64 protein-coding genes and 1 pseudogene (1 of these 65 running past the window's edge) are annotated in these 55733 nt (G+C 62.7%); 54 read left to right on the top strand and 11 right to left on the bottom strand.

Going from position 1 to position 55733, the window contains the following annotated elements:
• Positions 1-415 carry the 3' end of a hypothetical protein gene (locus tag C2R25_RS01460; protein WP_103727530.1) on the top strand. Its footprint begins 776 nt before the window's first position, so only the last 415 of its 1191 coding nucleotides appear in the window; its start codon lies beyond the left edge, outside the window; the stop codon is at positions 413-415.
• Between the two features lie 36 nt (positions 416-451).
• Here C2R25_RS01460 and C2R25_RS01455 read toward each other — a convergent pair whose 3' ends face one another.
• The 3 genes from C2R25_RS01455 to C2R25_RS01445 all read right to left on the bottom strand — a co-directional run bounded on the left by C2R25_RS01455 (position 452) and on the right by C2R25_RS01445 (position 3999).
• Complete coding sequence (locus C2R25_RS01455) at positions 452-1465, bottom strand: ParB/RepB/Spo0J family partition protein (protein WP_103727529.1); 1014 nt, start codon at positions 1463-1465, stop codon at positions 452-454.
• A gap of 78 nt (positions 1466-1543) precedes the next feature.
• Positions 1544-2749, bottom strand: coding sequence for an AAA family ATPase (locus C2R25_RS01450; protein WP_103727528.1), 1206 nt, complete (start codon positions 2747-2749; stop codon positions 1544-1546).
• 170 nt (positions 2750-2919) lie between these two features.
• On the bottom strand, positions 2920-3999 hold the full coding sequence (locus C2R25_RS01445) for a replication initiation protein (RefSeq protein ID WP_103727527.1): 1080 nt from the start codon (positions 3997-3999) through the stop codon (positions 2920-2922).
• Positions 4000-4671: 672 nt separating this feature from the next.
• Here C2R25_RS01445 and C2R25_RS01440 point away from each other — a divergent pair.
• From C2R25_RS01440 to C2R25_RS01405, 8 genes are all read left to right on the top strand, one after another.
• Entirely contained in the window at positions 4672-5508 is an 837-nt protein-coding gene (locus C2R25_RS01440; protein ID WP_103727526.1) for a toprim domain-containing protein, read from the top strand.
• 49 nt (positions 5509-5557) lie between these two features.
• Entirely contained in the window at positions 5558-9769 is a 4212-nt protein-coding gene (locus C2R25_RS01435; RefSeq protein WP_233203704.1) for a strawberry notch family protein, read from the top strand.
• Between the two features lie 69 nt (positions 9770-9838).
• Positions 9839-11983: a ParB/RepB/Spo0J family partition protein gene (locus C2R25_RS01430; RefSeq protein WP_103727524.1), complete on the top strand. Its 2145-nt coding sequence runs from the start codon at positions 9839-9841 to the stop codon at positions 11981-11983.
• An 89-nt stretch (positions 11984-12072) separates the two neighbouring features.
• Positions 12073-13014 carry an ArdC family protein gene (locus C2R25_RS01425; RefSeq protein WP_103727523.1) on the top strand — a complete coding sequence of 314 codons (942 nt, stop codon included), beginning with the start codon at positions 12073-12075 and terminating at the stop codon, positions 13012-13014.
• Positions 12986-13369, top strand: coding sequence for a hypothetical protein (locus tag C2R25_RS01420; protein WP_103727522.1), 384 nt, complete (start codon positions 12986-12988; stop codon positions 13367-13369). Before C2R25_RS01425 ends, C2R25_RS01420 begins: the two co-directional genes overlap by 29 nt.
• 49 nt (positions 13370-13418) lie before the next feature.
• Positions 13419-14063 carry a hypothetical protein gene (locus C2R25_RS01415; RefSeq protein ID WP_146049596.1) on the top strand — a complete coding sequence of 215 codons (645 nt, stop codon included), beginning with the start codon at positions 13419-13421 and terminating at the stop codon, positions 14061-14063.
• Positions 14064-14072: 9 nt separating this feature from the next.
• Complete coding sequence (locus C2R25_RS01410) at positions 14073-14687, top strand: hypothetical protein (RefSeq protein ID WP_103727520.1); 615 nt, start codon at positions 14073-14075, stop codon at positions 14685-14687.
• A 14-nt stretch (positions 14688-14701) separates the two neighbouring features.
• A complete protein-coding gene (locus C2R25_RS01405) occupies positions 14702-14908 on the top strand; it encodes a hypothetical protein (RefSeq protein ID WP_103727519.1) in 207 nt (68 codons plus the stop codon).
• Here C2R25_RS01405 and C2R25_RS01400 read toward each other — a convergent pair whose 3' ends face one another.
• A complete protein-coding gene (locus tag C2R25_RS01400) occupies positions 14909-15406 on the bottom strand; it encodes a hypothetical protein (protein WP_103727518.1) in 498 nt (165 codons plus the stop codon).
• Between the two features lie 63 nt (positions 15407-15469).
• On the opposite strand from C2R25_RS01400, the gene C2R25_RS01395 reads away from it, so the two are divergent.
• From C2R25_RS01395 to C2R25_RS01345, 11 genes are all read left to right on the top strand, one after another.
• Positions 15470-16762: a hypothetical protein gene (locus C2R25_RS01395; RefSeq protein ID WP_146049595.1), complete on the top strand. Its 1293-nt coding sequence runs from the start codon at positions 15470-15472 to the stop codon at positions 16760-16762.
• A gap of 260 nt (positions 16763-17022) precedes the next feature.
• Complete coding sequence (locus tag C2R25_RS01390) at positions 17023-17646, top strand: hypothetical protein (RefSeq protein ID WP_233203703.1); 624 nt, start codon at positions 17023-17025, stop codon at positions 17644-17646.
• 177 nt (positions 17647-17823) lie between these two features.
• Complete coding sequence (locus C2R25_RS01385; protein ID WP_369825681.1) at positions 17824-18666, top strand: hypothetical protein; 843 nt, start codon at positions 17824-17826, stop codon at positions 18664-18666.
• Between the two features lie 69 nt (positions 18667-18735).
• A complete protein-coding gene (locus C2R25_RS01380; RefSeq protein WP_103727516.1) occupies positions 18736-20067 on the top strand; it encodes a hypothetical protein in 1332 nt (443 codons plus the stop codon).
• A gap of 25 nt (positions 20068-20092) precedes the next feature.
• On the top strand, positions 20093-20809 hold the full coding sequence (locus C2R25_RS01375) for a hypothetical protein (RefSeq protein ID WP_103727515.1): 717 nt from the start codon (positions 20093-20095) through the stop codon (positions 20807-20809).
• Between the two features lie 14 nt (positions 20810-20823).
• Positions 20824-21117 (top strand): hypothetical protein, encoded by a 294-nt coding sequence (locus C2R25_RS01370; RefSeq protein WP_103727514.1) that lies wholly within the window; start codon positions 20824-20826, stop codon positions 21115-21117.
• Positions 21114-22139, top strand: coding sequence for a hypothetical protein (locus C2R25_RS01365; RefSeq protein ID WP_233203702.1), 1026 nt, complete (start codon positions 21114-21116; stop codon positions 22137-22139). Before C2R25_RS01370 ends, C2R25_RS01365 begins: the two co-directional genes overlap by 4 nt.
• Positions 22084-22383, top strand: a complete 300-nt coding sequence (locus C2R25_RS01360) for a hypothetical protein (protein WP_146049594.1) — start codon at positions 22084-22086, stop codon at positions 22381-22383. Before C2R25_RS01365 ends, C2R25_RS01360 begins: the two co-directional genes overlap by 56 nt.
• A complete protein-coding gene (locus C2R25_RS01355) occupies positions 22338-22694 on the top strand; it encodes a DUF3768 domain-containing protein (protein WP_103727512.1) in 357 nt (118 codons plus the stop codon). Before C2R25_RS01360 ends, C2R25_RS01355 begins: the two co-directional genes overlap by 46 nt.
• Positions 22694-22888, top strand: a complete 195-nt coding sequence (locus C2R25_RS01350; protein ID WP_103727511.1) for a hypothetical protein — start codon at positions 22694-22696, stop codon at positions 22886-22888. The genes C2R25_RS01355 and C2R25_RS01350 overlap by 1 nt, the downstream gene beginning before the upstream one ends.
• 3 nt (positions 22889-22891) lie before the next feature.
• Positions 22892-23110 (top strand): hypothetical protein, encoded by a 219-nt coding sequence (locus tag C2R25_RS01345; protein ID WP_103727510.1) that lies wholly within the window; start codon positions 22892-22894, stop codon positions 23108-23110.
• Here the strand turns inward: C2R25_RS01345 and C2R25_RS01340 are convergent.
• Positions 23097-23450, bottom strand: coding sequence for an integration host factor subunit alpha (locus C2R25_RS01340; protein ID WP_103727544.1), 354 nt, complete (start codon positions 23448-23450; stop codon positions 23097-23099). The two genes, C2R25_RS01345 and C2R25_RS01340, sit on opposite strands and share 14 nt — an antisense overlap.
• A 249-nt stretch (positions 23451-23699) precedes the next feature.
• On the opposite strand from C2R25_RS01340, the gene C2R25_RS01335 reads away from it, so the two are divergent.
• From C2R25_RS01335 to C2R25_RS01260, 15 genes are all read left to right on the top strand, one after another.
• Complete coding sequence (locus tag C2R25_RS01335) at positions 23700-24212, top strand: DUF736 domain-containing protein (protein ID WP_103727509.1); 513 nt, start codon at positions 23700-23702, stop codon at positions 24210-24212.
• Between the two features lie 159 nt (positions 24213-24371).
• The gene (locus C2R25_RS01330) at positions 24372-25052 is read left to right on the top strand and encodes a hypothetical protein (protein WP_199183732.1); all 681 of its coding nucleotides are present in this window, start codon (positions 24372-24374) and stop codon (positions 25050-25052) included.
• 7 nt (positions 25053-25059) lie between these two features.
• Entirely contained in the window at positions 25060-25263 is a 204-nt protein-coding gene (locus C2R25_RS01325; protein ID WP_103727508.1) for a hypothetical protein, read from the top strand.
• A gap of 26 nt (positions 25264-25289) precedes the next feature.
• Complete coding sequence (locus tag C2R25_RS01320; RefSeq protein ID WP_146049593.1) at positions 25290-25574, top strand: hypothetical protein; 285 nt, start codon at positions 25290-25292, stop codon at positions 25572-25574.
• Between the two features lie 4 nt (positions 25575-25578).
• A complete protein-coding gene (locus C2R25_RS01315) occupies positions 25579-25866 on the top strand; it encodes a hypothetical protein (protein ID WP_103727506.1) in 288 nt (95 codons plus the stop codon).
• Between the two features lie 198 nt (positions 25867-26064).
• Positions 26065-26577, top strand: a complete 513-nt coding sequence (locus C2R25_RS01310) for a DUF736 family protein (RefSeq protein WP_233203701.1) — start codon at positions 26065-26067, stop codon at positions 26575-26577.
• A 63-nt stretch (positions 26578-26640) separates the two neighbouring features.
• Complete coding sequence (locus C2R25_RS01305; protein ID WP_103727505.1) at positions 26641-26973, top strand: hypothetical protein; 333 nt, start codon at positions 26641-26643, stop codon at positions 26971-26973.
• 307 nt (positions 26974-27280) lie between these two features.
• Entirely contained in the window at positions 27281-27508 is a 228-nt protein-coding gene (locus tag C2R25_RS01300) for a DUF6290 family protein (RefSeq protein WP_103727504.1), read from the top strand.
• Positions 27492-27758 (top strand): type II toxin-antitoxin system RelE/ParE family toxin, encoded by a 267-nt coding sequence (locus C2R25_RS01295; protein ID WP_103727503.1) that lies wholly within the window; start codon positions 27492-27494, stop codon positions 27756-27758. Before C2R25_RS01300 ends, C2R25_RS01295 begins: the two co-directional genes overlap by 17 nt.
• A 609-nt stretch (positions 27759-28367) precedes the next feature.
• Entirely contained in the window at positions 28368-28703 is a 336-nt protein-coding gene (locus C2R25_RS01290) for a single-stranded DNA-binding protein (protein WP_103727502.1), read from the top strand.
• 66 nt (positions 28704-28769) lie between these two features.
• A complete protein-coding gene (locus C2R25_RS01285; protein WP_103727501.1) occupies positions 28770-29036 on the top strand; it encodes a hypothetical protein in 267 nt (88 codons plus the stop codon).
• A 93-nt stretch (positions 29037-29129) separates the two neighbouring features.
• Positions 29130-29573, top strand: coding sequence for a hypothetical protein (locus tag C2R25_RS01280; protein WP_103727500.1), 444 nt, complete (start codon positions 29130-29132; stop codon positions 29571-29573).
• A 574-nt stretch (positions 29574-30147) separates the two neighbouring features.
• On the top strand, positions 30148-31143 hold the full coding sequence (locus tag C2R25_RS01275) for a DUF2493 domain-containing protein (protein WP_103727499.1): 996 nt from the start codon (positions 30148-30150) through the stop codon (positions 31141-31143).
• A gap of 141 nt (positions 31144-31284) precedes the next feature.
• On the top strand, positions 31285-31695 hold the full coding sequence (locus tag C2R25_RS01270) for a hypothetical protein (protein WP_103727498.1): 411 nt from the start codon (positions 31285-31287) through the stop codon (positions 31693-31695).
• A 1617-nt stretch (positions 31696-33312) separates the two neighbouring features.
• The gene (locus C2R25_RS01260; RefSeq protein ID WP_103727496.1) at positions 33313-33876 is read left to right on the top strand and encodes a hypothetical protein; all 564 of its coding nucleotides are present in this window, start codon (positions 33313-33315) and stop codon (positions 33874-33876) included.
• 98 nt (positions 33877-33974) lie between these two features.
• On the opposite strand, the gene C2R25_RS01255 is transcribed toward C2R25_RS01260, so the two are convergent.
• Positions 33975-34244, bottom strand: coding sequence for a hypothetical protein (locus C2R25_RS01255; protein WP_103727495.1), 270 nt, complete (start codon positions 34242-34244; stop codon positions 33975-33977).
• 563 nt (positions 34245-34807) lie between these two features.
• Between C2R25_RS01255 and C2R25_RS01245 the strand changes: the two genes are divergently transcribed.
• The 12 genes and pseudogenes from C2R25_RS01245 to C2R25_RS01195 all read left to right on the top strand — a co-directional run bounded on the left by C2R25_RS01245 (position 34808) and on the right by C2R25_RS01195 (position 43736).
• Positions 34808-35104 carry a hypothetical protein gene (locus C2R25_RS01245; protein WP_146049592.1) on the top strand — a complete coding sequence of 99 codons (297 nt, stop codon included), beginning with the start codon at positions 34808-34810 and terminating at the stop codon, positions 35102-35104.
• Entirely contained in the window at positions 35097-37514 is a 2418-nt protein-coding gene (locus C2R25_RS01240) for a type IV secretion system DNA-binding domain-containing protein (RefSeq protein WP_103727492.1), read from the top strand. Before C2R25_RS01245 ends, C2R25_RS01240 begins: the two co-directional genes overlap by 8 nt.
• A gap of 3 nt (positions 37515-37517) precedes the next feature.
• Positions 37518-40541 (top strand): MobF family relaxase, encoded by a 3024-nt coding sequence (gene mobF, locus C2R25_RS01235; protein ID WP_103727491.1) that lies wholly within the window; start codon positions 37518-37520, stop codon positions 40539-40541.
• 11 nt (positions 40542-40552) lie between these two features.
• Positions 40553-40888: a hypothetical protein gene (locus C2R25_RS01230; RefSeq protein WP_103727490.1), complete on the top strand. Its 336-nt coding sequence runs from the start codon at positions 40553-40555 to the stop codon at positions 40886-40888.
• Positions 40881-41186: a hypothetical protein gene (locus C2R25_RS01225; protein ID WP_103727489.1), complete on the top strand. Its 306-nt coding sequence runs from the start codon at positions 40881-40883 to the stop codon at positions 41184-41186. The genes C2R25_RS01230 and C2R25_RS01225 overlap by 8 nt, the downstream gene beginning before the upstream one ends.
• A gap of 322 nt (positions 41187-41508) precedes the next feature.
• A complete protein-coding gene (locus C2R25_RS01220; RefSeq protein ID WP_103727488.1) occupies positions 41509-41853 on the top strand; it encodes a hypothetical protein in 345 nt (114 codons plus the stop codon).
• A 33-nt stretch (positions 41854-41886) separates the two neighbouring features.
• Positions 41887-42036: a hypothetical protein gene (locus C2R25_RS20320; protein ID WP_158250598.1), complete on the top strand. Its 150-nt coding sequence runs from the start codon at positions 41887-41889 to the stop codon at positions 42034-42036.
• Positions 42003-42188 carry a hypothetical protein gene (locus C2R25_RS20610; protein ID WP_199183734.1) on the top strand — a complete coding sequence of 62 codons (186 nt, stop codon included), beginning with the start codon at positions 42003-42005 and terminating at the stop codon, positions 42186-42188. Before C2R25_RS20320 ends, C2R25_RS20610 begins: the two co-directional genes overlap by 34 nt.
• Positions 42154-42847: pseudogene (locus C2R25_RS01215) on the top strand (OB-fold nucleic acid binding domain-containing protein); the annotation flags it as partial. The gene C2R25_RS20610 and the pseudogene C2R25_RS01215, both read left to right, overlap by 35 nt.
• 3 nt (positions 42848-42850) lie before the next feature.
• A complete protein-coding gene (locus C2R25_RS20780; protein WP_233203700.1) occupies positions 42851-43045 on the top strand; it encodes a hypothetical protein in 195 nt (64 codons plus the stop codon).
• A 157-nt stretch (positions 43046-43202) separates the two neighbouring features.
• A complete protein-coding gene (locus C2R25_RS01205) occupies positions 43203-43319 on the top strand; it encodes a DUF3606 domain-containing protein (protein WP_103727487.1) in 117 nt (38 codons plus the stop codon).
• Positions 43320-43529: 210 nt separating this feature from the next.
• On the top strand, positions 43530-43736 hold the full coding sequence (locus tag C2R25_RS01195; RefSeq protein ID WP_103727486.1) for a hypothetical protein: 207 nt from the start codon (positions 43530-43532) through the stop codon (positions 43734-43736).
• A gap of 245 nt (positions 43737-43981) precedes the next feature.
• Here C2R25_RS01195 and C2R25_RS01190 read toward each other — a convergent pair whose 3' ends face one another.
• On the bottom strand, positions 43982-44251 hold the full coding sequence (locus C2R25_RS01190; RefSeq protein WP_233203699.1) for a GFA family protein: 270 nt from the start codon (positions 44249-44251) through the stop codon (positions 43982-43984).
• 10 nt (positions 44252-44261) lie between these two features.
• On the opposite strand from C2R25_RS01190, the gene C2R25_RS20315 reads away from it, so the two are divergent.
• Positions 44262-44447, top strand: coding sequence for a hypothetical protein (locus C2R25_RS20315; RefSeq protein ID WP_233203698.1), 186 nt, complete (start codon positions 44262-44264; stop codon positions 44445-44447).
• Position 44448: 1 nt separating this feature from the next.
• On the opposite strand, the gene C2R25_RS20310 is transcribed toward C2R25_RS20315, so the two are convergent.
• The 4 genes from C2R25_RS20310 to C2R25_RS01165 form a co-directional block, all read right to left on the bottom strand.
• The gene (locus tag C2R25_RS20310) at positions 44449-44682 is read right to left on the bottom strand and encodes a hypothetical protein (protein ID WP_158250597.1); all 234 of its coding nucleotides are present in this window, start codon (positions 44680-44682) and stop codon (positions 44449-44451) included.
• Positions 44683-45320: 638 nt separating this feature from the next.
• Positions 45321-45992: a TetR/AcrR family transcriptional regulator gene (locus C2R25_RS01175; RefSeq protein WP_233203697.1), complete on the bottom strand. Its 672-nt coding sequence runs from the start codon at positions 45990-45992 to the stop codon at positions 45321-45323.
• 967 nt (positions 45993-46959) lie between these two features.
• Entirely contained in the window at positions 46960-47406 is a 447-nt protein-coding gene (locus C2R25_RS01170; RefSeq protein WP_158250596.1) for an Lrp/AsnC family transcriptional regulator, read from the bottom strand.
• 14 nt (positions 47407-47420) lie between these two features.
• Positions 47421-47888 (bottom strand): Lrp/AsnC family transcriptional regulator, encoded by a 468-nt coding sequence (locus tag C2R25_RS01165; protein WP_158250595.1) that lies wholly within the window; start codon positions 47886-47888, stop codon positions 47421-47423.
• Positions 47889-48291: 403 nt separating this feature from the next.
• Here C2R25_RS01165 and C2R25_RS01160 point away from each other — a divergent pair, with 403 nt between their 5' ends.
• The 6 genes from C2R25_RS01160 to C2R25_RS01135 all read left to right on the top strand — a co-directional run bounded on the left by C2R25_RS01160 (position 48292) and on the right by C2R25_RS01135 (position 55475).
• The gene (locus C2R25_RS01160) at positions 48292-50505 is read left to right on the top strand and encodes a TonB-dependent receptor (protein ID WP_103727480.1); all 2214 of its coding nucleotides are present in this window, start codon (positions 48292-48294) and stop codon (positions 50503-50505) included.
• Positions 50506-51114: 609 nt separating this feature from the next.
• Positions 51115-52206 (top strand): phosphotransferase family protein, encoded by a 1092-nt coding sequence (locus C2R25_RS01155; RefSeq protein ID WP_233203707.1) that lies wholly within the window; start codon positions 51115-51117, stop codon positions 52204-52206.
• Positions 52207-52772: 566 nt separating this feature from the next.
• Positions 52773-53144, top strand: coding sequence for a transposase (locus C2R25_RS01150; RefSeq protein WP_103727478.1), 372 nt, complete (start codon positions 52773-52775; stop codon positions 53142-53144).
• Complete coding sequence (tnpB, locus tag C2R25_RS01145) at positions 53141-53542, top strand: IS66 family insertion sequence element accessory protein TnpB (protein WP_103727477.1); 402 nt, start codon at positions 53141-53143, stop codon at positions 53540-53542. The genes C2R25_RS01150 and tnpB overlap by 4 nt, the downstream gene beginning before the upstream one ends.
• 8 nt (positions 53543-53550) lie before the next feature.
• Positions 53551-55179: an IS66 family transposase gene (locus tag C2R25_RS01140; RefSeq protein WP_103727476.1), complete on the top strand. Its 1629-nt coding sequence runs from the start codon at positions 53551-53553 to the stop codon at positions 55177-55179.
• Positions 55179-55475, top strand: coding sequence for a hypothetical protein (locus C2R25_RS01135; RefSeq protein ID WP_103727475.1), 297 nt, complete (start codon positions 55179-55181; stop codon positions 55473-55475). Before C2R25_RS01140 ends, C2R25_RS01135 begins: the two co-directional genes overlap by 1 nt.
• Positions 55476-55733 lie beyond the last annotated feature (258 nt).

Raw genomic sequence — 55733 nt, 5'->3', positions numbered from 1 at the left:
CACCCGCCTCGCGGACCTGCTCGCCACTGCAAAAGCCCAGGCAGCCCGGATGCACAGCGCGATCGGGCATCTGCGCTCGAACGCACGGGCACCGCACGCGTGGAATGTGCTCGCAGGATTCGCCCCGCTTGGGGTTGAGCAGATGGTGTCGGCGTTTGGCGTCAGCCGTCGCGGCACCTACGCTATCGCTGATGCACTCGTCGGAGCTGGCCTCGCCCGACGGCACAAGGTTAAAGGTATGGTGCTGCTTGTCGCCATAGAGCCACACGAGCAACCATCGCCGCGGGATGACGCCCTTAGCCCCTCCCTCGCTCCGGCGCTGGCGGAGTTCGATGCCGCTATGGCAGCCGTTGATGCCCTTCTCGTGCAATCAAACTGCTGCAACTTGGAAAACAGCCTCCCGGCGAGCTGCTGATTTTGAGCTCATATCGGCGGCGAGCAGATGTCCCCTTCAGGTCCAGTGCTCTTCCAAAAGAGCGCGCAGAGCCTCCTCGGCATCGTGTCGAGACGCTCCTCCTCGGTTCAACAAAGTGATTCTGAGACCCTTTCGATCGTTCCCTTCAACTCTGAGTACCGGCTTGCCGTCGCCGTTCGATACCGTGATCGGCTTGCCTGACCTCTTGGGGGAACCTGACCTCTTGGGGGGGTCTACTGCTATGGAGAGCGCCTTTATGACGTCAACCGGCGCGAGCACCTGCCCTCCCCCTTCGCGCTCCTTAGCCAAGCTCTCAGCCGCCGCGAACGCCCGTGCGCGCCGCTCTTCCGGCTTAAGAAATCCTTTAAGGGCGATTGCGTTTCTGATGCTCAACTCTTGCGGCTTAGGGAAGGCTCTGGTCAACTCTTGCGGCAACCGAGCAAGATCGAGGTATCGCGTCAGCCAGCTCTCAGAGACCTTGAGCCGCTCCGCCATCGTCTTTTGACGGCCATCATAGTAAAGTTCCAAGGCGCGGAGATAATCGCGCGCACGCTCTAGGTCGGTGAGATCGTCGCGAGCTCTGTTCTCCAGATCGGCAAGGCGGAATGCTTCCTCGTCCCCGATCTCCCGAACATCGACAAGGAACTTGAAGTCTGGATAATGATGAGAACGGAGCCAGCTAATCGTCCAGTGACGACGCGCGCCACAGATGACCTCGAAGTCGAACGACGGATCACCTTGGATGCGCCGCACCACCGCGGGGATCTCCTGCCTACCCTGCGACTTCATGCTTTCGATCAGATCAGCACAGCGTTCTTCGTTCAGAAGCCCATAATCACGATTATGCCCCTGCCACATGCGGCAACGCGCAGGGTCTACCAATTCATGCGTGCGGGTCACGATGACGCCCGACGTCAGCTCTGCAAGCCGGTTTGATCGTCCTGTCAGCACATTAGCTGCTATGCCCGGACGGCGCTGGGGCACCGGCTGATCGGAGAGATCAATGCCAGCGGCGAGGTCGGCCATAAAGCCGCTATTCTTTCTGCTCATCCGAGCCTCCGTCTAGCTAAATTGCACGCGTGCAATTTTTTCCTGATCTGAAGTGCCGCTCATGTGATTGAGGGTAAGTCACGCCAGCGCGGCCTTGCGCAAAGACGCCTGGTGGCTTGGCCACATGGATCGAATATCAACTTCAATCTCGGAATTCACTCCGTCTAGATATCCTAGACACCGGTTTCGAACAGCCGAGCTCGTCGCCGGCCCGTCGAGCTCATAGACGGTCATCAGCCGTGCCGTGGCGTTGTCGATCTCTGCGGAATCCTTTAGCGGTGTTCGCACCATTGCATGACCGAACAAGGTGCGCATCAGGTTGAGCAGCTCCTTCTGCATCGACTTGTTGTCATCGACTTTGGAGCCAACGAAACGGAGAAACTGGAGCTCTGGAGCCAGCCCTTCTTCATCAAGCTGCTCGATTGTCTCGTCGAGCATCGAGAGAAACGCAGCGGTCGAGGAGAAGTCCATGACCGTCGGCGGGACGGGTACAACTAGCGAATTCGCGGCCCGGAGAACGGACAATGAAATCGCACCGAGGGCGGGCGGCGGGTCTAGAACGATGACGTCAAACCGATCAGCTATGCTGTCGATCCCTACTTTCAGGCGATCAAGGAGCTGGTGAAAGCCACCGCGCGCCATTCGGGCTGCAAGTTCATATTCCGAGTTGAACAAGCGCAGGTTTGCGGGGATCAGTTCCAAACCGTCAAAGTGAGTTTTTCGAAGCGCGTAATCGAGAGACGTTCGCTCATCCTCACGAAGGAACGGATAAAGCGTGTCGTCCTCGTCGAGATCGAGATCAGGCACATAACCGAAGAGCGTGGTAGCTGACGCCTGACTATCACAATCGATCAACGCCACTCGGTAGCCACGAATGGCAAGATATTGCGCTAAGTGCACCGCAACGGTGGACTTGCCAACGCCACCCTTAAAGTTCTGAACCGCTACGACGCAGCAGGGGTCCTCAGGAGCACGGTAAGGTCTAGTCCCGAACACACCTCGCATATCATTAAGCTGAGCGAGTGTATAACGCTCGCGCCGATTGTTCTCCGTTCGCGCAGCCTCTGGCAATCGGCCGTCCTTTTCGGCATCGCGGATTGCCGCTGCAGTTCGACCGACTAGGTCGGCTGCCTTCGAGATAGTGAAAGTCGGCTCGCGTCTCTCATCGGCCCGAGCGCTGCGAGCGGAGTCTCTTAGTTTTTCTAAAACTGATGAAGCTCGGTTGGCGAGCGTTGCAACCGAGACGAGACGCTCGGCTTCCTCGATCTCTAGTGCGCTCGACATCGTTCCCCTTTCGCAACTGCAGGGGTAGTACCGCAATTTGCGATTTTCAGTCAAGGAGCGGCTAATTTGCGAAAGTTGAGGTCCTTTATCGGCCCTCCTTTTGCCGCGCGGAGCCCCCTCCTGACCAGGTGGGGGGGGGCTGCAAATTGCACGCGTGCAATTTTGTTCGTTCATGGCCTTCCGCGCCGGTTGACCCAACCTTCACAGAACCCCTTCCAAGCAGCCTCGAGCTTTGCGCCGCGTAGCTTCTCGAGACGATCTTTCATATGCGATCGGAAGCCAGCGGCGATTAGATCGACGTCCCAGCCACCTCCATACTGCCGGGCAATCGCAAGCAAGTCGGGCTCGCCGTACAGAAGCGTGCCCTCTGGGAAACGCTTACCTTCAATCTTCGGCTTCACGATCCTCTTCTTTGCCGGTTCGATCGCTGAGGCGGTTGCCTCTACAGTCTCGACCGTACCTTCGCGACGAGCCTCCCTACCAGTCGAATGCCGACGGAGCTCCTCAACGGTTTCGATGACTTCAGGCGCTCCTTTCGGCTCAAAGCGGAACTCAAGCTCGGTAACGGTACGCCCCTGCCGAATCTCTCGCCAATCAACACGAAAGTGGGCTAGCTGGTCGATCTCAGCTTTAGCCTTTTGCAGTACCTTGCGACGAAGCTGCGCGAAGTCTCCGTAAACATCCGGCGGGATACCAAGAGCAGCCCGCAGGGCTTGCATGTCTCCCCTCCATGTTGCCTGCCGGCGATGCAGCCGAAGCGCGCCGAGTTCATACAACTTCAACGCGTAGCTAGAGCGAAAACCGAGAACGGCTTGTCGGTTTAGAACTGCATAGGTCTCCGATGCCTGGATCAGCTTACGGGCGTCCGGCGTGAATTCCCACTCGATCCAGCCTGCCTCGCCGCCATCTTCCTCGGTCTCCTCACGAGAGCGAGAAATTAGGGAGAACCGGAGCGTCGCTTTCTTCCCGCGCCATGATTTGTCGTCTATAGCAAAAAGGGTTCGGTGCAGTTCCTCAAGCATATCGCTGATGCGCTCATTACCTTTATGGCCTCGTCGGATGTCAGCCTTCCGCATCCGGTGTGGCCGATCCTCCCAAGCGTCACCTCCTGCGGTTAAGATCATAAGTGCTAGCAAGCGGGACGCAGTGAGACTCAGCGATTCGCCCTTGATGAACTTAACCTCGATGATGCTACCAGGCTTTGCAAACTCATCACCGCCTTTTGCCTGAAGCGCAGCCGCCACACGCATGGCTCGCCCAGGGGCGGTCGCAAAGCTATCTGAAGCGGGTTGAGGATCATCTAGCTTGTCAGGTTCAGATCCCACGGCATGCTCATTTGAGTGCGAGAGGCGAAGACACAGAGAGGTGCCTGACCTGACCTATCTCGTCAAGTCAGGTCAGGCCAGGGTCGGCCTGCGGGCAGTTCGCCAGCCCCCAAAAGGTCAGGTTTATCTGTCAGCTCTCTGTTACGTGATCCTAAGAAATCCGCCGAGTCGCAGCGCTCAGCGCCGATTGTCCCTTTTATCGCTATTGTTAGTGCCGCCAGGGATCACTCTTTCTTCTGTTTGGTCAAAAAGGCAGCAAATGCGCGGGCACCCCCGAGAGGTCAGGACCTCCCCGCCAAGTCAGGTAAATACCCCCAAAAAGGCAGGTTATAGCCCCCATGCGGTCAGCCAAACACCCCCATCGGGTCAGGATACAGGATCTATACGGCTGAAACTTCATGGTTTTTCGGGTCCCGAATCTGAATCTTCTGAATCGTGAATCCTTTCCGCTGCAAGCAGCGGCGTTATCTAAAATGATTACCATCAGAAGTTTCGGATCGTAGCTCCTTACGGAACGCGGCACCGTCCGCGAAAAGCGGAATTGTCTCGAGGTAGATCGGGAGAAAAGGGGGAGGGCGTTGGTCGAGGTGAACGACAATGACGCTCAAGGCCAACAGACCATCCCAAGAACTCGTCGACATCGTGGCCGGATTGCACGGCGAATGGCACGGCAGCTATGCGATGTGCTTGTGCCCGGCACATGCTGACGCGAAGCCCAGCCTGTCGCTCAGACAAGGCGATCGGGGTATCATTGTCCACTGCTTCGCAGGCTGCCAACCGTCAGACATTCTTCGCGAGTTGCGTCGAGTAGCGCCTTCGCTTGGCTCACCAATGCCGCAGTACCGGCAAGCGACCCGCACGCCGGACGTCGTGCGGATGTGGGAGCAGGGCGTGGGGATAGCCGGGACGCTGGCACAGCGCTATCTGCAGCTGCGCGGGCTGCCTGACGACCTGCCAGATATTCGCTTCCACCCGCGATGTCCCCACAAGCCTAAGCCACACACCGAGTACAAGCCCGCGGTGCTGGTGGCAGTGCGCGCGCGCCTGCAGCTCACGGCAGTTCAGCGGATATTCCTCGACCCGCAAACCGCCTACCGAACCGAAAAGGTCATGCTCGGCCGGCCAGGGCAGGGCGCGTGGAGCCCGCCGCTGAACGGCGCCAGGAGCCTGGCGATCGCCGAGAGCATGGAAGACGCGGCAGCCTTTACAGCGATGCACGGCGTCGTGTGCTGGTCCTCGCTTGGCGCAGAGCGCCTCCACCTGCTGTCCATTCCCAATCAGATCGACGAACTCATCATTGCCGAGGATAACAATCGTCCGGGCAGGGCAGGCGCGGAGCGCGCGATCGGCGCCTATCAGCGCGATGGGCTGCGAGTGTGGCGGCGGTCGCCGGAGCCGTTCGAGGATTGGGCCGAGGCGATCCAAGCCCGGTAAAGGGAGGGGGAGGCCTGGTGCTGGAATGAACAGCATCAGGAGCTCACCGGTGACCGACCTCTTCACGCATAACGATGACCGCCGCACCGCAGCAATCTACAACATCGCGCATCATATCGGCGCCGGCACCATCAACCGCAAAGTCCTGAACGCCGAGGCCGCATCTCTATTCGGAGGCACCAACGCCAACGGGCACTGGACTCAACGGGACAGCTTCGAGCTGCTGGAGCAGGGCTTGATCCGTCATGCGCTCGCGCGACCGAGGATCCTCGACGCTGGCGGGATCGCTGCCTTGTCCACGCTTGTAGAGGCGCTGCCGACCCAGACGGTCCGCAGCGAGGACCAGATCCGTTACCAGCAGTTCTCGGCGCCGATCGACCTTGCCGGCCTGGTAGTCCTCCTGGCCCAGCCCCGGGGATCGGACCTCGTGCTCGAACCCAGCGCCGGCCATGGCAGCCTGGTGGCTCTCCTGCCGAGCGTGAAGTCCCTCCACCTCAACGAGATCGACCCTAAGCGCCGCGAGGCTCTGCAGGTTCTTTTCCCGACGACGACGATTACCGGTCACGATGCAGCTCTGCTCGGCGCCATGCTCGAGCCGGGCTATGCGCCGACGCTCATTTTGATGAACCCGCCATTCTCGCGATCCGAGGGCAGGGGCGTCGACCAGTACGCCGCGGTCCGGCACCTGCGTTCCGCGCTCTCGCGCCTCGCACCCGGAGGCCGGCTTGTGGCGATCATGCCGGACTGGTTCACCGCCAGCGCCGTGATGGGCAAGACCTACGATGCGACGCTGACCGGCTGCAGTGTCGTCGGTTCCTATCGGCTCGACAAGTGCTACCACAAGCAGGGCACCAGCGTAGCCGTGCGGATCTACGTGGTCGACAAGCGGGCAGGGCACGCAAGGCCGAGCGTCATCGCGCGCAACACGGTTGCCGAACTGATTGAGGCGATCACCATCGCGCCGCGATCGGCGACTGGCGAGGCGCGCAAGCTCCAACCCGGGAGCGGGTCGAAGCCTAGCCTGTTCAAGGCGATGCGGTCGACCAAGAAGGCGGCGCCGGCCGCGCTCACCGCCCCCAAGCGCAATGATGTCCTCGCCGTCCGCTTCACGACTCTGGCCGTGCCACGCCCGCTCGGTCAGCAGGCCGGGGTCTACTTGCCTTACCGCCCTAGCCGCATCGAACTCCACGACGCCGGCATGCACCCGACCGATCTCGTCGAATCCGTTGCGATGGGCTCGATCCCGGCTCCCGTGCCGCAGTACGAGCCCACGCTTCACGAGCGCATCGTCACCGAGCGGCGGCTATCCGAAGCGCAGCTCGAGACGATCGTCTATGCCGGCAACGCCTGGTCCCAGTTCCTCGACGGCCGCTTCGTGCCCGACAAGGACGGCGTCGGCCTCCTGCACAGCGAGGACGGCCGCGAGTACCGTAAGGGCTACTTCCTCGGTGACGGCACCGGCGCCGGCAAAGGCCGCCAGGTTGCCGGCTGCATCCTCGACAGCTGGGTCAATGGCCGCAAGCGCAACATCTGGGTGTCGAAAAACGAGGCGCTGCTCGAAGACGCGAGGCGCGATTGGGAAGCGCTCGGGGGCATGTCGGCGGACGTGCAGCCGCTCTCCAACTGGAAGATCGACGAGCCGATCTCGCTCACGCAGGGCATCCTGTTCGTGACCTACCCCACGCTGCGCAGCCAGCGCCAGGACGCAACCCGGCTACGCCAGATCATCGAATGGGCCGGCGAGGATTACGACGGGGTGATTGCCTTTGACGAAAGCCACGAGATGGGGGGCGTAGCGGGCGGTGAGGGAGCCCTTGGCAAGAAGGACGGATCGCAGCAGGGCATCGCCGGCGTCCTCCTGCAGAACCACCTTCCGGACGCCCGCGTCCTCTACGCCTCGGCCACCGGTGCTTCGGACGTGAACAACCTGGCTTATGCGGTCAGGCTTGGTTTGTGGGGCCCAGGCACCTCGTTCGCGAACCGTGAGAGCTTCATCTCCGAGATCCGCGCCGGTGGCATCGCCGCGATGGAGCTCGTCTCGCGCGACCTGAAGGCGCTCGGCCTGTATCAGGCGCGGGCACTCAGCTTCGCCGGCGTCGAGTACGACATCCTCAAGCACGAGTTGCGGCCCGATCAGATCGGCATCTACGATGCCTATGCCGATGCCTGGGCGGTGATCCACCGCAACCTGGAAGCCGCGCTCGCGCTGACGGGCGTGGTCGACGACATCAGCGGCGATACCCTCAACAGCGGCGCCAAGGCGGCCGCCAGGTCGCGGTTCGAATCCTGCAAGCAGCGCTTTTTCAACCAGGTCCTGCTGTCGATGAAGCTGCCGACCGTGATCGCGGCCATCGACGGACACCTCGCCGACGAGCAGTCGGTCGTCGTCCAGCTGGTGACCACGGCCGAAAGCATCCTCGATCGCCGACTCAATGGCCTCAGCCCCGAAGAGCGAGCGCGGCTTGAGGTCGACCTGTCGCCGCGCGAGTACATCATGGAATACCTCGATCGGGCTTTCCCGACCCAGCAGATGCAGAGCTACCGCGACGAGACCGGCAAGGAATACTCGCGGCCGCTGTTCGACGATGACGGGCACCCTGTCCACAATCAGCAGGCGCTTCAGGCTAAGCAGGATCTCATGGAGCAGATCTGCGCCATGCCGCCGATCAAGACCGCGCTCGATGCCCTCATCGAGCACTATGGCACCGATGCCGTCGCCGAAGTGACCGGCAGATCGAAGCGCCTCGTCTCCCTCGCCGATGGCTCCCAAAAGCTTGAAGGGCGCTCAGGCCGCACCAACCAGGCCGAAGCCGCGATGTTCATGGCTGGTGAGAAGCGGATCCTCGTCTTTAGCGATGCCGGCGGCACCGGTCGCTCCTACCACGCAAGCCTCGACGCCAAGAACCAGCAGCGCCGCGTACACATCCTGCTCGAGCCCGGTTGGCGGGCCGATCGCGCCATTCAGGGTCTCGGCCGGACGCATCGCACCCACCAAGCGCAGACGCCGCTTTTCCGGCCTTGCACGACCGACTGCAAGGGCGAACTGCGCTTCACCAGCACGATCGCGCGCCGGCTCGACAGCCTGGGAGCTCTCACCCGCGGGCAGCGGCAGACAGGTGGTCAGAACCTGTTCGATCCCGCCGATAATCTCGAAAGCGAGTATGCCAAGGCCGCGCTCGTGACCTGGTTCGGCCTGCTCAATTCCGGCAAGCTGCAAAGCACCACGTTGCTCGATTTCGAGAGCCGGTCGGGGCTGAAGATCAGGACCGACGATGGCTGTCTGGTCGAGGACCTGCCGCCGATCACGCGCTGGCTCAACCGCATTCTGGCCCTGCCGATCGGCATGCAGAACGCAATCTTCGAGGAGTTCCTGGGTCTGGTAGAGGCCCGCGTTGCCGCAGCGCGCGACGCCGGCACACTCGACGTCGGGGTCGAAACCATCAGTGCCGACAAGGCCCGTGTTGTCAGCGATCTCGTCCTGCGCACTGACGAGCGGACCGGTGCCACCTCGCACTTGCTCTCGATCGAGGTCGAACGCGCGGTGCGGCCAACTTCGCTCGAACGCATACTGTCGCTCGCCGAGTTCTACGACAAGCCACGGTTCCTGCTCAACGCCAAGTCAGGCCGCGTAGCTTTCGCCGAACGCGCGCGCGCCCTGATGGAGGACAGTGGCGAACTCATCGAGCGTGTCACGCTGACCCGCCCAACCAGGTACGAGTACAAGATCGCCGCCGACCTCGCCGAGAGCGCGTGGGAAGCGACCGACGTCGACACATTCTCGCGGCTCTGGGCAGCTGAAGCCGCCGAGGCTGCGGCGAAGACCGAGACGGACACCATCCACCTTGCGACCGGACTGCTCCTGCCGATCTGGAACTCGCTGCCGCGCGACTACATCGCGGTGCGCCGTGTCGTCGATGCCGAGGGCAACAGTTGGCTCGGTCGCCTTGTCGACGAGAGCGACGTGCCGGGGATCCTGAAGACGTTCGGCGTTGCAAGCGAGTTCCAGGCCTCACCGGACGCGATCATGGCTGCGCTGGCGCAAAAGGGCTCCGCCGTTGTCGACCGGCCCTGGCCGATGACGATCCGCAAGAGCCTGGTGAACGGCGAGCAGCGCATCGAGCTGGTCGGCGAGCTCTACAGCCAGCTGGCTTGGCTCAAGTCGCTCGGGTGCTTTACCGAGATCATCCAGTTCAAGACCCGGATCTTCGTGCCCACGGGCAGGGCAGACGCGATTCTCGCGTCGATCCTCAAGGCAAGTTGAAGCGAGGAGGGGAGGGGGAGGGAAGTGGTGTCCCGGCAGAAGAACGGGGCATCGAAAAGGAGAATCCCGGTGCAAGAACTGATCCCCCTCAACAAGCTCCAGCTCTCGGCCAACAACGTGCGCAAGACGCACGACAGTCAGGCCGACGAGCAGCTGTCCCATGACATCGAGGCACGCGGCCTGCTGCAGAACCTGATCGTCACCAAGGCCAAGAAGCGCGGTCAGTTCGATGTCATCGCCGGCGGCCGACGCCTGCGCGCCATGACCATGATCGTCGAGCGGGGCGCGTGGGACGCTGATCGTGCCGTGCCGTGCATGCTTCTGGTTGCGAGCGATGCGCAGATCGCGGAGACCTCGCTCGCCGAGAACTTCCAGCGGCTCGCCATGACGCCTGCCGAAGAATGCCGCGCGTTCCAGCACTTCATCTCGCAGGACGAGGACACCAGGGCCGTCGCCAAGCGGTTCGGTCTCACGACCCGGTTTGTCGAGGGACGCTTGCGTCTTGCTTCGCTTGCCGAGCCGATCTTCGAAGCGCTCGCCAGCGGCGATCTCTCGCTGGAGATGGCCAAGGCCTACGCCTCGACCGACCAGCACGCTGTGCAGCTTCGGGTCTACGAGCAGATGCGCTACTACGGCAACAATCCCGACCAGGTGCGCCGCCTGATCGCGAACGGCAGCGCGCGTGGCACCGATCCGCTGGCCCTGCTTGTCGGCGAGGACGCCTACACCGGCGCCGGCGGCCGCATCGAGCGCGACCTGTTCACCGCCGCTGAAGACGATCGCTGGGTCGACCTCGAGATCCTGCAGCAGCTCGCCGCCGCGAAGCTGGAGGGCGAAGCCGCCCGCCTGTCGGAGGAAACGGGACTTGGCACGATCTGGCCGGTCGCCGGCACGTCGAGCTGGCAAGCCGCGCGTGATCTTGGGCTCAACCGGGTCACCTTGCCGCCCGCGCCGCTTACCGAGGCGACGAAGGCCCGCATCGACGAGATCGAGCAGCGCATCGAGGCGATTTGCGCCGAGATGGAAGATCTCGACGAGGAATCGCCGGAGGCCGAGAAGCTGAACCAGGAGTACGAGCAGCTCGATACCGAGATGCAGGAGCTGTCCAATCCGACGGCCGAACTGCCCGACGAGTGGAAGGCCGAAGTCGGTCGCTTCCTCATCGTCACCACCAAGGGCGAGATGGTGCTCGAGCCTGACTACCACAGCGAGAAGCAGCTGCGCATGGAGCGCGACGAGGACGGCAAGGTCACCGGTGGCAGCTTCGAGACGCCGACCGGCTCTGGATCGGGCTCGTCGGCCGCCAAGCCCTCGGCGCCCGAAGCTACTGGCCCGGGCGGCAAAGCCTACAGCGCCCGCCTGTTCGACGAACTCGCCGTCCAGCGCCGGAACATCCTTGCCGCCTCGCTGCTGGGAGATCCGGGCCTTGCTCTCGACTACGCGATCTTCGCGCTCGCCGACGGCATCCTGCACAGCTACGACAACCGCGGCACCACCATCAAGGCGCCTCGTCCGCAGGATCCGGTACTCGACTCCACGGTGCCCAAGGGCATGGCGGACGAGATCATCGCCGGCGCCTACGACGCGCTCGAAAGGGGCTGGGGCGAGCACAAGACGGTGGTCGATCGCTTCACCGCCTTCCGCGAGCTCGACGACGACGCGAAGGGCGCATGGATCGCCTACACCGTGGCGACGTCGATCGAAGCCAAGATGGGCTACGCGTCGGGCTACAATCCCATCCACGCCCAGCTCGGCATGCTGCTGGAGATCGAGCCGGCGGCGATGTGGCGCCCGACGTCGGAGAACTACTTCGACCGCATCAACAAGGGCAGCATCCTCGACCTGCTGAAGGAAGTCGGCGGCGCCGAGCTTTCAAACCGCTACGCCGCGTCGAAGAAGGCCGAGATCTCGGGCAGCTGCGAGAAGCTGTTCGCAGGCGAGGTCATCGTCGAGGACGCCATCAAGGAGCGTGCCCTGGCCTGGGTCCCCGCCGCGATGCGCTTCGATCTCGAGGCGCCTGAAGGCGTCGACCCCGACGAGGCCCTGGGCGACGACGAGGACGATGACCGAGACGGCGGCGCGGGCGATGACCTCGACGGAGCAGGGCTGGGCGATCTCACCGATGGCGAAGCCGAGCCCGGAAGCCCGAACGTCAACGATGACCTCGATCACGAGCTCTCCGACCTCGACCAGGCGGACGCTGTGATCGCCTGATCCGGCACCCTCTCCTTATCGATGACAACCTGGGCCCGGGGCATAGCGCCACCGGGCCCTTTTTTCGTATCACGAAAGCGAGGCGGAACATGCGCCGTGGGGGCAAGCGCGACATCGCGCAGGAGATCACCAACCTCATCATCGAAAAAATCGAGCAGGGCGTCCTGCCCTGGCGTCGGCCCTGGCGCACCTTCGGCGCCGAAGGACGGCCGCTTCGTGCCGGAGGGCAGGCCTATACCGGCATCAACTCCATTCTGTTGTGGGCGATCGCCGACGGGAACGGCCACAGATCACGGTTCTGGATGACCGGTCGGCAAGCGCAGGAACTCGGCGGCAGGGTCCTGAAGAGTGCTCGGGCAGCGCCGAGCGTCTACTTCAACACCATGCGCAAGGCAGTCGGCCCGACCCTCGCCGGCGAGGATGGCGGCGTCCGCTTCATCCGGTTCATGCGCTCGTACCTCGTCTACAACTGCGACGACATCGAGGGCCTGCCGGCGCGTTTCTATCCCGACCCGCTCGAGATGGTCGCGCCGAGCCCGTCGGAACACCAGGCCGCGATCGATGCCTTCTTCGGGCCCATTCCCATCGACATGCGCCAGGGCGGCAATCGCGCCTACTATTCGCCCGGCGGCGACTACGTGCAGATGCCGCCCAAGGCCGCCTTTATCAGCAGCGACCATCACGCAGCGACGCTCGCGCACGAGCTGGCTCACGCGACAGGTGCATCTCACCGGCTCGCGAGGGAGTTTGGCCGCAGGTTCGGTGACAAGGCTTACGCTTTCGAAGAGGTGGTCGCCGATATGACTTCGGGCATGATCTGCTCCGACCTCGGCCTGCCTTGCGAACTGCACGATAGCCACGCGAGCTACATCTCGCACTGGGTCAACATCCTCAAGGCCGACAAGAGCGCCATCATCACCGCCGCGGCCAAGGCTGAACAAGCCTACAAGTGGCTTGCGTCCTGGTCCGCAAAGCCCCGACAGTCCGAAAGACCCGAAAGCCATGAAGCACCACTTCCGGCTAACGCTTAGCCTGTCCGCGGACGATCTTCTGATCCTCACGGCTTTTGTCGAGCACACCTACGATCGCGCTACGGTCGGCGCTCCGCTTGTTCCACATCCACTCGGCCGAAGACTGCGCGAGATTGCGCACGATGATCCCACCGACACGGCTTTCGAGCACCTGGTCATGCGCGAGGAGCTCGACTGGGACATCGCAGAGGTTGGACCTGTGACAGTGACGATAGCAAGCCGGCCACGCGGCGCGTCATTGCCGCAGGTCCTGGACGTGCTCGGCCGCATCGCGCCCAGCTGCCTTGAGCACCGCATCCTCTACGAGCCCACTGCGCCGGCCGGGGACAGCGCTGCTGGCGCAGCCCTGAACTGAGGAGGGGAGGGGGAGAGGAGCAGCGTCCAACAAGCTGATGGAGGCTGCATTGTCATACGACCTCGATTTCCGGTTCCGCCGCGCGCTTCACCCCGAAGGCCTGACGACGTTCGCGACGTGCATCGCCGCGCTGAACGATGCGGCCAGCGACGCGCAGCGCGCCGGCCACGATCCCGCCACCGACCCGGCCGTTCAGCTGTTCGCCAAGCGGCTGAACCGTGTGACCGATGGATCGCTGGCTGAAGAACACCCGGACGATGCCCCTTTGCGCGAAGCGTGCATGTCGCGCATTGCCGAACTGCGGCACAAGCCCGCGATCGTCGCGCTGCTGCGAAAGGGCATCGACTACCTGCCCGAGGATCTGCGCGCCTTCAAACGCGAAGGTCAGCGCGCGGTGCGCCAGATCGCGGCCGAACTCGGCCTGACCCGCGGCGACTACCGGCTCGACTACGTGGCGCCCAATCCGGCGATCGCCGGCGACTACGTGCTGGAAGGGCAGGCGCTTTACCTGCGCCTTTCGGTCGAGCGATTTGGCTCCCCGGCACTGACCTATCGTCATCGCTACTGGCGCAAGCCCGGGCATCAGGTCCGCCACGCCAGTGCCGGCGCTCTCGCCGACATACCAGGTCTCGCGCGCCAGATCGCCAGCCACCTGAAGATCGATCCGACTGGCCCGCAATCGACCCTCATGTAGGAGACCATCATGGGATGGCTATCGATGCCGCTCGCCAGCATGGGCGGGCACACAAGCCCCAAGCAGTACCTCGACGCGCAATTCACCTACGAGCGCGCCGAAGCCGATGAGCAGCCGGCACATGGGTATCGCGTGCTGGAAAGCGCATGTCCGGGGAACCGGGTCTATTACGCCGCAGTCCAGCGTTACGAGGATGACGTTCCCGGCGAGGTGACGGCCATCATCTGCCTGGTGCGCTGGAACCCCAAGGCCGCTGACGGATTCGTGTTCGCCTACAAGGACATGAGCGAGAGCATGGGGCCTTGCGAGGCCGCTTGCCCGCTGCGGGTCCTGGAGCGTCTCACGTCGACGAACGACCCGAACGCGCTGGACTGGCGCCGACGCTGCTTCGCCACGCTCCGGCGCCGCCAGCGCGATGTGCCCGACGGCGCGCTGATCCGGTTTGCGCAACCGATCTCATTCAGCGACCACTCCCAGCACCAGCTGATGCGTGTCTCGCGCCAAGGCCGACGCATCGTGCTCAGCAGCAGCGACGGCCGTGGCCGCTACCGCGTTAGCGACCTCCTCGACCGCAAGTTCGAGATCGTGCGCGAGCGCAGGATCGCACCCACCATCTTCACCTGAAAGGCTTATTTCCCGTGCAGACCCAACCCGCCCTGGACGCTCGCCGCCGGCTGCTCTGCAGCCGTGCCAATGCCGATCGCCTCGCCCATCAGATGTGCGAGGACACCGCCCTGCCGTTCGCCGTTGTGCGTACCGCCTGCAGGCTGCAGCCCTACCGTGTCGTCAGGGCCACCGAAACAAGCCCGCAGGACGCGGTAGAGCTGGAAGTCGTAGCGGTCTGATTACTCCTCGATCACGCCGCCAAGATCGGGATCGAGATACCAGGACGGACCTTCCTCGAAGTTGGGATCGGCGCTGACCAGCGGCCCGTCAGGCTGCGCGGCGACGTAGGGGTTGACCATGGTCGCCGGCCAGGTCTTGGCCCGAAACAGATCGGCCGAAACGACGGTACGCTTGGCGAGGATCTCCTCAAGCCAGCCCAGTGTCTCGAGCATCTGAACGATGCCGCGCCCCGCCAGCTGATAGTAGAGGCAGCGCTGGTAGTCGTCGCACTCGGTTCCGAGGATCCGGGCCAGACGCTTCTTGGCGCCAGGCTCGCCTTGGAAAACGCCCTCGACCGCTTCGCGCAACTCACGCGTGGAGTAATACGCATCGAACGGCTCGACGCCGATTGACGCGTTGGCGACCATGCGCCGCGCCGGCGTGTTGAGCGGGTCGAGCGCTTCATCCCTGAGTTGAATATCAAGGTCGAACCGGCCAATCTCGAACTTCTTGGTCATGTTACTCTCCTATCGTGAGAACGTACCAAGAACAAACACCCGCTGCAAGAGGTTGTTTGAAGTATGTGGCTAGTACCACGCGACACGAACGGGCTGTCTGCACGCCGGGATGTACCCGGCAGTGTGCAGGCAGCTCTTGTGCGCTGGTACTCGGGCAAGGGTAGCGACGCCGACCATCGCGCGTCGGTCACCCTGGTGACGATCGCGCGCGAGAACGAGCAATGGATCGCGTGTGGTTGCCTTGGCGACACGCAGCCTCCGCCGCTCACCAGCCCGGCATACCTCTCCGAAGCCGAGACCTACTACTTGCGGCGCCTGACGAGCCGTCCACTGCATAAGCGGCGCTGCCCGTTCTATCTCCCGCAGGCGCCCGACCGGATCAGGGAACGTCCAGGCGACAGCCTGTTCGAGATCGAGTTTCCCAAGGGCCTGTTCAACGCGCACAAGAAGGCGCCTGAGAAACTCGCCCAGCAGCCCGACGACGAGGAACCCGACGATCGCAGCCGCAGTGTCTCGATCCCGCGGCTCGGCCGATTGCTGTGGATGCTGCTCGAAGCCGCCCACACGAACGTCCTGCCGGCACTACCGCCACAAGGCCGGCCCGAGCACGGCCTGCGCGACGAGTTCGCCCGCATCCGCGAGGCGGCAGGCCGGTTCCTGATCGCGCCGCGCGTGAAGCTGCAGGATCACCTCTATTTTAACGTGAAGGACTGGGAAGCGCGCCGCGTCCATGCCCGCCTGCGCAAGGCCGAAACACAATGGCCGGGCGACTTCGCGCCGCAGGCCTTCCTGCTGCTGGAAGCACACGAGATCTCGGGCACCACCGTCCACACCGGGCTTGGCGATCTCAAGATCCGCAACCGTATCCAGCACACCGGCATCATCCGCGCCAAGGTCGAACCGCCGTTCATCGTCCTGGCCGTCGTCGGCGAGCACAATCCGCGCAAGGGCTACTTGCCGCTGCGCGCCTATGCGCAGCCGGTTTTCAAGGGCAATCGGTTCATCCCGATCGACCGACACGAGGATCGTACGCTCCTCGATCAGCTCGTCAGCTTTCAATATCACATGCGACGCAAGGGCGTGCAGGTCGCAGTCAAGCGACCCCTGTTCGACATCGTGACCCAGGCCGGCATGGTACGGCCCGATGCCATCGTCGCCTTTCTTGATTTCAGGACGGGGCTCGAGGCCGACTTTGCAATCCAGCTCTTGCGCGAGCGGACCCCACAATACCTCGACATGAAGGCTGAGGAGCGGCGCCGCTTCGAGGAATATCACCGCACTCTCAGCGTCGGAACGCACCAGCTCGGCGACAGCGACTTCCTGGATCGATTGGAACAGATGATCGACGAAGCGTGAGTGAGTTGCGAACCACGCAACGAAGTTACCCTTCTTTCGCACTTGCAGCATGACGTATAGGTAAGCATATGTGGCGTGCCTTTCAGGCATCCTCTCCCAAACTTTTCATAGGGCTGGCCTCAGGGCCGGCCCTTTTTTTTTATCCTCTGCCCCCAGGGCGTCGCCATCGGGCGACGATACATCAAGCCGGCAGGCGAACTCCGCTGTGGGGCAGTAAAGGGGAGGGGGAGGGTAATGACGAACTCAACAAGGATATCGTCATGAAGAATTTTGCTCACATGCCCCGCCCGCAGTGCTCCGAGTGGGATGCGATCGAGGAAGCCGAGGAGATCCTGCCCGGCATTTGGTCGGTCTTGACTGCCTCGCACGGCGGCCTGATCCTGTCCGGCGAACGGCAGGAGGCCATGCCTGACGCGCTCCGGATCGAGGGCGGCTCCTACGAGGAGGACGTCAACTGGTCGCACGTTGTCCTCGCTTTCGAGACCGAGTTCCAGGAACATTCGAAGCTGCCTGCGGCGCACATCGCTCTCGCCCGCGACTGCGTCAGGTGCTGGCACCCCGATGCCTTCGCCGCCTTCACCGGCGAAGCGGTCACCCAGGATGAGTCCTATGTCCTGAAGCGCCGCCGCGCCTACCAGGCCTGCATCGGAGAACTGTGCGTCACCGCCGCTTGGGGCAGCTGGGCGGACTGGGTGCCGGAAGGCAAGACCGGCGTCGTCGGCTCAGTCGTCCGATCGGTGGATCACCTCGGCCATGCCAAATACGAGAGCGCCCGACAGTATGCGCTGGTGGACGCCAAGGCCTACGAAGAGCGAACGGAGCCCGCCTCGTTCGCAAGCCTGAACGCCGAGTTGATCGACTGCCCACCTGGCATGACCCGGTGAGGCACCGCCATGATCGAGATTGCCTAGGGCCTGCCGCATCTGCGGCGAGGCCCCATCCTCCGGCGTGCCCTGTCGCTCAAGGCCACGGTACTCGTCTCGGCCAGCGCTCTTGCCAAGTGGCAGCGCGAGGACGGTGACCGTCGTTGGACGGGTTGGGACTTTGCGCAGCTGCGCAATTTGCCAGCCCATGTCGATGCGCTGCTCGATTGCAACGGCTTCACCAGCCATGTCGTCTACCGCGGCTTTCCCTGGACGATCGACGACTATCTTTTGCTGGCAGCTGCTCACGCGTTTCGCCTGTTCGCGAGCTTCGACTATCCTTGCGAGGCCGAAATCGCGACCGACCGAGTTGCCGTGCAGGGACGGCTTTCGCGGACCATCGGCGCTAACCGGGAAACCCGGCGCCGAGCCGAGGACGCCGGGACCGCCGACCGGCTGATGCCCGTTCTGCAGGGCCGAACCCCCGAAGATTACGAGCGCTGTGCCGATGCCCTCGCCTGGTCGGTGCTGCCCGGGCGGATCGTCGGTGTCGGCTCCATGTGCCGGCGGGAAATCCGAGGCTCGGAAGGTCTGATCGCCGTCGTCGAGCATCTTGACCGCATCCTGTCGGCCGGCGTCCGACTGCATTGCTTCGGCGTGAAAGGCTCTGCCTTACCCTTCTTGCGACCGTTCGAGCGGCGGATCGCCAGCATCGATTCCCAGGCTTACGGGATTGCCGCGCGGCAAGACGCCTTGCGCCGCGGCGTGCCCAAGACCGACGCGCTCGTTGCGCAGCACATGACGCGATGGTTCCTGAAACAGCGTCGTGCGGCCTGCGCCGCAGAGCGACTGCTCCCGCCCGCCACTCGGGCAACCCCGGCATTACCGCCGGGCGATCCCTGGAACGCGGCGATCGAGGATGCCCGCGCCGAGATCTGCGCGCTGATCGAGACCGGTGACCTCGACCACGACCAGCTCACCGAGGCATGGATCGAGCAATGGGCAGCCGACCTCTACGCCGATCGGCGGCAAGCCGCCTGAGAAAGGTGGAGAGGGAAGGGAGGACCGAGCGCGTCTGATTTCAGGCGCGAAGAATCGGGAGCCACCCACATGAATCACAACACCCTCGCCGTCACCGAGCCGGCGACGTGGCTCGCGCGAGGACGCAGCGCAGCCGAGGCCGACGCTCTGGCGAAGGCTTGGCGCGACTTCCCGGACCTCGCGATCGACGCACCCGCCGACGCGCGCATGGCGCGCACCCGGGAGCGTACGATCGCGATGCGGCCGATCTTCGAAGCGATGAGCGAACGCAGCGAGGCCGAACGCCAAGCGACGAACTTCGCCTTCACGCGGCGCCAGGTCGAGAACGGCGAGGCGAATGCACAGGACGAAGCGGTGATCCGCGCTCGCGACGAGCACGGCTACGAGTGGGACTGCTCAGTGCAGTACGCCCAGGGCTGGTACGCCGCGACGGCGGGATGGGAACACCGTCCCGGCACGCCGACCCGCAGGCAAGCGGCCGTGCAACTGCGTGCCGCCTACGACCACGGCTTCGCCGATGGCGGCGGTGATACAGGCGACGTCTTCGATGCTGCGCGCCGAGCCAACATCGCCGCTGCAGTCCGGGACGCTGCCCTGCCGGAAGCGGCACAGCCGCTGAGCGGCAAGCTACGCCCAAGCCTCTGGCCACTGCCGCAGGACACCCACCGGCCGGTTTCCTGGCAGCGCCGCGCGGTGATTCTGACCGAGCTCGACCTGCAGCCTCCGCCCGGTCGCGATGGCCAACCATCCCGGAGGTCTCCCGCCATCGATCTTATCCGCGAGCGGTCAAACGACACGGCGACCATCATCGTCCTCACGACCAAGGCCGGCTTTGTGGATGCCGAGAGGTGCAGCACCTGTTCGACAACAATGACGAAGGCGCAGGCAGATGAACTGATCGCTGACGCCCATCAGGGCGATATACTGCGATCACTTCTCGCGAGCCGCGAAATCGACGATCTTCTGGTGACCGCGCAGGGCGAGTACCTGCGCGTCCTGGACGCGTTCAGCGATGCCATTCCGGTGCTGCGCACCATGGAGCGCACCCGCAACACACCGCTGCAGCAGCGCGCCCACCTTGCCACCTGGCTCGATCGCGGCCGCCTGCCCGGCCAGAACATCGGCGCAGGCCACATCCGCTGGAGCAAAGCCGCGAAAGGACTGTCGGCCAAGCTCGGCGAGTTCACCGTGCGGTATGCAGGGCCCGCCCCCGAGCGAGGCCACCTTATCCGGGTCAGCATGGGCGACGCCAGCCGAGCGGAGGGCTTTGTCACTGCCGACCACGCGCCGCTCAGCGCGGACATATGCGTCTCCAGCAAAGCAAAGCTGCGCCAGGAAATGACGCAGGCCCTGCGCCGCTTTGGTGGCGCCACCCGGCTCAGCGCCGGCCTCCCATTCTGACATTCCACCGCCGAAGGAACATCCGATGCAAATCCAACTGCACCAGTTGAAGCTGGCGCCGGCCTTCTCGCAGGAGACCACCGCCTACACCGCCACGATCCTGGTCGATGGGCAACGCGCCTTCCACGCGCACAACAGTGGTCACGGCGCGGCCGACAGTTTCAACCCGATAAAGGGTTATGACGGTCCTGACCTTGCTGCGATCGACACCTGGCTCGCCGCGCACGAACCGCCCGATGGGCCTCTCGAGCCCGATCCAGCGAAACGGGCACCCTACGACTGCGGCCACGCCTGCGATCTGGAACTGCTTGTGGCGCGTCTTATCGACCGCCGCCAAGCCGAGCGGCAGCTCAGTCGGCTCCTGAAGGCCAGTATCCTGCGGATCGGCGACGACGAACAGATCTACAAGTTGAAGATGAGGCCGTCCGATGCCGGGATCGCCGCGGTACGCCAAACCCATCCGGCTTGGGCAATCGTCAACGCCGGACCGCCCGAGATCACCGAGCGTGCGGTGAGGATCCTCAGCGGCGCGCACGAGCTTGAGGAAGCTGTCTATGCTCGCCAGCGCGAGAACCGTCTCACCCTTGAGGATGCCCGGTGGCTGCTCGCCCGGAACAGCCGGGCATCGCAGCCATGCCCCGATCTTCATCGGCACCTGACCGAAGTGGTCACCCAGCAGGGAGCGATACTCGAGCAGTACCGCGCCCAGCGCGCCGCCGCACGTATCGCCCCCTCCCGATAGAACAGGAAGCACACATGGAAACGGCAAAGATGCTGGTGCTTAGCACCGCAAACATGAGCCCGCGAACCGCTCGGGACTGGATGCCCCAGTGCGCTTGGGCATGCTTCGAAAAGGGCGACTATGGCTGGTTCATGTACGTCTGCGACGACGTCGGCATCATCGAGGCGCAAGACGTTCCGGCCGAGATCCGCTCCGCGATCCACGTCGCCAAGCGCGAGCGGTGCGAGTGGATCATGTGGGATTGCGACGCATCCACGCTCGACGAACTCCCTGAGTACGACTGGGATGCCCAGTCGGTGCCGGCATGATCGCCGCACAGGCTTTGCCGGGTCCAAGGCGATCCCCGCGCTCGATCGACTATCTACAGCTCGCGCAAGCGCCAACTGTCCTGTCTTACGGCGTCGGGGTCGATTCAACCGCCATGCTGATCGAACTCGTTCACCAAGGCCGGAAACCCGACCTGGTGCTGACCGCCGACCCTGGCGCCGAGAAACCGGAGACTTACGCGTACCTCGAAATGATGCGCGAATGGATGGCGCGCCACGATATCGAGTTCCACGTCGTGCGCTACGTCACCAAGCGCTTCAAGCACCATCCACCCTATGCTGACCTAGCCGGATCGTTGCTCACGAACGGCTGTCTGCCGAGCATCGCGTTCGGCCGGAGCAGTTGCAGCCTGAAATATAAAGCCGCTCCGCAGGAGGCCTTCATCAAGGCCTGGGGGCCCGCGCTCGAAGCCTGGGCTCGCGGCGACAAGGTGATCCGCTACATCGGCTACGATGCCGGTAGGCGCGACGGGCAACGCTACGCCCATGCCGCGACGATCCACGATCCCTTGTTCGACAACCGCTATCCGCTCCGCGAATGGCGATGGGACCGACCGGCTTGCGAAGATCGTATCCGCGCCGCAGGCCTGCCCGTGCCTCCGAAATCATCTTGTGTGTTCTGCACTGCGATGAAGATCGACGAGGTGCGGGCGCTCCCTGATTATTGGCTGCGCATGATCGTCCTGATCGAGGCACGCGCCGCGCCGCGGCTCCGCACTGTCGAAGGTCTCTGGCGCAGAGCAACGAAGACGCGCCCGGGCCGGATGACCGACTTCATCCGCGAGGAACGGCTCCTGCCGGAGGCCGAAATCGACAGCATCATCGCCTCGGCGCCAACCTCCCTCGTGAGGTTCCAGGAGATGGCGGCACATCATCCCCTGGAAACCAGACCCACGCTGGAGACCTGGCTCCAGCGCTTCCACGCCCTTCAAATCGACGGAGATCCCCATGAGCAAGCAAGTCATGAACCGGTGGATGCCCACCAACATCGCCGAGCTGCGTGAAGCGCTGGACGACATCCTGACCGAAGTCGCCGGCGAAGGCGGCGATCCGGATACCGTCTATGTCGACCTGCGTGACCTGGCGCTCGTGCGCGACACGCTGACGGACGGCTCCATCGCCTTCAACATCTCGTGGTTCGGGAGAACCGCTGAAAGGGGAGAGGGAAAGACAGAGCACACCTGTTTGAAAGGAAGACGGTCATGCTCGTACCCACACTCAATCGCACCGAGACCATCGCCCGCCTGAACGACCGCGCCCGGCATGGTCTCGACCGTTCCGCAAAGGTCGTGATGACATCCAATCTCCTGGCCCATCTGTCCGACGGGACTCTGCCTGGACAGGTCATGGCGCAGGCCAAGGTTATGCGCGCCGCTCGTCGCTGCACATTCAAGCCGGATTCCCCCGAGCGCGACTTCGCGGCACTGGAGATCGACGGCGTGCCCGCGTTCGTGAAGATCGATTATTTTGATCCCGACCTGCAATTCGGGTCGGAAGACCCTGCGGACGCCTCCGTAACGCGCCGCGTCGTGACGATCATGGCGCGGGAGGACTACTGATGCGCCGCCTCGCACCCGCAAAGCCCAAGACCAAGCGTCAGATCGACGAGGCCTTGCAACTCATGCGCCGCGCTCGCAAGCTGCTGCGCGAGGCCGGCGCACCCAAGGCCACGCAGAAGATCAACTATGCGATTAGCAGCGCCGAAGGCGCGCGCCGCCATTGTGATCGTCGACCGATGATCTCGGAGCTGTAAGCTATGGCAATGCTGACCACCGATGTAGCCGCGATCGTCACCGAGGAAGAGGCCATCGCCGCCGGTTATACCGACGCGGTGATCGCCGACTGCTCGATGTACACGCTCGAGCTTCTCATCAAGCCGGGCGCGGATCTCGACGGAAGCTTCGCCGCGTTTAATCGGAACGAGCGCGAAATGCTCACCGTCAATGGGTGGCTGTTCGACATCAGTCCTGATTAACGAGCACGCGGTCTCTTAGCCGCGGGGCTTTTACTGCCTGCGGCGCTTGAACAACGCGTTCCTTGAGGCTCGCGCTTGCGCGAAAGGTCAAGACACGCCGCGCCTCGATCGCGTGCTCTTCCCCGGTCTTGGGATTACGACCGAGGCGCTCGCCCGTCTCGCGCAGAAGGAAGGTTCCGAACCCGGAAATCTTCACATTCTCGCCGCGTGACATGCTCGCGCACATCAACGCGATGATCGCTTCGGTCAGGTCCAGAGACTTGGCGTTGGTCAAACCCACCTTCGCCTGGATAGCCGCGGCGATATGCGCCCTGGTCAGAGTTCCTGAAGATCGCGTCACCGGCACCCCCTTTTACCGCGATGCAGCATAATACGCCGTCGCGGCTTGAGATAGCGCTCATCGACCAGCGGCGCCGTTCAGCGGCCGAACGCCACCCCCTCTGACCTCGCGCCGCCGAGCCCTGACGCCTTGCCTTGGGCCTCGGCGGATACGCGCGTTCGCGCGGGCCGGGCCGGAAGGGCCCGGGGGAGGAGGGGGAAGGAGGAAGGTGGTTCGGACAATGGGTTCGAGCGCATCTGGAGAAGTGGCATGAGCATGAACATTGGCAATCTGAAGCTGAACGAGCAGGGCACCCTGGTCGGTCGTATCGTGACGCTGGGCTTCAACGCGGTCGTGGCGCTGCGCGAGGTCATCTCGAACAACGAGCGCGCCCCCGCCTTCGACGTAATGGGCCTCTCGGCCGACCGTCGGACTTGGGTGAAGATCGGCGCGCTCTGGGAATACTCGGCGAACGGTTCGGGCGAGGTTTTCTTCTCGGGCCGCGTCGATGATCCGAGCCTCGAAAAAGCTTTGGATGTGGCGCTCTTCCGGCAGGAAGACGGCAGCTACAACGTCAGCTGGCGCCGCCCGCAACGCAAGCGCGAGATGCCGGCCATGGCGGGCAGCGACAACGCACTCCCGCCGATGCCGCCTGCCGGTCCCGAAGACGAGCACGGCAGCGACCAGGCTCCCGCCGCCGGTGACGGCCTGGGCGAAAGCACCGCTCCCGCCCCCAAGACGCCCGCGCGCGGCAAGCAGCAGAAGGAGCTCGAGAACGCCTGACGATGTCCCCGAGGCCGGCGCCTTCCTCCCGCGCCGGCCCACCACCTGGGCTCGCCCCTCCTTCGTGAGCGGAGAGCCCTTTTTTGCGCGATGCTCGCGCGGATCAGGACCCGGATCAAAGGTGAGGGGGAGGAGGGTAGCGTTCGAAAGGAGATGACGATGACCTATACCGTCGAAATCGGCGCTGCACCGATCAACGAGGAGTGCGCGCAACTTGGTCAAACCGACGACTTTGCGACGATCAACCGTCTCGAGGTCAGGCTCTATCGCGCCGCCATCATCGCGAGGTACGGCGTTCCGCCCGAGGGCGTAACCCTTCGCGCCAAGGCCAACGCTCACGACTTCGGCACCTATCGCGAGTTGGTTGCGGAGATCAGCGACGCCGCAAAGGACGATCCCGTGGCCGCCGACTACCTGACGCGCGTCGAAGACGGGCTTTCATCGTGGCTGTCCGCAGGCTTTGCGCCGCCGATCGTTTACGGTCCTGGTCGAACCGCCGACCTCGCAGGGCGCACTTATGAGGACATCGTTCGCGGTGCGATGATGACCACTAGGCCAGGGCCTGACGGATCATTCTTCCCGCCCGACAACGAGACGTTGCACCACAACCTGCGTGCCGGCTTCCCGGACCTGGTGCCCGACGGGCTCGAAGCTGCTGCGTCACGCTATGTCGTCGTCGAGAACGCCGGCTATGTCGGCGAGCGCGACGTCCACCAGGACGCCGATCGCCAGGCGGCAGAAACCTGGATGGAGCGGACCTATACCGCTGCCGAGATCCAGACCCTCCATGTCGCGGTCGCCCACGACCACGCGGGCCACCGCACCTACGAACTGCTGTGAGGACGACATGGAAAATCAACCTCAACAAGAGCGCCCAGCGCCCTGCATCGTAGATGTGCTGCAGGCGATCGTCGGCGTCATCGACATGAGCAACCCGGATCACGAAAGCTTCGCCGACAGCGCGGCCGACTGCCTCGACGAGCTCCTGCGCCATGAGGAAGACGTGCGGGCCCTGCTCGCCCGGGCGCGATCGCTCCGGGGTACAACGTGAACACGGCCGCGCACCGGCTGCGCTTGATGCGCGATCGGCGTGCCGACAACCAGGCCCGCCTTCGAACGCTGCAGTTGCGGCTCACTCATGAAGCCGAAGCCGCTACGCGGGCCACCCCAGGGTTGCCGGCAACCTTCGGCCGTCATGCGACCGATTGGACCAAGCACCACGAAGCTGACTTTCAGCGCCGGCTCTCCGAGCTGCGTCTCGCTGCGCGCAACGAGATCGGCTCGATCGAGCAGAAGGTCGCACGCCAGTCCGCCGCGATCAACGCCTTCCATCTGCGGCAAGCGCGCGAAGCCAAGAGGTAGAACCATGCCACACGTCCTGGCCATCTACGAAGTCGATCGCGCCTGGGGAGGTCCCGAGGAAGGCGGTTGGTGGTTCGACTGCGGCACCCTGGTGCGGATCGTTCGCGTCGTAGGTTCCGCAGATCGAGCAACGGATATTGCACTGCGCGCCAACCGCCTGCTCGCACGCCTGCAGCGGACCAAACGTCCAGTCGAATCCTTGATCTACGAGGGCGGCAGGCACTCGGTGCTCGTATTCGAGAACATAGCGCCGCCAGCCTATCCTGCGGCGGTCCGCCCTCGCTACGAATAGCCAACTGGCTACGCGCCGGTGCTGACCAGTGGCCGAACGCCACCTCCTCTCACTCGGCTTTGCCATGACCCGACGCCTCGCCTTGTGGCTCGGCGGATTACGCGCGTTCGCGCGGGCCGGGCCGGAAGGGCCCGGGGGAGGAGGGGGAAGGAGGAAGGTGGTTCGGACAATGGGTTCGAGCGCATCTGGAGAAGTGGCATGAGCATGAACATTGGCAATCTGAAGCTGAACGAGCAGGGCACCCCGGTCGGTCGTATCGTGACGCTGGGCTTCAACGCGGTCGTGGCGCTGCGCGAGGTCATCTCGAACAAGGAGCGCGCGCCTGCTTTCGACGTGATGGGCCTCTCGGCCGACCGTCGCACCTGGGTGAAGATCGGCGCCGTCTGGGAATACTCGGCGAACGGTTCGGGCGAGGTCTTCTTCTCGGGCCGGGTCGACGATCCGAGCCTCGAAAAAGCTTTGGATGTGGCGCTCTTCCGGCAGGAGGACGGCAGCTACAATGTCAGCTGGCGGCGCCCGCAGCGCAAGCGGGAGATGCCGGCCGTGGCGGGTAGCGACAGTGCCCTCCCGCCGATGCCGCCTGCCGGTCCCGAGGATGAGCATGGCAGCGAGCAGGCTCCCGCCGCCGGCGACGGCCTGGGCGAAAGCACCGCTCCCGCCCCCAAGACGCCCGCGCGCGGCAAGCAGCAGAAGGAGCCCGAGAACGCCTGAAATTCCAACAACCCGCGCCGGGCAATCACGCCCGGCGCTACCTTCTTACGGAGTACGACTACGATGACCCCCACCGTCGCAGGGATGCGGATCGCCCGCAGCGTCACCAATCTCGAAGCCGATCTCGACAGCCTTCTCGCCCAATCGGGCGAGCTGCTGGCCGAAGTGGCGCGCGCCCGCATCGCCACCGTCGAAGCGCACACGATGCAGCAGCCGCTGGCGCGCCTCGCCAATGTGCAGCGCGACCTCGTCGGCGCCCGATCCGAGCTGGTCCGCGCGCACCGCGACTTCTCCAAGCTGGCTGAGGAGATGGACCTGGGCGTGATCTGCCCCAATGTCGCGCAGCTTCACGATCATACACCCTCCCTGGAAGGAGCGACCGCCATAACGGCCTAACCCGCCGCTATCGCATACGAAGGCGCGAAAGACCTTCGCTGGCTCATCAGCGGTGCTGATGATCGCCCACGGTCCCGGGCCCTGAAACGGGAATGAGGATCGCGACTAGCTCCAGTAGCGCGGGTTCGACCCAACACACCAAGCGCTTCAACTAGCCGGCGTGCGCCCCCCGCGTCGGCGGAAAGGCCCGCCCTCCGGTTCCCCTGCCGGAGTGGCGGGTCTTTCTATGCAGCCGTTGACTCGCACTCGCGTTCCACTCGCGCGTGTGATATGATGAATACACGTATTCAGCAAAGGAGCGCTGGCCGTGGCCACCTCAATCAGATTGGCACCCGAGATCGAGCAACGGCTAGACCGCCTTGCCGCGTCCACCGGGCGAACCAAAGCCTTTTACCTTCGGGAGATCATCGAGCGGGGTATCGGCGACGTAGAAGACGTCTACGTCGCTCAGAAAGTGCTGGAAGACGTCCGGAGCGGCCGCGAAAAAACAAGCTCGCTCGACGAGGTAGAGAAGCGCCTTGGCCTGGCAGATTGAGCTGACCGACACCGCCGAAAGAGCCCTCTCCAAGCTGGATCGTACCGCCGCCAAGCGGATCATCACGTTCCTGCGCACGCGAATAGCCGATGCTGAGGATCCCCGCTCCTCCGGGAAAGCGCTCACTGGTCAGTTTGCGGGGCTGTGGCGCTACCGTGTCGGCGATTACCGCCTGATCTGCGAGATCCAGGACGGCAAGCTGCTCATCCTGGTCGTCACGGTTGGGCACCGCCGAGACATCTACCGTTGAGCCGCCGGTAAGTCCAAACCGCGAGGGCAAGGCAGCTCTCTTCACCCCCGCAGAGATCGGCTCGCGACATCTTCGACGATGATCCCGCCTTCGCAGGGCTGCGCTCGTTTTGACGGCCCAGGTGCGTGGACGCAGCCGGTCACCGCGGCGCCGTCGACCGTGATTGCGGACACCAATGCCCCAGCCTCAATGGCGCCTGCAGAAATGGCGTCTTCCTTGGGGCGGTCAGGTCCTCCCCGACCTTGCCGACGCGCAAGAGCGTCGATCAACTCAAGCCGGGCAAGCTCAATGACGCTGGCTGTCGCGAGAGGCGATCACAACCGACGCGAACCTTGTCGCGAAGCGGCGAGCCGAAGGACAACGCTCTTTTCCGCGACCAGCCTCCAGAGAGACCCGGTGGTCCGACCGTCTCGGTAGTGCCCCTTGCCCCCGTTCGGGAACCTACCCAACCCCGGCGTCCCGGGCCGAGTTGCCCGCTTCGCGGGCTGCCCGCACCACCCCGGTCCTTAGGGGTTCCCCTCCGCTGCGCTCCGGTGGGCCGGCCCCCGCCCAGGGGCTCATCAGGGGCACCGGCGGACGAACCACCGGTTCAACTGGAGGCTTAGGAAAATGAACAACGTCCAACTCGTCGGTCGCCTGGCCAAGGACCCCATCGCTCGCGATCGCGGCGACACCCGCATCACCGAACTCACCCTCGTGACCGAACGCCCCCGCATCCGCGACGGCAAGGTCGAGAAGGACCCCGAGACCGGCTACCCGCTCAAGGACGCCGAGTTCCACAAGGTCACCATCTTCAACGGCAAGGGCATGGGCGTCCGCAACCACAAGGTGAAGGGCGACCTGCTCGCGGTGACTGGCCGCATCCACTACAGCCGCTGGACCGACAACGAAGGCCAGACCCGCTACGGCTGCGAGATCATCGCCGAAGACATCGAGTTCATCTGAACCCAGCGAGGGCGGCGCAAGAGCGCCGCCCTTCTCGTTTTCGCCATCCTGCAGGAGACACCAGCCATGAAGGACTTCGCTATCACCTCCACCCGCGACCTCGATCGCGCCGCGCAGCGCCTCCACTCCCTGGAACGCTACGCCGATCGACGTGTCGAGCTGATCGAGGCGCTCGACCTCGACTCGCTTGGGCCAAGCCAGGTCGCGCAGATCTTCGCCGACGACGAGCAGATCGACGAAGACCTGGCGTTCGGCCACCTCTACATCGAGCACCTCGCTGGAATGCAGGAACTCGGCTTTGCTCTCGGCGTGGGATCTTGCCAGGCCGCGTAACAACTTGTTTCGCCCATAAAGTACCCTGCGCCAGGCCTTCGCCTTGGCGCTTTGTGCTGTTATCCCTCGCTCATAAAAAACAGGGAGACTGCCGTGGGCCCGGCCATCGATAACGACCGCACAAGCGAGGAAGTCGAAGTCAAGATCACCGATCCCGATCTGACCGTACGGCTCGAAGTCGATTACAGCGCCCACGCGGGCGAGTGGGTCGAGGTCCTGATGCAGGGCAGGTCACTCGACCTTGCAACCACCTTTCCCATAAGCATCACCTTCGTCACGCTCTCCGACGAGATCGAAGCCTGGGAGCACGACCGCGTTCTGCTGCTGCCACGGACCGAAGACGAGCGGTCTTCCAGGATGGGATGCCGGGTGCGGATCTCCGATCTCGCCATGAAAGCGCTCCTCGCTCTCATCGAATCCAAGCACCCCAGGACCTTCAGCTTCTCCGCCGTGCCACACGCCAAGAGCGGAGGACTGCTGATCGAAAACTTCGAGTTCTACCTGGAACCCAAGCCGGACCCGCACAGCATCCACTGACACGACTATGGACATGGAAAGGGGCCCACTGCTGTCACAGCGGCCCCTTTGAAAGATCAGGGATCTCACACCCCTGATCTCCTTCATCCCGCCAGTCTTGTCAATCAAACGACGGAGTAGCTGTCCACAGCCGCATCCCGCTTGCGCGGGACCGGGCTCTATTCCGCTAGGGCTTTGTCGCATTGCCGGCAGTCGCCGGCGCGCTCGAAGCCCTAGCTCCACCGAGCCCCGCCAAGCGGGTCTCGGCCCTGACGGGTCACGATCCCTTGCGGGAGGTGCCGCGCTCACCCAGGGCGGCTCTGCGGGGACCGTAGCGGGGGAGGGCGCGGGGAGAGGGCAGTTCTAAAATATTCTCACACTGTAGGCCAAGTCTGGCAGGCACCGGTTGGCGTCCGTCAAGGATCCGCGGTTCCCCCAATTTTGCCGCCGCCCTTCCGCTACGCTCCAGGACACCGACAAAATCGGCTCCCCCACGGCCCGCTTCGCGGCGGCCTCTAGGCCGTCCCTGACCTCCTGACCGCCACCTGCCTGATGATGAGGGTCATCAAGAGGATGACGGACAAAGGAGGCTCTCATGACCAAGTTCACCAACTTCGCCGATCTCGCAGCCAACCTCGCCGCTGACCGCATCGCACGCGCCGGCGACACTCACGAGCAGAGCTACGACGGCGCCTTCATCGAGCACAGCGAGATGGCCAAGCTGACCGTCATGGACGCGCCGATCGCCACCGAGATGCCCGACCCCGACATGGCGCGCGCGGCAGTCGAGCTCGCCGTCGGCACGATCTTCGACGTCTTTCGCGACACCCGCATGGAGGAGTTCGCGCAGCAGATCGTCTGGGGCTTCGTCAACTCCTTCCACATGACCGCCCGCCTCGCCGAGGGCCGCGAGGACGACGCCGCCAAGAAGCTGGGTGAGCTTGCCCGGACCTACGATCCTTCCGAGATCCACGCCGTCGAGATGGAAGAGACGCAGCTGCTCTGCCAGACCCTGCAGGGTTGCCGCGAAGCCCTGGAAGCCATGCGCGACCACGCCTCGGAAGTGTACCGGGTCGAGACCGGCAAGCCCTTCACCGCCACGCGCGGATCGCAGGTCGCCCGCAACGGCGTCACCGCCTCGCAGATCAACGCCCGCGACTTCCTCGCCGCCCGCAACCGCCAGCGCAACGAGGAGCACGCACCCACCGGGCCGATGGTGGTCGTGTCGGGCGGCCAGGTCTGGCACGACCACGAGATGCTCTGGACGATCCTCGACGACATCCACGCACGCGTCCCCGAAATGGTGCTGGCCACGACCGGGATGCGCAAGGGCGTCGACGCGATCGCGACCGCATGGGCCCAGTCGCGCAAGGTCAAGGCGATCAGCTTCATCCCTAACCGAGCGCACGGTCAGCGCGGGCCCTTCCTGCGCAACGAGAACCTGGTCAAGCTCCGGCCGGTCGAGGCGATCGTGTGCGAAGGCTCGGGCATCCAGTCCAACCTCGCGCAGCGCCTGCGCCAGGCCGGGGTGCCGCTGCACATCCGACGCCTCACCGACCAACGCGCCGCACAGGGCGCACAACGGGCGTAAGCGCCTCTCGGAGGCTCGGGCAGCCGCCCGGGCCTCCTTCCTCTCTTTTCTCGCGCTACACCGCGGCTCAGGGGCATCGAACCCCCTCGCCGCGACCAGGACGTCGCCTGTGCAGGCGAGAGGAAAGGGGGAGGCGAAGTCGTGGCCATCATGGAGGACACGATGCTCAATCTCGACCCATCGCAGCGCAAGACCAGCCACTTCGACAAGGACCAGGCGAAAGCCGATCTCGCCGACAAGTTCATCGGTCGCGGCTCCCCTCGAAGCTCCACCCGCGCCTATGCTCTCGCGGTCGGGCACCTCGCCAATACCGGCCGCTACACTCGCGACGATATCGTCATGATCTCGGCCGAGGGAGACCGGGCAGGGCGCGTTCGACCGGACTTTGCCGAGATCCAGCTCGCGATGGACGCCGGAGCCCAGATCATCACCGACACGATCGCGCACCGGGAGCGTCGCTACAACTGCGGAGAGCGCGAAGTCGCCGGCTACCTCAGCGCGAACGGCTACGTCGAGTTCGCGCCAGGACGATGGCGACCCGCTGCGCCCTGACGGCATCGCCGACCCTTGTGCCGCCGCGGCGCCTTCGCGCCTCGCGCACGTCGTTCGGCTCGCCTGCGGTTGCCCGTAGCGAGAGGTCGCCCTCGTGGGGCAAGGGCAGTGGCCGGCGCGCCGGTCCCTTGCTCGCTGACGGCCCTGCGGCCGTCTCGCTTCGCGCGGTCCGCCTGCACCGGGTCACGGCATCGCCGGCATGCTCGCACCGGCCCGCATGCGCGGCCCTGGTGCATCGCTCCGGCTCGCCTGCGGTGCGCGTGGCGAGAGGTCGCTCGCGTGGGGCGAGGGCAGTGGCCAGCGCGGCGGACCCTTGCTCGCTGACGGCCATGCGGCCGTCTCGCTGCGCGCGGTCCGCCTCCGCCGGGTCACGGCATCGCCGGCATGCTCGCACCGGCCCGCATGCGCGGTCCAGCTGCATCGCTCCGGGTCGCCTGCGGTGCGCGTGGCGAGAGGTCGCTCGCGTGGGGCGAGGGCAGTGGCCAGCGCGGCGGTCCCTTGCTCGCTGACGGCCCTGCGGCCGTCTCGCTGCGCGGTCCGCCTCCGCCGGGTCACGGCATCGCCGGCATGCTCGCACCGGCCCGCATGCGCGGTCCAGCTGCATCGCTCCGGCTCGCCTGCGGTGCGCGTGGCGAGAGGTCGCCCGCGTGGGGCGAGGGCAGCGGCCAGCGCGGCGGTCCCTTGCTCGCTGACGGCCCTGCGGCCGTCTCGCTTCGCGCGGTCCGCCTACGCCGGGTCACGGCGTCGCCGGCATGCTCGCACCGGCCCGCATGCGCGGTCCAGCTGCATCGCTCCGGCTCGCCTGCGGTGCGCGTGGCGAGAGGTCGCCCGCGAGGGGCAACGGCAGTGGCCGGCGCGCCGGTCCCTTGCTCGCTGACGGCCCTGCGGCCGTCTCGCTTTGCGCGGTCCGCCAGCGCCGGATCACGGCATCGCCGGCATGGCTTGCACCGGCCCGCCTACGCGGCCCTGGTGCATCGCTCCGGCTCGCCTGCGGTGCGCGTGACGAGAGGTTGCCCGCGTGGGGCAACGGCAGTGGCCAGCGCGGCGGTCCCTTGCTCGCTGACGGCCCTGCGGCCGTCTCGCTTTGCGCGGTCCGCCTGCGCCGGATCACGGCGTCGCCGGCATGGCTTGCACCGGCCCGCATGCGCGGTCCAGCTGCATCGCTCCGGCTCGCCTGCGGTGCGCGTGGCGCGAGGTCGCTCGCGTGCGGCGAGGGCAGTGGCCGACGCGGCAGTCCCTTGCTCGCCGACGGCCCTGCGGCCGTCTCGCTTCGCGCGGTCCGCCTGCACCGGGTCACGGCATCGCCGGCATGCTCGCACCGGCCCGCCTACGCGGCCCTGGTGCATCGCTCCGGCTCGCCTGCGGCGCGCTTGCGGCGAAGGTAGCACGCGTGCGGCAAGGGCAGCGGCCGGCGCGGCGGTCCTTTGCTCGCTGACGGCCCTGCGGCCGTCTCGCTTCGCGCGGTCCGCCTGCGCCGGGTCACGGCATCGCCGGCATGCTCGCACCGGCCCGCATACGCGGTCCAGGTGCATCGCCGCGGCTCGCCTGCGTGGCGCGATCCGGCGAGGCGAAAGAGGAGGGGGAGAGAGGAAGGCGGCCTTTCAAATGGAGAGAGACATGCTGACCTTCTTCCGTATCGTAGACACGCAGACGCAGCTTCGTTCCAAGCCTGCCCCGCTGAACGCTCGCGAGCTGGCACGGCTACGCTCGATCCTCCAGTACAACTCCGTCGTGACCGAACCTGAAGCCGGCGAGACGGAAGGCACGGCTTACAATTTCGAGGCCAACGCCAACGCCGTCGCTCTCGCGAAGTTCGCAGGGCTATTCACCGAGCGACTGGATGTCCTCGCCATCCTCGAAGAGGCTCAGTTTCTAGGACGAGCCATCCGCGTGAGCCGCGCAGCCCCTAATACGGATGCGATCCTCCAGGTCAGCGAACACATCACCCTGACACCGGAGATTGCCGTCACCTCTGAGCAAGCGGACCATGTTCTCGATTGTCTCGGATTGGACAACCACGTTACCGAAGGCATCCCTCTCTCGACACTGCGATCGACGCTCGCGAACCCCGCAACGTACCATCGGTTCGAACGAGGGAATCTCACCACCACCTACGAGTACCTGGAGCGTCTTTCCTACACCGATTGCGGGGACCAGGCGCCGCACCTATCGTGGGCGTAGACCTGCCGTTAAAACCTCAAAAGAATAGGGCGCCGGAGCATGCTCCAGCGCCCTTTTTTGCAAGCTGCTCTCGCGATCTTCGCCCGATCGCGCGAACCTCAAGCAGGCTCTAATGCACGTTCGCTCGCCGCCTTTTCAGCCGGCTTCCCGGCAACCGCTGCAAGCGCCTCGATTGCCGCCTTCGGCTTCATCTCTGCAGCCCGGGTGAGAATGTCGATCGCAACGTCGATCGAGAGCTTCTTGACCAGGCGCTGCAGCTCCTTCTCCTGCTCCTCGCGTTCCATCTCGGCGAGGCGGCTACGCCGCTCCGCCAACTCGCGTTCAGCGGCGGCAATCGCCTCGCGTTCCTTATCCAGTTTTCCTGCCATGGTACTCTCCGACCAAGTGACGTCCTCCCGACGGTTTGTAGCACGATTTGCATCGCTCGCGAGCCACCATGAACTCGCGGCTTTCTCGGGTTCGAGAAGCCCCACAGTGCCACGTCATTTGATCTTCGCTAGAAGCGTGGATGCGCTCGCAGGAGCATGGAGCCACCCATGCGGTAGAGCAGAAGGTCACCGACGCGAACTCAGATGACCTGACCCAAGGCAAGCAATTTCGGTGCGGCCTATCGGCCGCGAGGACGACCACAGGACTCCGGTCCAGCTTCAAGGACCCCGACATGCAACCAAACCAAGAGAGCGACTGATTCAGTCCCTAAGATTAGCACACCCTATGCGGCACGCCGCAGTGTAAGTAATTGATATTTCTATGTCACCATATGAAACCACTGGTTTCAAATGGTGACAGCAAAGGGCCGTGCGGGTTTCACAAGCAAGTGCAGTAGGTTACGCGGTTTCCCCTGAAGACGCAATTCGCCTAGACACCATCAACACGCCGAGATAATACAGACCTCGCGATACCCGAACCAAGCCTTCCGAAAGGCTTGGGAATGAAATCATTATCTGAAAACCAACAGCTGAGTGCCCGCGTGGCGCCCGAGCTGGCCCGTCTTGTAGACGAGGTCGCGGCTATCAAGTCGTGTGACCGCTCTGATGCGCTTCGTCACATCATACAGGTCGGCGCGCCGCTTATTCTCAAATCACAAAACGTCAACGTCGAGCGCCTCTTAACAGGCCTCGAGATCCTCGTTATCGACTGCCTGCGTCGCGCCTCGGAAACCAATCCCGACGACGTCGACATGCTGGTCAAGGCGGCCTCCACAAACGTGGAGACCTACCATGTCTGATGACATTCGGTTCAGCAAGAAGGCGGCCACGCTCGAACACCATTCCGCCCGTGGCAGGGTGGTGCGAAACGCCGGCAATTTCACGCGAGGATCGCAGCTTTTCTCGCATGAATTGATGATGACCTGGGCGGGCATCCGCGTGCCGATGATGACGTGGTTAGGCACCTCTGCGCTCCTGCTTTCGATCGTCTCGTTCTTCTACTTCGCCGAGCATGAAATCCAACTCGTGCTGATGAAGATCTATGCGGAGGTGTGGAACTGGGTAGCGCTCAATCCGCACAAGCAGGTCAACCTCACGCTGCCAGATAGTTCGGTCGTCGTCGGGCAGATGTCGTGGGTGCCGTACCACTCGGCGGTGGTCGCGGCATGGGACAAGTTCACGCGGCTTCTGCTGGCTTCGGGGTTGGGGTCGGTCTTCATCTGCGCACCGCTGACCCTCTGGTTCGTGGACTACTCGAAGAAGCGCGGAAAGGAGATCCTGAAGGAGCGCCACGAGCGTGGCGCGCTGCTCATTTCCTGCGAGCAATTAGGCGAGGAGATCAGACGTCACAACCGCGAGGAGTTCTACAAGGAATGTGCGGCTCGGACGCCGCCGGCAAACCCGGCCAAGGTGCTAAAACTTTCGGTGCGCAAGCGCGTCCAGAACGACTTCCACGTACCCTACAAGCTGGCGACGATTCCCGTGCCTTGGAGGCTCGAGCAGAGCCACATGATGTTCATCGGCACGACCGGCGCGGGCAAGACCACCGAGCTTAAGAAGCTTGTCACGCAAGCTCGCGCCAGAGGGCACCGGTGCGTCATCTTCGATCTGACCGGCAGCTTCGTCGAGAGCTTCTACAACCCTGAAACAGACACCATCCTCAACACGATGGACAAGCGGTGCAAGCCGTGGACGATCTTCTCCGACTGCGACAACTACGCCGAGTTCCTGTCGGCCGCCGAGGCTCTCGTTCCGGGCGGTCACAACTCGGAGGACGACTTCTGGCAGAAGGCGGCTCGAACCCTCTTCGTCGAGATGTGCATGAAGCTCATCCAGAAGGGTGCGAAGAGCAACGGAGCGCTCGCCTACCACCTCATGCAAGCTGATCTCAAGAAGATCAGCCAGGAGCTCGAAAACACCGTTGCTGCACCCCTGGTCGCTACTCAAGCAGCGAAGATGGCCGAGTCCATTCGCGCGACCTTTAACACGCATGCGAATGCACTGCGGTTCCTTCCCGATCCGGCGCCGGGGGAAGAAGGCTTCTCCATCAACCGCTGGATGGCTCAGGAAGGCGACAAAGGCGCCATTCTGTTCATCACCTCGACTCACCCCGATCTGGTGCTCAACAGGCCCTTGCTGACGCTCTGGATGGACCTTGCCGTCAATGCGCTATTCCGCATTGGCCGCACGCGAAATCTGCGCACCTGGTTCCTGCTAGACGAGGTCCATGCGCTGCATCGGCTGCCGGCGATCGAGCATGGGTTGCAGACCGCCCGCGCCGTCGGTGGAGCCTTCGTGCTGGGGATCCACTCGTTTGGCAAGCTCGCCGAAACCTATGGCGAGAACGGCGCCATCAACCTGGGCTCGCTGGCACGAACCAAGCTCATCCTGACCACGTCCGACATCGAGACGGCGAAGCGCTGTGCGGACTTCATCGGCAGCCGCGAGGTGCGCCAGATGGATGAGGCTTACAGCTACGGCTACAACAACTCGCGCGATGCTTCGACGATCACGCCGCGCAAGGAAGTGCAGCACCTTGTCATGCCCGATGACATCAAGGAACTGCCGGCACTTCATGGCTTCGTGAAGTTCCCTGACGGCTTCCCGGCGGCGCAGATCCAGCTCAAGTGGCAGCCTTATCCCGAGGTCGCACGCGGCTTCGAGCGCGTCGCCACCATGCGCGCTTCCGAGTACACTCCGACCGGGGAGGAAGACGAAGACGCCAAGGGCGAGGACGGGCGGGAAACCGACACGCCGGACAGCAAGCCGCAGGAGGTCCTAGACCTTGGTGAGCGGCAACCCGAGCACGATCCAATCACCGGCGAAATCCGCACTGAAGCGGAATTGAGCGCGGAAGCGCTACGGCAAGCATTTCCGGCAGCGGCAGAGCCGACGCGGCCTCAGGACGCAGCAACGGCAACCGACAAGTCGCCTCAGCTGGCACCCAGTGCCAAGTCCTGGCTTTCAGGTATTCCGCCTCAGACAGGAGCCGCCGACGATCGGAAGGAAGCAGAGCGCGAGCAGGCCAGCAGCACCGATGCGCAGCGGCTTCAAAGAGCAGACCAGCGCAAGGAGACGGATCGCCCCGGCGCACACAGGCAGGAACAGGAAAGCCTGATCGCACGCGAAGAGCGTCAGGGCATCGGCCTTGAAGAAGAGGAGCACCGCAGGGACCATGATGCCGGTGATGATTTCGGGATGGAAGTGTAGCTCATGCACTCCATCGCGTCGGTGCGCTCCGCAGGGGGAGCCGCAAGCTACTTCGCCAAGGACGACTACTACACAGCCGAGCATTCCGCCGAGGCTACCGGTTGGGCAGGGAAGGGCGCTGAAGCGCTCGGTCTGTCCGGGGCGGTAGCCAAGGAAGACTTCGAGAACATCCTCAACGGAAAGCTGCCGGACGGCACGCTGGTCAATCAGACAGCCAAGCGCACGACCGGCATCGACATGACGTTCTCGATGCCGAAATCGGCGAGCGTGATGGCCTACATCGCCGGCGACAAGCGTATCCTCGAAGCGCATATGACCGGCGTCAAAGCGACGATGACCTGGGTCGAAAAGACCATGGCAGAGGCGCGCGATTACAGCCGCAGCAAGACAGGTGAACCCGTCAGGACGGGCAATCTCGTTTACGCGCTGTTCGAGCACGACACGAGCCGCAAGCTCGATCCGCAAGGGCATATCCATGTGGTCGTGGCTGCGATCACCCGGACGGCCGCGGGTAAGTGGCAGGCGTTGCGCAATCACGAACTATGGCGGAATAACACCACGATCGGATCGGCCTACCATGCCGCCTTCCGACAAGAGCTCGCCAAGCTCGGATACGAGACCCAGATGTCCGGCAAGCACGGCGCCTTCGAGATCAAAGGAGTTCCTAAGGAAGTCATGCAGGAGCTCAGCAAGCGCCGCGAGGAGATCGTCGATAAAGCCAACGAGATCGGCATCTCGACACCGCAAGGCCGGGACCGCGTCGTGGTCAACACGCGGGATGCTAAGCTCGAAGTCGAGGACCGCGCAAAGCTAGGTGAGACCTGGGTTGCGCGCTCCGCCGCTCTGGGCTTCGATGGCAAGGCCCTTCTTGCCGAAGCGCTCGGCCGCAGCGGCATGGCGAACGATCGCGATCGCCCTATCGGTCTCTCCAGAAAGCTGCAGAACGTCATCGCAAACGTGCGCGACGTCATCGGTGAATATCTACGACCGTCGGACAGCCTGACGACGCAGGGCCTCGCGCGCGTGGCGCTTACGCCGGGGCAGTTGCGCACGGAAATGGCCGTGGGCTCGGCTGTGCGTATCCTGGGCCAGCGAGAGGCGGCATTCTCGCTCACGGACATCTACAAGACCGCGCTTAATCTCGGGCTCGCCGGGGTGAACATCGAAGGCGTCGAGAAACGCGTATCGGCGCTGATGGAGAGCGGCCAGCTCATCAAAGGGGCTACCGAGCGCCTGGACGGCGCTTTCACCCACGTCACGACGCCCGAACACGTCGGCCAGGAACGCCAGCTGCTCGCCGGCATCGACAAGGGCCGTGAGGCCTCAACGCCAATCGTCGCCGGCGCCGACGTTGCAGAACGTCTGAAGGCCACGACCGGCGAGCACCAGCTCAATGGCGAGCAGCTCGCGGCCGCTACGCTGGCGCTCTCGACCTCCGATCGCATCGCCGTGATCCAGGGCATCGCCGGCGCCGGCAAGACCACCTTGATCCACTCGATCAAGGAACTCGCAGCTCAGGAGGGACGCGAGACGATCGGCCTCGCCTTTGCCAACAAGATGGTAGGCATGCTGCGCGACGAGGCGAAGATCGAGAGCCAGACGGTGTCCAGCTTCGTCAACGCACATTTGCGCGGCGCGCTGGCGGGGAGGGGGCCTGCGTTCGATGCCTCCAGTGCAGCGCTGGCAGGCAAGGTCATCGTGCTCGACGAGTCCTCACTGGTGGCGAACGACGCCATGAACAACCTGGTGACGATCGCCAACAGCCTGAAGGTCGATCGCCTCGTCATGATCGGCGACTTCAAGCAGCTGCAGTCGATCGACGCCGGCAAAGCCTTCCAGCTCGTGCAGAGCCACCAACCGGCAATGGCCAAGCTGGACATCAGCCAGCGCCAGAAGACCGAGCACATGCAGCAGGTCGCCGCCTTGAGCCGCGCTGGCCACTTTCGGGAGGCATTCGACGTCCTGGGCGACCGGGTGCAGGCCCACGGGAACGACTACCTTGAGAAGGCTGCAGAGAAGTGGCTCAGCTTGCCGGCTGAGGATCGCGACGGCACTGCGATCTACTCGTCCGGCCGCGCCGCGCGCACGACCCTCAACAGGCTCGTCCAAGAGGGTCTCAAGCAGGAAGGAACGATCAAGGGCGAGGGCGTCCAGCTCACCACACTCCAGCAAGTGAACACCACACGCGAGGAGATGCGCTACCTGCAGACCTACAGCGCGGGGCAGGTCCTGGACGTTGCGCGCAATTCGCCCGAGGTGAGCCTGGCGCGCGGACGCTACGAAGTGCTCGGTTCCGACGCAAAGGGCCGCGTCATCGTGCGTAATGAACGCGGAACGCAGATCAGCTTCGATCCACAGCGGGTCCACCCCGACGACAAGAAGGACGCGCTGAAGCTCTACGAAAAGATGGATACGACCCTGCACGAGGGCGACAAGATCCGCTGGACCGACACCGACAAGACCAGAAACCTGGACAACTCCGATCAGGCCAAGGTCCTTTCGGTCAGCGAACATGGCGTGAAGATCGAGAACTCCAGGGGCGAGGTCTTCGAGCTTCAGCAGGGCGACAAGATGCTGGAGCGTCTCGGGCTCTCCTACGCGATCAACATGCACCAGGCTCAGGGCATGACGACCGACAGGGGGATTGGCGCCATGCACTCGGCCGAGCAGAACCTCGCCACACAGCGCCTGACCTACGTGATGCTGACCCGTGTCCGCTTCGACATCGAGATCTTCACCAACGACAGGGACCAGGTCCTCCAGACCATCACGCACAACCCGGGCGACAAGCCGAGTGCGCTGGAGACGATCGGCGAGAAGCGAATCGATACCGGGCGCAGCCTGGATACGTCGAACGCAGGCTTGTTCAACCCGACCATCCCTTCGGACATCCTTCTTGGCGCTTCCGTGAAAGCCGGTTTCCCGACCCACGGCGTCGATCCGCCTACGCCAGCCAAGGACGCCGCGATGCCGCCGCCGGCGAAAGAGGTCGACCTACCCGAACGCAACATCGAACGCAGCCGATGAGGAGCGAACACATGATCGAACCGTCAAATGCGTTGGCCTCCATCGTCCGTCAGAGCGGCCCCCAGGAGTTCGCCGACGCCATCACCATCGACCAACCTGCAACTTGCAACCGCGAGGTGCACAGTCCTGCCGGATGCTACGAGCTGGCCGTCATCAATGCTCGCCAGCATGTCGTTGCCGATATCGCTGCCATCGGCTTTGCACTCTTCGCCGCCGCGGTGGTCGGCCGCATCGCGGTGACCTTCGTCGCCCTGTTCGGCACTTGCCTCGAATACCATCGGGCACGCGCCCAGGTGCGCGCTTCGGCGAAGCTGCATGCTTCACACGGAGGGTTGGTCGATGGCTAACAGCTCTCTGATTGGCATGATGGTGCCGCTTCTGATCCTCGTCGGCATCGCCTTACTCCTGAAGACGGCTCTCGCCCGACCGTCCGGCCCAACGCTCGATGTCCGACCGGTGCCGCTGATGACCAACATCGAACGCCGCACGATGGCCTACAACGGGGCGGCGCTGCCGTGGGCGAGAATCCACGCGCAGGTCTCGATGGGAGCCATCCTCGCGCCGAAGAAGGGCTTAAATCGGACACGCGCTGGAACAGCAAAAAGTCGCGCGTGGAGCGCGACGACGTTCCGCTGGAAAGCGTGAGCTGGATTGGTAAAGACCCGTCAGAGGCAATCAAGAGCAGGCACCCGGGCTACGCTTCCGCCAAGCCGGAGTATAAACCCAAGGCCTCGAATGGCCCTTGGTTCGAGCCAAAGAACCAGGGTTTCGACTACCAGAAGAACCGCTGGCGCCCCAAACGCGCACGTGGACGGGCCGCAAAGGCGCGGATGGCTTGGGCTGGCAAGCTCATCCTGCCGTTGGTCCTGCTGACTTACGGCGTGCGGATGTACTCGGACGCCAAACGCTGGGACTTCCTGCCAGATATCGGTTTTCCGAGCGGTTCCCGGAGAGTGGGGAGTTCAAGGTGCGCCGAGGCTACGCTTCGGGACCCACTACCCCATTCGAGATTATCACCGGCGACCGCAACGCTGTCGTTCAGCTCCTTAACCAGCGATCCGAAGCGATCTTCGCGACTTACGTCCGGGAGAATGACGCCGCCCACGTCCTAGTGCCACGCGGGACATGGACCCTGCGGCTTATCGAAGGCCGCACCTGGCACGGAGACGATGAGTTCTTCGGACCGAACACGGTTACCGAAGACGCGGTCGTGAAGTGGGACTTCGATGGCCCGGGCCGCGGGATCGATCTGCGGCGGCGCATCAAAGGCGCTGTGGAGACCGTCAACCGCTGGTCGGACCCGACCTTCTAACCCCCTTAATGCACCTTTGCTTGGAGAACTCACATGAAGAAGATCTACCGGCTCACGACCGTAGTCGCAGTGTCGCTTGCATTGCCCGCCATGGCCCAGAAGCTGCGGCAGGTTGGCACCGGCGTCGACGAGAACTCGCAGTTGCCGCAATGCACGCAACCACTCTGCACACAGTCGCGCTGATCGAGGACAAAGCGCCGGGCTTTGATGACCAGCTGCCGCCCGGCATGCGCGCTCTCGTGCAGATGGCCGAGCGCCAGAACGGCGGATCGACCGCGAAGGTCAACCCGTTGCCGCTGCCGGCAAGGGCTCTGGAAGGTTCGCGGGCTAGGTGAGGCCCCGCTGCCGCTGTTCGCTGCCGCCGATCGCGCGGCTGAGACCTTCAGTGCGGAAGGAACCGAGCCTGCCGTGGAGCTACGGCCGCTGACGGACGGACGCGAGGTGATTGAGGACTATCGCTCGCTGCAGCTCTCGATTCGAGTCCATTCCCTTACCTTCCTCCGAGAAGATCTGACCCGGCGTGGTGTGACCCGGTGCGCGGATCTGCTGACCATTCGTGAAGGCCGCCATATCGAGGTCGCCGGCATCATCCTGGTCCGCCGAAGCCGGGAAACGCCAAGGGCGTCCTCTTTATCACCATCGAGGACGAAACCGGCATTGCGAACGGCATCCTTTGGCCCGACCGCTTCAAGGCTCAATGCCGCACGGTGATGTCTGCGTCGTGATCGGCATGAAGGGGCGCGTGCAGAAGGAAGGCGAGGTCATCCACGTCATCTGCGACAAGATCATTGATCACGGCCCTCTGCTCCACCAAGTGGGCGAGATGTCCTTTCTGCACCGGACCGGCCGAGGCGATGGGGCGCGTCATGTGGGTTCGCCCGACCGCGGCGACAAAGGCTGGAGCCCGAAGCCGAACAACTCCTATTGGCCGCCCCATGTCAACGGCATGGACCTGGAGGAGGTCGTGCGCTTCAAGTCGCATGGGTTCCATTGAGCCTTGGCAAAGCTGCCCAGGCACCAGCGCGTCGTGATCGCGCTCTCGCTGCATATACTACGCGCTGATGCGACGCGATCGTCGGAAAGCCGCGCCGATGGTGTAGTGATTAGCCTCGCACTGCTATGCCTGGTGCCGCAATGTCCAGAGCGCTGGCCGCTCGATCTCTACTGGAACGCGGCCAAGCCGGACAACTAGATCGGCCGAGAGCAGAGTGTCACGGCTGCTTCTTAGGGCATCATAAGGCAGTTGAGGCAAGCAGGTCGTTCTGAGGAGGTTCCGCCACTTCAACTGACGTTTAACAGCCTTGCCTGGTCTGCTGCGTTGAACGGTCGGCAGTGACCAAGAGGACAACATGGCAAACGATAAAACTAAGACGAATGCTCGCGACGGTAGCAGGCTGGCTGGCGATGAACCCTACGAGGTGGAATACTTCGCTCAGGAACACGGCTTGAGCGAGCACCAGGCTTGATCGTCATAGCCTCACCGCTCGCCGGATTGCGACCCTCGCGCTCAGGGCTGTCTTTCACCTTGAAACTTACCGGATCCTCGATTTCCCGTCAACGGCGAGGCCTATGCTGTTGTTGTGAACTCAGCAGGCCTGACCGCTCCAATTGAGGCATAGCTCAAGCGGCGAAGCCGGGTCAGTTGCAATCATCGCAAGAGACCGCGCGATATCCCGATGCCCGAGCGCACCCCCAAGGCCAATGCCGCCAAATCGAAGATCCGCGCCCATGTCGAACATGTGTTTGCTCGCCAAAAGGATCAGATCGGGCTGTTCATCCGCAACATCGGCATCAAGCAAGCCCAAGCCAAGATCAACTTTGCGGGCCTTGCCTACGACATGAACCGCCTGATCTTCCAAGAATGCCGGACAGCCGCAGGATAGCTGCGCCTAAAACTTGGGGCACCGACGACGACCAGGCCAATGAAGCTCAGGGGCCTCGCAATCACGCTAGATCCGACTGCCGCACACGCACCAGCTGACGCCGTTCATGTTACAAGCCTGAAGCTCGCGCAAGCTTTGCTACTTATGACCAGCGACGACGACCAAGCTTCGGCACCTAAAGTCTCGTTATAGGAAATAAACCGCCGATCAACGATTAGGCCGTTGATTGCTCTGCTTCACGGGCGTCATGGCTGTGTGGCAAACTGCTTCAGGTCGGCGGGAAGCGAAAACCAGGCTGGCTTCTCGCTGGTCCAGAATGCCGCCTTTACCGTGTCCCACGGAGCATCGTCGAGAACGCTCAGCTTCACCATCTTTGCGCCTGCGCTCTTAGCCGGTTCGGAGTAGATGGCAGTTCCGCACTCGGCGCAGAAGCTGCGGCTGGCGATGTTGCCGGATCGGGTCGGCTCCTGGAACGAGGCCACATCGCCATCCACCCGAACTTTGTCCTTTGCCACCATGACGAAGGTGGCCCAGCGCTATTACATCGGCGGTGATTTCGCGCGCGACGCCCGCAAGCACGCCGCTTTTCCCGTCGTGAAGGCGCTGCCCCGGCTGAATGGCGGATGCATTGACGATATCACTCCCGGCTTTTTGCAGACCCGGCAATGGTCACCGCATCCGCGCCGCCGTCCACATGAGGCGACCAGATGATTTATCTGGGCGCGTTGCTCAACATGAAGGACGTCATGCCGCCTGCTGCAGTGAGCCGTTCAGCTGGCTCGACCCCGTAGCCATCTTCGATCCGCGTGAGGCCTTGCGTTGAATCGTCGATGGCTGTCTGGCGGTCACGACCGCCCCCCATGCCCTCGGCACACTGGCATCCGCGTGTGACGCCGGTCACATGCTCGCTGATGGCAAGGCTGCGATGGCGCTGGACGAGGGACATGCTTGCGATCGGATCGGCTACATAGTCCGTGACTCTTACCTTTCCGTACGTGTGGAAAGAAGTCCTGCTGCGACGCCCATTAACCCTCCGACCATCCGCCGCCTCGGCCCACTAGGGACAGCGACCATCAGGGAGGCGTTCGTGGCGATGCCATAGGGCATTGCCTTTTTCGCGGCGACGGTGATCAACCGATTCGGCCTGACCATCGTCGCGCTATTCGGAATCTAGCCTTAAACACCATAGATAAAGGACGCAGGAGCGAGCTTCGGCAAGCCAGCACGCAACGCGAGCGGGAATGATCGATGTGTGACCGCTTTTCTGCTGCGTAAGCTATTGCCACTTTCGTTCGCAGGGAGCTCGGACTCTTGAAGGCAGCTCTCGCTCGGCATAGCTTCTGGTATCGGATGTAGCGTCCGATCAAAGCGCGTATAACCTGCGCCATTTGTCCGATCGCGGCGTTAACGGCGTGCTTTAACTGCTTGCGGGCGCTCTCTGCAATTTAGCGCTCGACCCGGTTGATTTAGAGTACCGACTCCGGCGTGAAGTGAATGGGTGTTGGCCTCCAGCGAGCCGAGCCTGAGCATGCCGGCCAGCACCGGCAGGACGTGCTGCTCGCGACACAAGCTCAAGGCGCCGTTTCAATCTGGCAGGCTTTCCGTCAGTCGTAGATGGGCGATTAGATCATCTACGAACTGTTCCAGCTCACCCGGGTGCACCGGGTCGGGGCGGGTCAGGATCTGCGACCGCCAGCCTGCCATCGTCGCGTTGATCAACAGCGCCAAACGTGCTGCCTCTTCCGCGGCGAACCGCGAGGCTAGAAAACCGCTGAGATAGGCATAGAAACGCGCCGGACCACGAAGGTGAAAGATGCTATTAATCTCGGGGAAGCGACCGCCGTCGCCCATTATCACGCGAAACAGTGCTACAGCCTCCGGCTTCATTAGAGTACGCAAGAATGTGAGACAATAGTGATGCAAGCCTTCAACGGAGAAGGCGCGGGGCTCACTTGCGACCTCGATCTCCGCAGCGAACAGGTCCACCTGTCCATCTACCACGGCAATGAACAGGTCCTCCTTTGACGCAAAATAAGACCACAAAGTTGCCTTTGAGCCGCCAAGCTCATCGGCGATGGCCGACATGCTGGTGGCGGCATAACCCTGCTCAAGGAAGGCGCGCGTAGCGACTTCAACGATGACTGCCCGACGCTTAAGCCGATTCTGCTGCCGTTTTCCTGCGCAAACTTCCATGATGTACAGAGAAGTACATCTTCTCTTTGACGAGCGCAACGGCAAGTCGCCGGAGGTGTTCATCGCTCTACTGTCCGGGGTGAACCACGCCGATCAAGTCTCCTGGTATTGACAGGCTAAGATTTGTGCGCGGCACGGGATAAGCTCGTATGCCTCTGTGTAGCTCATTTGGATGGATCAGGCGGCTTGGCACCTGTCTCAATTGCGTGATAGTAGGCCCGAGGTACTGCTACGAGAGGAGGGCCTCTTTGCGCACGAACAACAGATCTACGTTTCATGCCAGACGTGGACATAAGAAGTCTGGCTAGCCTCTGATCTAGCTCAGCAACGATCAGCCATGAGGGGTGACGATCCGCGATACAGCCTCATCTCGTTCTTTGCTTCCTCGGAGGCCAACTGTGTCAGTTTATCCCGTTTTCTGCCAACGGTAGATGTTTGATCAGGCAGCGCAATCACACGATGATTGCTCGAAGCCAAATAACGTGGATTGTGAGTGCGGAGCCTAAGAAGGTGGCGGCGGCAAGCTTGCGATAGTGTGCGGTCACGCGTTGGTGCTTCTTCGTAAAGCTTTGTGAACGGCGGCCGCTTGCAGACTATGGCGAAGTAGCCGTAGTCGACCGGCAGCTTGCCCAAACGGCGCCACTTTCTCGATCGGTGCAGATTGCCTGCGATCATCCGCGGTTATCAACCCGCCGGGCTCCTAACTTGTTCTCCCAGAAGGAACCTGATCGATGCCCGAACCACATCCGCTAGGGAAAACAGTGCCTCCGATGACCCGCTACCCAATTGCGTTGAGAAGATCCGCCTCATCCCATGCGGATAGTAGCATCGGGAGTCTGTGCGGCGGAGTCGCTTGCCATGATCTTGCTCGTTAGTGCCACGCTCCTAAGCGGCACTATAAAGCGTTATCAACGCATCGACACATCAGTTCGAGTAAACAACAAGCGCCGCGCCGGTCCGGACACGCTGAATAGGACATGCTCATCACGAACATCCTTCAACTCACGCAGCGCGAAGCACGCCCAATAAATCATTTGTCTCGAACGACGAGCGCAACGTCGAGTCTATGTTTCACCGTCTCTACAAGCTCAAGCGTTTCCACCATGTGAACGCCGCTCCAGCTACGCAGATGTTTATGGATGATATCGGCTACTTCGCGCCTGCTACGTGCTGATAGGAGAAGCACGATGTTGAAGCGTCCTGTGGTCAGCGCAGCGAAGCTGATCTGTTCGAATTTCGCCATTTCCTCTACGACCTCCCGCGCCACCTTCGGTGCTGAGACGACACGTACGAGGGCTGTAGTTGTATGACCCATAGCCACATAGTCGGTCACCGCAGTGATCTTGGCGAGCCCGGACTCAGACAGTCGCCTGAGTCGCTTGCGGACGAGAGTGTCCGAAATGCCCAGCCTTCGTGCGGTTTCACGGTTACTTATACGAGCGTCCTCTTTCAGCAGCGCAACGATTTCCCTATCCACCTCGTCTAAACGCACTATTCACCCCTCAATTTACCAAATCTAGGATCAAGTTTCACAACTTCAAGCGCCGTTGAAATCTCGTACGATACGATACCTTCAATCTTAGACAGATGATCGTCTACAAAGCGCTGCAGGTCTTCACCGTCTACTGCATTAACGTTGCAAAAAATATCTGGATTACTCATCGGAATGGAAACACTTGTGCATGCATCGAGGGCGGCAAGTTCGGTAGCAACATCTTCGGGGGGGCGACCTTCGACATTGATGTCGACGAGGGCCAACAGTGGCCTCCCCATTGCACGCATATCACTTTGCATCATGACCCGTAGGACCTTAGCGTCTTCGAGAGCTCGAATGCGGGTGGCAACCGTAGGCTCCGATACCCGTAGCTTTTTGCCGATGTCCTTGTTCGTTCGTGATGGGTTCTCTTGCAAAGCGGCGATGATCGCCCGATTGAGGTCATCCAGCAGGTCCATAGTCATGAGGCAGTCTCCGTAGCGTTCCATCTATCAGGCTAGACCCCTACGGCTATGCCGCTTACACCGCCTTGTGAAAACCTCAAGGCAGCCGACTATGTTCGGCTTTGCTGGCATAAGCTAGCCAAAAGCGAGCGGCTAATCGAGAGGCTCTCTTGTGAGCCGGGCATAGGCTGGTTTGATCACGAACAGGCTGGCAAGGATGTCGTCGTTGGCCAAGCCACGTCCGGAAATTCAGAAAAGAGATGCGCAGATCATGCGCATCGCCGAACGTTCCGACCGCCCTGATTTTGCGATCCCAAAGCGCCGAGATCCGCCACAATAATTTGCCTTGGGTGCCTAGACTCTTCATTTCGAGCTGATACACACATCGCCAGAGCGGAGGAACCGCCGGAGAAGGAGAGGGTTTATGTGCTACGTGCGTAGGTTCCAGCTTGGTGCATTGTTGGCGGGCGCCTCGCTCATGTCCGTTGTGGCAGCGGCGAATGCAAATGCGTCAACCGTCGTGAGCGACTATCCAAGTGCTGACCGAGCAGACGGAGCCGCTCGATCTTCGGGGCGAGCCGCGGACGAGATCATCGTCACTGCGCAGCGCCGGTCTGAAAGCGTTCAAGATGTACCAGTCACCGTCAATGCGTTCGACGCGGCGCTGGTTGAAGAGCGTCGCATCATCGACCTGACGGACCTCGCGACGCAAGCGCCGGGCCTGCGTTTCTCAGAATTCGCCAACGCGGGTAACATCAGTATCCGCGGCATCGGCACTGCTTTTGTGTCCGGAAACGGAGAAAGTTCTGTCGGCATCTATATTGATGGCGTCGCGGTGCCACAGACGAAGGCGTTTGGCCTTGGGCAGTTCGATATAGGGGCGGTCGAAGTTTTGCGTGGACCACAGGGCACACTCTACGGTCGCAACTCCACGGCTGGTGTCATTAATTTTACCTCGGCAGCGCCAACCAAGGAGTTGAGCAGCGGCTTCACCGTCGGCACTGGCAACTACGACAGCGTTCGCGCAAACGCCTTCGTGAGTGCGCCTATCGATGATAAACTTCGAATGCGCCTGTTCATCGAGCGTGAGTACCGCGACGGCTACGTCCGCAACGTCTTCACAGGGCAGGACCTGAACGACCTTCAAGCGTTTGGTGGACGCTTCAGCATCGATGCCGAGCCCCTGCAGGGCTGGTCGGTTAAGGCCCGGCTGAGCCATCGCGAAGAGCGGTCCGCTGGACCGGCATTCGACTCGTTCGATCCAAGCTTCCCCATTCTAAGTGCATTCGGTCTGCCCGTGGCTTTTCTCCAACCCGACTTCGATCCATATCGTGTAAATAGCCCCACTCGGTATTCTGGCTATCGGCGGCTACGAGTAGGGTCCGTAACGAACACCATCGACATCGCCGATGGACTCGTGCTCAAGTCGATCACAGGCTTCACAAACGCGCGCTTTAACAACACCTATGATACCCTGGGCACCCTTCTCGCCTATCCGATCAGCGCACTTGCGAAGTCCAAGACGTTTTCGCAGGAATTGAGTCTTAATGGCACATCAAGCAAGATCGACTGGGTTTTAGGCGCCTACTATTTCCGTCAGCGATACACGCTCGACAATACCTCTAGCCCGCCTCCCGCACTCGGGCCGACGTCGCGTAACGACCAGGCGGCACTGCAGGAAAGCGCTTCGGCGTTCGGCGACGTCACCGTACTTCTCGGTGCGCGAACCCATCTGTTCGGTGGTCTACGCTTTAGTCGCGAAACCGTGAACCAGCGCCTTCGAATTTTCGATCAGACTCCGGCAGGCGAAGTGCTACGGTGCCCAGGTGCAGGAATAGACCCAGAACAGAAAGTAAGGGATGACCACGTCACAGGACGGCTCGGTATCCGACAGGAAGTGAGTGACGATGTCAACGTTTATGTACAAGGCGCCCACGGGTACAAAGGACCAAGCTTTTCACAGTCACAGTGCCAGAACGGCTACGCGCCAGAAACGGTGAATTCACTCGAGGCGGGATTGAAAAGCCGCTTCTGGGATCGTCGGCTCACACTTAATATCTCGATCTTCTATAACGATATAAAGGATCTTCAGCTCGAAATTGTGTCCCCGTTAGGCATTGTGGTCGACAATGTACCCAAGGCGCGCATCTACGGTGCGGAAGTGGCTTTGAACGTGCGTCCAGTCGATGCGCTTCGGTTCGATGCAAACGTGTCGTTGCTGAACGCCCGGTACAACTCCGACTATCTTGGAGACGCTAACCTCAGTCCTAACTTGACGCCGCAAAACGTACGCGGCAATCGGCTCAATAACGCGCCCGATCTATCTGGCCTTGTTGGTGCGGAATACGATCTCAACTTGGGTCAAGATGCGGGTTTACTTACCTTTCGCGGCGAGCTCAACTTCACGTCGCAATACAATCTGCGCGAAGTGAGCTATCCATGGACGGTGCAGGAGGGCTACACCACACAGAATGCCTTCATCACCTACCGGACCGCAGACGAGCGGCTAACGCTGCGTGGCTGGGTAAAGAACATTGGCAACAAGGCCATACTCGGCGGCGTGCTAGGATTCGGCGGTGCCCTGGGCTCATTCCTGCCGCCGCGAACCTATGGCGTCGAACTCATCGGCAAGTTCTAGCTTACCTTCATCTACGATGTAGGGAGCTGAACCTAGATGAGAAGAGCCGGGCGAGAAGGCAGCGCTTGCTAATGCAAGGATCCGTGAAATTGATAGACGATATTTTGAAGCCAACATGTCACTTGGGGATGAGGATCTGCAATTAAAGCGCCAGCTTTGGTTCGCTCGCAAAATGATCAATGTGACTTTTTGTACGCTGCCGCTGCGCTCGAGTTTGGCGAAGCCTTTGAAGCCTGGGGGAAACGCGAAGAGCGCGCGCGGTGGCTTCCTCGCATGATGCAAGCCGGAGAGCATCAAGTTTGCGTGCGAACGCCAATTGCGAACTCGGCAAGATGAGAAGCGAGCGATCGCCACCATCAACCTAGTAACGGCTTATCATCGAACATGCTTCAAGAGCACAGTCGCATCTGGAATCGCTACTAGGCTTTGAAGCATCGACATGGACAGGTCCGAATAATTTTTGATACGAGCTCTGCCCGACGCTTGACAGGCATTTAATCGACGATGGGACGTAACATGATCAGAGGGAGAGCGGAATGACTTGCAGGCCATCCACTAGGGATGACAGGTGAATCATCTCGGCACCGTTGGAGGACGATAGTGAGTGATATGAGCGATGTGATGGGCGAGTCAGTCCGGAACGCTAAAGCAGCATTCAAGCGCATTTCCATCGATAAATTGCGAGCGTTCATCGCTCGGCAGCACGATGTTTACGGTGACGTCATCGTAAGCGAAATCGAATATCCAAGTGATGGGGCGGGCTCAACTAATGGCATCGGCCTTTTCGACGCGGTGATCGATCGAGGAGGAGGCGCTCAGCAAGAGCGTCTTGTAGTTCGATATCTCCCCGGACCCGCGCTGCTGGCGCAAAAGAGTTTCGATGACGAGTTTGCCACATTGCAGGCGGTCCGTTCGGCAGGTGTACCCTCGCCATGTGCCTACTGGCTCGACTCGACTGGTGAAATGCTCGGTGTCCCAGGCTATGTGATGGAACGCATCGAAGCAGATAAACCAACTGCGAGCCTCTACTCGACGGGACCGTTCTCCAAAGTCGAACCAGCGACTCGCAACGAAATGATGCTTCAGGCTGCGGGCTTCCATGGCGCTTTGAAAAAGAAGGCAATCCGTGGAGATCGCGTAAGGCATTTACTGCGTCGCGGTCCTGAAGCTCCGACGGCCGTTCAACGTGAACTAGGCTGGTGGATGGAAGAAGTCCGACTTTCGAAAAACGCCATAGCGGACAAGCTCGACTATCTCACATCGCTTCACCAATGGATGGTGCGTCACGAGCCGAACGACTTATATGCACCGGCGCTCGTGCATGGTGACGCGCAGTTTGCGAACTTGATGTACAAAGATAATCGGTTAGTTTCGGCACTTGATTGGGAACTCTCCTTTATTGGTCACAACGAGTCCGATCTGGCGCTTCTGAGCTTTATCACGGAGAGTCAGAAGAAGTTCGACATCCCCGCTGAGGGCACTCCCACAGAGTATGACTTTATCAGCCGCTTTGAGGTGGAAAGTGGGCAGCCGGTAAACAACTATGAGTACTTCAAGCTTTTTTGTATGCTGAAGGTGCAATCGATTGCCCTTATGACCATTCACAATATGCCAGATCCCGAGGCTGTCTGGAATATCTTCAAGGACTTTACTGAAGCTGCGTGGTCTCAGGCGCGCACGCGATACGATAGATCAATCTGAGCACCTGCTACTCTCTCGATGCGACCGCTCGCAGTTCTCTCGGCGGCCGGTGTCGCAGACTGGCGGCCTTGCTGAATCATGTGAGTTAGCAGCCTCTCCAAGGTAAGCCCCCGGGCAGGTGGTCGTCCATAATGGCGGGAGCCCTCGCCAACATCGGGTGCGGCCTCACGTAGTCTAGTCATGCCGCCAGGCGCCGATTACGAACTGTGCCTGCGGCAGCCGCGTGAACAGTGTATCACAGAGGCATCTGGACGCCTCGAAGAACTACCGATTCAACGCGAGAGCGACGCGAGGGGTGCTCATAGCAGCCTTGGCGGCATGATCTCGGGTAGGCTCCTGCTCGTTCGGGCGGATATGATCCTCCGCTGAGCGCCGGATCGGCGTCACGCGGGCGCAGTACGCCCCTCGAGCCAGGGGAGCCGCTGGATGTTATAGACCAGATTGGCCATGCCGATCTTGATCGTAACCGACCGGTTGAGGCCGCCTGCCGAAGGGTGAATTGAGCGCGTAAGAGACGTCCATAAGGACGTCGTTATGGACGTCCTGAGCGTGAGCGAGGGACGGCTGTGGAGATACTGGGCCGGGAGCGGCGCCGCCGGTGGAGCACCGCGGAGAGGCTCGAGATCGTCGCCGCGGTGGGGGTGAACGGCGAGACATTGGCACGTGTTGCGCGGCGCTACGATGTCTCACGAAGCCAGATCTACCAGTGGCGACATCAGTTCAGGAAGCAAGGGCTGCTACCTGCGCCGGCCGCACCGACCTTCTTGCCGGTGGACCTCGAGGTGCCCATGCGACACGCGGAGCCCGTGCTCGAGGACAAAATTGCCTCGCCTGTGATCGTCGAGCTGTGCCTGGCGCATGGCCGGTGCCTTCGCTTCGATGCCGGCATCGAGGCTGCTGCCCTGACCCGGCTGATCCGGTCGGTGGAAGCTGCATGATCGGACCTGGGACCGGCGTAAGAGTGTATCTCGCCTGCGGTGTCACTGACATGCGCAAGGGGATCTCGGGTCTTGCCATGTTCGCCCAGACCGAGCTGCGACAGAAGCCGGCCAGTGGTGCCGTATTTGCATTTCGTGGGCGGCGTGGCGACAGGCTGAAGCTGCTCTACTGGGATGGCCAGGGCTTTTGCCTCTATTACAAGATCCTGGAACGCGGCCGCTTTCCCTGGCCCTCCGCGGCTGACGGAGCGGCGCGACTGACATCTGCTCAACTCGCGATGCTGTGGGAAGGGATCGACTGGAGGCGCCCGACCTGGGCGCGCCGCCGGCACACGCCGGGTAACTTTTCATCTAAGAAAACGGCTGTTTTGCTAGGCTTTTCGGCGGTTTTCGCGTAGAAAAAGCCATGCGACACGCGGCGCCCGATCTTCCTGAGGACCCGGCTCTCCTCAAGGCCATGGTCGCCCGGTTGCAGGCCGAGAACACGAAGCTGACGACGACGCTGCGCGCCCATGACCTGGTCGTCCAGGCGCTGCGCTTGCAGATCGCCAAGCTCAGGAAGCAGGTTTTCGGCAAATCCTCCGAGAAGATCGAACGCGAGATCGAGCAGCTGGAGCTCGCACTCGAAGACGTGCTCGTCACTGTCGCACAACAAGGCATGACGACGAGCGACCAGAGCGCTCCCGAAGCGCAAGCCGCGGGCGCTTGTGCCGACACCAGCTCTGCATCGCGATCGTCGCGGCGGCCGCGCGTCTCAGCGGATACGCCGCGCGAGCGCCACGAACTCGACCCCGGCAGCAGCTGTCCCGATTGCGGCGGCGAGCTGCGTCTCGTGGGCGAAGACGTGAGCGAGATCCTCGAGATGATCACGGCCAAGCTCAAGGTCATCGAGGTCGCCCGCCCAAAGAAGTCCTGCCGTTGCTGCGAGAAGATGGTGCAGGCGCCAGCCCCGAGCCGGCCGATCCCCGGCAGCATGGCCGGAGGAAGTCTCCTGGCTCACGTGCTGGTCTCGAAATATGACGACCATTTGCCGCTGTATCGGCAAAACGAGATCTTCGCGCGCATGGGTGCCGACATCCCGCGCAGCACGCTTGCCGATTGGTGTGGTCGCTCGATGCGGATCCTGCAGCCCGTGATCGAACAGATCGAGGCATCGGTGTTGAGCAGCGAGGTCCTGCATGCCGACGACACACCTATCCGCGTGCTGGCTCCGGAACGACGAGCCAAAGGTATCGGCAAGGGTGTGATGCAAGGCCGGATGTGGGGCTATGTCTGTGATCAGCGCCCTTGGGCCGGCACCGCGCCACCCGGCGTCGTCTACCGCTATGCTCCCAACTGGAAAGCGGAGCACGTGCTGGCCCATCTGGGCAATGCAAGTGGTGTCCTCCAAGCCGACGCCTACAAAGGCTATGCCAAGCTCTACGAGCCGGCCGCCGGTGGCGAACCCCGCTTCCGGGAGGCAGCTTGCTTTGCCCATTGGCGGCGCGATTTCCATGACATCTGGACGTCACAGAAATCCGAGATCGCACACGAGGCTCTGGAGCGTATCGGGCAGCTCTACGACATCGAGCGCGAGATCGCGGGCAAACCTGCCGACATCCGCCGGGCAGTGCGCCAGGAACTGAGCAAACCCAAGCACGAGGCTTTGCACGCGTGGGCTGAGCAGCAACTCACCCGTATCTCGACCAAGGGGGATCTGGCGAAGGCCTTTCGGTACGCCCTTGGCCGATGGCACGCTTTCAGTCTGTTTCTCGACGATGGGCGCGTCGCCATCGACAACAACGCCGCCGAGCGCGCTGTCAGGCCCATATGCCTGGGCAAGAAGAACTGGCTATTTGCTGGCTCTGAGGCTGGTGCCCAAACTCTCGCCCGCGCCATGACGCTCATCGAAACCGCCAAGATGAACGGCCTCGACCCCCAAGCCTACATCACCGACCTGCTCAATCGCATCCACGATCACAAGATCAACAGGATCGACGAACTGCTGCCGTGGAACTGGGTGCCGCACAGCGACCCGCAAGCACTCGCCGCCTGATGGCTACCGTCACCTCCGTCAGCACTCTCGATTATGTCGCCACGATGCTCGGCGAGGACTTGGAGTTGCTGGAAGCCATCGTCGCCAATCACGACAATCTCACCTACGGCAACATCATCAGCGTCTACACCGGACCCGACCAGGCCATCACCGCGCTAACTGATCATGGCATCGATGAGCTGAGCGACATGCTCAGCGATGCGCGTCTCACAACCAGGGCCTGGCACGACTTTCTTGCCGACTTCGTCGATGACCCTGAACTCGCCGCCCGCTTCAAGGCCCAAGCACCGCGGTAACAATCGGACGGTTACTCTTGATCCGTGCTCGGGCCATGCCGATGGTACGCACGACGAGGCCCATGCGATGTGGACACCCCGTCTACTCGGTGTTGCGCTGCATATGAGGCTGCTGAGCTGGCGACGACTGGTTGAGGGCTTCAACATAGGCTGAGGCTTGTGTGCCGGCACGTTTTTTACTGCCAGTGGTTTCGCGTGACGCCCCGTTTGAGGGTTTCGGGCGCAGCTACGCCGTCGAGGCTCGTCGCTCGTGGAAGA

It is taken from the genome of Novosphingobium sp. HII-3 (genome assembly GCF_002916655.1).
GTDB classification, from domain to species: Bacteria; Pseudomonadota; Alphaproteobacteria; order Sphingomonadales; family Sphingomonadaceae; genus Novosphingobium; species Novosphingobium panipatense.
The sequence above is the reverse complement of the archived record's forward strand: the minus strand, read 5'-3'. Positions and strand labels throughout refer to the sequence as shown.

What these genes read in the sequence shown, in the direction of transcription:
- C2R25_RS01455 (WP_103727529.1), bottom strand. Translation starts at nt 1,465, where the DNA reads ATGAGCAGAAAGAATAGCGGCTTTATGGCCGACCTCGCCGCTGGCATT.
- C2R25_RS01450 (WP_103727528.1), bottom strand. Translation starts at nt 2,749, where the DNA reads ATGTCGAGCGCACTAGAGATCGAGGAAGCCGAGCGTCTCGTCTCGGTT.
- C2R25_RS01445 (WP_103727527.1), bottom strand. Translation starts at nt 3,999, where the DNA reads ATGCGTGTGGCGGCTGCGCTTCAGGCAAAAGGCGGTGATGAGTTTGCA.
- C2R25_RS01440 (WP_103727526.1), top strand. Translation starts at nt 4,672, where the DNA reads ATGACGCTCAAGGCCAACAGACCATCCCAAGAACTCGTCGACATCGTG.
- C2R25_RS01425 (WP_103727523.1), top strand. Translation starts at nt 12,073, where the DNA reads ATGCGCCGTGGGGGCAAGCGCGACATCGCGCAGGAGATCACCAACCTC.
- C2R25_RS01420 (WP_103727522.1), top strand. Translation starts at nt 12,986, where the DNA reads ATGAAGCACCACTTCCGGCTAACGCTTAGCCTGTCCGCGGACGATCTT.
- C2R25_RS01410 (WP_103727520.1), top strand. Translation starts at nt 14,073, where the DNA reads ATGGGATGGCTATCGATGCCGCTCGCCAGCATGGGCGGGCACACAAGC.
- C2R25_RS01400 (WP_103727518.1), bottom strand. Translation starts at nt 15,406, where the DNA reads ATGACCAAGAAGTTCGAGATTGGCCGGTTCGACCTTGATATTCAACTC.
- C2R25_RS01395 (WP_146049595.1), top strand. Translation starts at nt 15,470, where the DNA reads ATGTGGCTAGTACCACGCGACACGAACGGGCTGTCTGCACGCCGGGAT.
- C2R25_RS01390 (WP_233203703.1), top strand. Translation starts at nt 17,023, where the DNA reads ATGAAGAATTTTGCTCACATGCCCCGCCCGCAGTGCTCCGAGTGGGAT.
- C2R25_RS01380 (WP_103727516.1), top strand. Translation starts at nt 18,736, where the DNA reads ATGAATCACAACACCCTCGCCGTCACCGAGCCGGCGACGTGGCTCGCG.
- C2R25_RS01375 (WP_103727515.1), top strand. Translation starts at nt 20,093, where the DNA reads ATGCAAATCCAACTGCACCAGTTGAAGCTGGCGCCGGCCTTCTCGCAG.
- C2R25_RS01370 (WP_103727514.1), top strand. Translation starts at nt 20,824, where the DNA reads ATGGAAACGGCAAAGATGCTGGTGCTTAGCACCGCAAACATGAGCCCG.
- C2R25_RS01365 (WP_233203702.1), top strand. Translation starts at nt 21,114, where the DNA reads ATGATCGCCGCACAGGCTTTGCCGGGTCCAAGGCGATCCCCGCGCTCG.
- C2R25_RS01360 (WP_146049594.1), top strand. Translation starts at nt 22,084, where the DNA reads ATGAGCAAGCAAGTCATGAACCGGTGGATGCCCACCAACATCGCCGAG.
- C2R25_RS01355 (WP_103727512.1), top strand. Translation starts at nt 22,338, where the DNA reads ATGCTCGTACCCACACTCAATCGCACCGAGACCATCGCCCGCCTGAAC.
- C2R25_RS01350 (WP_103727511.1), top strand. Translation starts at nt 22,694, where the DNA reads ATGCGCCGCCTCGCACCCGCAAAGCCCAAGACCAAGCGTCAGATCGAC.
- C2R25_RS01345 (WP_103727510.1), top strand. Translation starts at nt 22,892, where the DNA reads ATGGCAATGCTGACCACCGATGTAGCCGCGATCGTCACCGAGGAAGAG.
- C2R25_RS01335 (WP_103727509.1), top strand. Translation starts at nt 23,700, where the DNA reads ATGAGCATGAACATTGGCAATCTGAAGCTGAACGAGCAGGGCACCCTG.
- C2R25_RS01330 (WP_199183732.1), top strand. Translation starts at nt 24,372, where the DNA reads ATGACCTATACCGTCGAAATCGGCGCTGCACCGATCAACGAGGAGTGC.
- C2R25_RS01325 (WP_103727508.1), top strand. Translation starts at nt 25,060, where the DNA reads ATGGAAAATCAACCTCAACAAGAGCGCCCAGCGCCCTGCATCGTAGAT.
- C2R25_RS01320 (WP_146049593.1), top strand. Translation starts at nt 25,290, where the DNA reads ATGCGCGATCGGCGTGCCGACAACCAGGCCCGCCTTCGAACGCTGCAG.
- C2R25_RS01315 (WP_103727506.1), top strand. Translation starts at nt 25,579, where the DNA reads ATGCCACACGTCCTGGCCATCTACGAAGTCGATCGCGCCTGGGGAGGT.
- C2R25_RS01310 (WP_233203701.1), top strand. Translation starts at nt 26,065, where the DNA reads ATGAGCATGAACATTGGCAATCTGAAGCTGAACGAGCAGGGCACCCCG.
- C2R25_RS01305 (WP_103727505.1), top strand. Translation starts at nt 26,641, where the DNA reads ATGACCCCCACCGTCGCAGGGATGCGGATCGCCCGCAGCGTCACCAAT.
- C2R25_RS01290 (WP_103727502.1), top strand. Translation starts at nt 28,368, where the DNA reads ATGAACAACGTCCAACTCGTCGGTCGCCTGGCCAAGGACCCCATCGCT.
- C2R25_RS01285 (WP_103727501.1), top strand. Translation starts at nt 28,770, where the DNA reads ATGAAGGACTTCGCTATCACCTCCACCCGCGACCTCGATCGCGCCGCG.
- C2R25_RS01275 (WP_103727499.1), top strand. Translation starts at nt 30,148, where the DNA reads ATGACCAAGTTCACCAACTTCGCCGATCTCGCAGCCAACCTCGCCGCT.
- C2R25_RS01260 (WP_103727496.1), top strand. Translation starts at nt 33,313, where the DNA reads ATGCTGACCTTCTTCCGTATCGTAGACACGCAGACGCAGCTTCGTTCC.
- C2R25_RS01255 (WP_103727495.1), bottom strand. Translation starts at nt 34,244, where the DNA reads ATGGCAGGAAAACTGGATAAGGAACGCGAGGCGATTGCCGCCGCTGAA.
- C2R25_RS01245 (WP_146049592.1), top strand. Translation starts at nt 34,808, where the DNA reads ATGAAATCATTATCTGAAAACCAACAGCTGAGTGCCCGCGTGGCGCCC.
- C2R25_RS01240 (WP_103727492.1), top strand. Translation starts at nt 35,097, where the DNA reads ATGTCTGATGACATTCGGTTCAGCAAGAAGGCGGCCACGCTCGAACAC.
- mobF (WP_103727491.1), top strand. Translation starts at nt 37,518, where the DNA reads ATGCACTCCATCGCGTCGGTGCGCTCCGCAGGGGGAGCCGCAAGCTAC.
- C2R25_RS01230 (WP_103727490.1), top strand. Translation starts at nt 40,553, where the DNA reads ATGATCGAACCGTCAAATGCGTTGGCCTCCATCGTCCGTCAGAGCGGC.
- C2R25_RS01225 (WP_103727489.1), top strand. Translation starts at nt 40,881, where the DNA reads ATGGCTAACAGCTCTCTGATTGGCATGATGGTGCCGCTTCTGATCCTC.
- C2R25_RS20320 (WP_158250598.1), top strand. Translation starts at nt 41,887, where the DNA reads ATGAAGAAGATCTACCGGCTCACGACCGTAGTCGCAGTGTCGCTTGCA.
- C2R25_RS20610 (WP_199183734.1), top strand. Translation starts at nt 42,003, where the DNA reads ATGCACGCAACCACTCTGCACACAGTCGCGCTGATCGAGGACAAAGCG.
- C2R25_RS01205 (WP_103727487.1), top strand. Translation starts at nt 43,203, where the DNA reads ATGGCAAACGATAAAACTAAGACGAATGCTCGCGACGGTAGCAGGCTG.
- C2R25_RS01195 (WP_103727486.1), top strand. Translation starts at nt 43,530, where the DNA reads ATGCCCGAGCGCACCCCCAAGGCCAATGCCGCCAAATCGAAGATCCGC.
- C2R25_RS20310 (WP_158250597.1), bottom strand. Translation starts at nt 44,682, where the DNA reads ATGTCCCTCGTCCAGCGCCATCGCAGCCTTGCCATCAGCGAGCATGTG.
- C2R25_RS01175 (WP_233203697.1), bottom strand. Translation starts at nt 45,992, where the DNA reads ATGAACACCTCCGGCGACTTGCCGTTGCGCTCGTCAAAGAGAAGATGT.
- C2R25_RS01165 (WP_158250595.1), bottom strand. Translation starts at nt 47,888, where the DNA reads ATGACTATGGACCTGCTGGATGACCTCAATCGGGCGATCATCGCCGCT.
- C2R25_RS01160 (WP_103727480.1), top strand. Translation starts at nt 48,292, where the DNA reads ATGTGCTACGTGCGTAGGTTCCAGCTTGGTGCATTGTTGGCGGGCGCC.
- C2R25_RS01155 (WP_233203707.1), top strand. Translation starts at nt 51,115, where the DNA reads ATGAGCGATGTGATGGGCGAGTCAGTCCGGAACGCTAAAGCAGCATTC.
- tnpB (WP_103727477.1), top strand. Translation starts at nt 53,141, where the DNA reads ATGATCGGACCTGGGACCGGCGTAAGAGTGTATCTCGCCTGCGGTGTC.
- C2R25_RS01140 (WP_103727476.1), top strand. Translation starts at nt 53,551, where the DNA reads ATGCGACACGCGGCGCCCGATCTTCCTGAGGACCCGGCTCTCCTCAAG.
- C2R25_RS01135 (WP_103727475.1), top strand. Translation starts at nt 55,179, where the DNA reads ATGGCTACCGTCACCTCCGTCAGCACTCTCGATTATGTCGCCACGATG.